The sequence below is a fragment of the Undibacterium sp. Xuan67W genome, assembly GCF_049340165.1.
Classification (GTDB): domain Bacteria; phylum Pseudomonadota; class Gammaproteobacteria; order Burkholderiales; family Burkholderiaceae_D; genus Undibacterium.
In genome coordinates this window covers 115,343-173,013 of the sequence record NZ_JBMPPN010000007.1, presented here as the reverse complement: position 1 = coordinate 173,013, position 57,671 = coordinate 115,343, and the positions used below count along the sequence as shown (strand labels likewise).

At 49.2% G+C, this 57,671-nt stretch carries 56 protein-coding genes and 1 pseudogene (2 of these 57 running past the window's edge); 17 read left to right on the top strand and 40 right to left on the bottom strand.

The window, feature by feature from the left end; genetic code table 11:
• On the top strand, positions 1 to 63 hold the final stretch of the coding sequence (locus ACO0LE_RS09000; protein ID WP_422960057.1) for a PP2C family protein-serine/threonine phosphatase. Its footprint begins 738 nt before the window's first position; only the last 63 of its 801 coding nucleotides appear in the window; its start codon lies beyond the left edge, outside the window; its stop codon occupies positions 61 to 63.
• A gap of 150 nt (positions 64 to 213) precedes the next feature.
• On the opposite strand, the gene ACO0LE_RS08995 is transcribed toward ACO0LE_RS09000, so the two are convergent.
• The 3 genes from ACO0LE_RS08995 to ACO0LE_RS08985 all read right to left on the bottom strand — a co-directional run bounded on the left by ACO0LE_RS08995 (position 214) and on the right by ACO0LE_RS08985 (position 3,935).
• Positions 214 to 864, bottom strand: coding sequence for a glutathione S-transferase family protein (locus ACO0LE_RS08995; RefSeq protein WP_422960056.1), 651 nt, complete (start codon positions 862 to 864; stop codon positions 214 to 216).
• Positions 865 to 952: 88 nt separating this feature from the next.
• Positions 953 to 2,908, bottom strand: a complete 1,956-nt coding sequence (locus ACO0LE_RS08990) for a type IV pilus assembly protein FimV (RefSeq protein WP_422960055.1) — start codon at positions 2,906 to 2,908, stop codon at positions 953 to 955.
• Between the two features lie 253 nt (positions 2,909 to 3,161).
• Positions 3,162 to 3,935, bottom strand: a complete 774-nt coding sequence (locus tag ACO0LE_RS08985; protein WP_422960054.1) for an RNA methyltransferase — start codon at positions 3,933 to 3,935, stop codon at positions 3,162 to 3,164.
• 162 nt (positions 3,936 to 4,097) lie between these two features.
• Here ACO0LE_RS08985 and ACO0LE_RS08980 point away from each other — a divergent pair, with 162 nt between their 5' ends.
• Positions 4,098 to 4,886: an inositol monophosphatase family protein gene (locus ACO0LE_RS08980; protein ID WP_422960066.1), complete on the top strand. Its 789-nt coding sequence runs from the start codon at positions 4,098 to 4,100 to the stop codon at positions 4,884 to 4,886.
• A 286-nt stretch (positions 4,887 to 5,172) separates the two neighbouring features.
• Positions 5,173 to 6,567 carry a DEAD/DEAH box helicase gene (locus tag ACO0LE_RS08975; RefSeq protein ID WP_422960053.1) on the top strand — a complete coding sequence of 465 codons (1,395 nt, stop codon included), beginning with the start codon at positions 5,173 to 5,175 and terminating at the stop codon, positions 6,565 to 6,567.
• 132 nt (positions 6,568 to 6,699) lie between these two features.
• Here ACO0LE_RS08975 and ACO0LE_RS08970 read toward each other — a convergent pair whose 3' ends face one another.
• The 5 genes from ACO0LE_RS08970 to ACO0LE_RS08950 all read right to left on the bottom strand — a co-directional run bounded on the left by ACO0LE_RS08970 (position 6,700) and on the right by ACO0LE_RS08950 (position 12,810).
• On the bottom strand, positions 6,700 to 8,397 hold the full coding sequence (locus ACO0LE_RS08970) for an isovaleryl-CoA dehydrogenase (protein ID WP_422960052.1): 1,698 nt from the start codon (positions 8,395 to 8,397) through the stop codon (positions 6,700 to 6,702).
• Between the two features lie 18 nt (positions 8,398 to 8,415).
• The gene (locus ACO0LE_RS08965) at positions 8,416 to 9,543 is read right to left on the bottom strand and encodes a CaiB/BaiF CoA transferase family protein (RefSeq protein ID WP_422960051.1); all 1,128 of its coding nucleotides are present in this window, start codon (positions 9,541 to 9,543) and stop codon (positions 8,416 to 8,418) included.
• Between the two features lie 81 nt (positions 9,544 to 9,624).
• A complete protein-coding gene (locus ACO0LE_RS08960; RefSeq protein ID WP_422960050.1) occupies positions 9,625 to 10,446 on the bottom strand; it encodes an enoyl-CoA hydratase/isomerase family protein in 822 nt (273 codons plus the stop codon).
• Between the two features lie 10 nt (positions 10,447 to 10,456).
• Entirely contained in the window at positions 10,457 to 11,662 is a 1,206-nt protein-coding gene (locus ACO0LE_RS08955) for an acetyl-CoA C-acetyltransferase (protein WP_422960049.1), read from the bottom strand.
• 11 nt (positions 11,663 to 11,673) lie between these two features.
• Positions 11,674 to 12,810: an acyl-CoA dehydrogenase family protein gene (locus ACO0LE_RS08950; RefSeq protein ID WP_422960048.1), complete on the bottom strand. Its 1,137-nt coding sequence runs from the start codon at positions 12,808 to 12,810 to the stop codon at positions 11,674 to 11,676.
• A gap of 141 nt (positions 12,811 to 12,951) precedes the next feature.
• On the opposite strand from ACO0LE_RS08950, the gene ACO0LE_RS08945 reads away from it, so the two are divergent.
• A complete protein-coding gene (locus ACO0LE_RS08945) occupies positions 12,952 to 13,611 on the top strand; it encodes a TetR/AcrR family transcriptional regulator (protein ID WP_422960047.1) in 660 nt (219 codons plus the stop codon).
• 282 nt (positions 13,612 to 13,893) lie between these two features.
• Entirely contained in the window at positions 13,894 to 16,542 is a 2,649-nt protein-coding gene (mutS, locus tag ACO0LE_RS08940; protein ID WP_422960046.1) for a DNA mismatch repair protein MutS, read from the top strand.
• Between the two features lie 178 nt (positions 16,543 to 16,720).
• Here the strand turns inward: mutS and ACO0LE_RS08935 are convergent, their stop codons facing one another.
• Together ACO0LE_RS08935 and ACO0LE_RS08930 are read right to left on the bottom strand one after the other, a co-directional pair.
• A complete protein-coding gene (locus ACO0LE_RS08935; protein WP_422960045.1) occupies positions 16,721 to 17,962 on the bottom strand; it encodes an HD-GYP domain-containing protein in 1,242 nt (413 codons plus the stop codon).
• Between the two features lie 629 nt (positions 17,963 to 18,591).
• A complete protein-coding gene (locus ACO0LE_RS08930) occupies positions 18,592 to 19,131 on the bottom strand; it encodes an FKBP-type peptidyl-prolyl cis-trans isomerase (protein ID WP_422960044.1) in 540 nt (179 codons plus the stop codon).
• A 76-nt stretch (positions 19,132 to 19,207) separates the two neighbouring features.
• Here ACO0LE_RS08930 and ACO0LE_RS08925 point away from each other — a divergent pair, with 76 nt between their 5' ends.
• Both ACO0LE_RS08925 and ACO0LE_RS08920 read left to right on the top strand, forming a co-directional pair.
• Positions 19,208 to 20,344, top strand: coding sequence for a cupin domain-containing protein (locus tag ACO0LE_RS08925; RefSeq protein ID WP_422960065.1), 1,137 nt, complete (start codon positions 19,208 to 19,210; stop codon positions 20,342 to 20,344).
• A gap of 356 nt (positions 20,345 to 20,700) precedes the next feature.
• The gene (locus ACO0LE_RS08920) at positions 20,701 to 20,943 is read left to right on the top strand and encodes a hypothetical protein (RefSeq protein ID WP_422960043.1); all 243 of its coding nucleotides are present in this window, start codon (positions 20,701 to 20,703) and stop codon (positions 20,941 to 20,943) included.
• A 215-nt stretch (positions 20,944 to 21,158) separates the two neighbouring features.
• Here ACO0LE_RS08920 and bamC read toward each other — a convergent pair whose 3' ends face one another.
• The 10 genes from bamC to ACO0LE_RS08870 all read right to left on the bottom strand — a co-directional run bounded on the left by bamC (position 21,159) and on the right by ACO0LE_RS08870 (position 32,225).
• On the bottom strand, positions 21,159 to 22,319 hold the full coding sequence (bamC, locus tag ACO0LE_RS08915; protein WP_422960042.1) for an outer membrane protein assembly factor BamC: 1,161 nt from the start codon (positions 22,317 to 22,319) through the stop codon (positions 21,159 to 21,161).
• 78 nt (positions 22,320 to 22,397) lie between these two features.
• Positions 22,398 to 23,282 (bottom strand): 4-hydroxy-tetrahydrodipicolinate synthase, encoded by an 885-nt coding sequence (gene dapA / locus ACO0LE_RS08910; protein ID WP_422960041.1) that lies wholly within the window; start codon positions 23,280 to 23,282, stop codon positions 22,398 to 22,400.
• A 77-nt stretch (positions 23,283 to 23,359) separates the two neighbouring features.
• On the bottom strand, positions 23,360 to 23,992 hold the full coding sequence (locus ACO0LE_RS08905; RefSeq protein ID WP_422960040.1) for a class I SAM-dependent methyltransferase: 633 nt from the start codon (positions 23,990 to 23,992) through the stop codon (positions 23,360 to 23,362).
• A gap of 12 nt (positions 23,993 to 24,004) precedes the next feature.
• A complete protein-coding gene (locus tag ACO0LE_RS08900; RefSeq protein ID WP_422960039.1) occupies positions 24,005 to 24,664 on the bottom strand; it encodes a site-2 protease family protein in 660 nt (219 codons plus the stop codon).
• Between the two features lie 38 nt (positions 24,665 to 24,702).
• Positions 24,703 to 25,326, bottom strand: a complete 624-nt coding sequence (locus tag ACO0LE_RS08895; protein ID WP_422960038.1) for an L-threonylcarbamoyladenylate synthase — start codon at positions 25,324 to 25,326, stop codon at positions 24,703 to 24,705.
• Between the two features lie 79 nt (positions 25,327 to 25,405).
• The gene (gene htpX / locus ACO0LE_RS08890; protein WP_422958270.1) at positions 25,406 to 26,281 is read right to left on the bottom strand and encodes a protease HtpX; all 876 of its coding nucleotides are present in this window, start codon (positions 26,279 to 26,281) and stop codon (positions 25,406 to 25,408) included.
• Positions 26,282 to 26,347: 66 nt separating this feature from the next.
• A complete protein-coding gene (locus tag ACO0LE_RS08885) occupies positions 26,348 to 27,193 on the bottom strand; it encodes a 3',5'-nucleoside bisphosphate phosphatase (RefSeq protein ID WP_422960037.1) in 846 nt (281 codons plus the stop codon).
• Positions 27,194 to 27,303: 110 nt separating this feature from the next.
• Positions 27,304 to 29,637: a TonB-dependent receptor plug domain-containing protein gene (locus ACO0LE_RS08880; protein ID WP_422960036.1), complete on the bottom strand. Its 2,334-nt coding sequence runs from the start codon at positions 29,635 to 29,637 to the stop codon at positions 27,304 to 27,306.
• Between the two features lie 236 nt (positions 29,638 to 29,873).
• The gene (locus ACO0LE_RS08875; RefSeq protein WP_422960035.1) at positions 29,874 to 31,205 is read right to left on the bottom strand and encodes an ABC transporter permease; all 1,332 of its coding nucleotides are present in this window, start codon (positions 31,203 to 31,205) and stop codon (positions 29,874 to 29,876) included.
• A gap of 78 nt (positions 31,206 to 31,283) precedes the next feature.
• Positions 31,284 to 32,225, bottom strand: coding sequence for an ABC transporter ATP-binding protein (locus ACO0LE_RS08870; protein WP_422960034.1), 942 nt, complete (start codon positions 32,223 to 32,225; stop codon positions 31,284 to 31,286).
• Between the two features lie 249 nt (positions 32,226 to 32,474).
• Here ACO0LE_RS08870 and ACO0LE_RS08865 point away from each other — a divergent pair, with 249 nt between their 5' ends.
• Positions 32,475 to 32,849: a hypothetical protein gene (locus tag ACO0LE_RS08865; RefSeq protein WP_422960033.1), complete on the top strand. Its 375-nt coding sequence runs from the start codon at positions 32,475 to 32,477 to the stop codon at positions 32,847 to 32,849.
• A 122-nt stretch (positions 32,850 to 32,971) separates the two neighbouring features.
• Here the strand turns inward: ACO0LE_RS08865 and purF are convergent, their stop codons facing one another.
• The 8 genes from purF to ACO0LE_RS08825 form a co-directional block, all read right to left on the bottom strand.
• Positions 32,972 to 34,492: an amidophosphoribosyltransferase gene (gene purF / locus ACO0LE_RS08860; protein ID WP_422960032.1), complete on the bottom strand. Its 1,521-nt coding sequence runs from the start codon at positions 34,490 to 34,492 to the stop codon at positions 32,972 to 32,974.
• A 44-nt stretch (positions 34,493 to 34,536) separates the two neighbouring features.
• Positions 34,537 to 35,025, bottom strand: coding sequence for a CvpA family protein (locus ACO0LE_RS08855; RefSeq protein ID WP_422958277.1), 489 nt, complete (start codon positions 35,023 to 35,025; stop codon positions 34,537 to 34,539).
• A 33-nt stretch (positions 35,026 to 35,058) separates the two neighbouring features.
• Positions 35,059 to 36,084, bottom strand: a complete 1,026-nt coding sequence (locus tag ACO0LE_RS08850) for an SPOR domain-containing protein (protein WP_422960031.1) — start codon at positions 36,082 to 36,084, stop codon at positions 35,059 to 35,061.
• A 16-nt stretch (positions 36,085 to 36,100) separates the two neighbouring features.
• Positions 36,101 to 37,417: a bifunctional tetrahydrofolate synthase/dihydrofolate synthase gene (gene folC, locus ACO0LE_RS08845; protein WP_422960030.1), complete on the bottom strand. Its 1,317-nt coding sequence runs from the start codon at positions 37,415 to 37,417 to the stop codon at positions 36,101 to 36,103.
• 57 nt (positions 37,418 to 37,474) lie between these two features.
• Positions 37,475 to 38,347, bottom strand: coding sequence for an acetyl-CoA carboxylase, carboxyltransferase subunit beta (accD, locus tag ACO0LE_RS08840; RefSeq protein WP_422958280.1), 873 nt, complete (start codon positions 38,345 to 38,347; stop codon positions 37,475 to 37,477).
• 86 nt (positions 38,348 to 38,433) lie between these two features.
• Positions 38,434 to 39,231 carry a tryptophan synthase subunit alpha gene (gene trpA, locus ACO0LE_RS08835; protein ID WP_422960029.1) on the bottom strand — a complete coding sequence of 266 codons (798 nt, stop codon included), beginning with the start codon at positions 39,229 to 39,231 and terminating at the stop codon, positions 38,434 to 38,436.
• A gap of 258 nt (positions 39,232 to 39,489) precedes the next feature.
• Positions 39,490 to 40,773: a tryptophan synthase subunit beta gene (gene trpB, locus ACO0LE_RS08830; RefSeq protein ID WP_422960028.1), complete on the bottom strand. Its 1,284-nt coding sequence runs from the start codon at positions 40,771 to 40,773 to the stop codon at positions 39,490 to 39,492.
• A 76-nt stretch (positions 40,774 to 40,849) separates the two neighbouring features.
• Positions 40,850 to 41,524: a phosphoribosylanthranilate isomerase gene (locus tag ACO0LE_RS08825; RefSeq protein WP_422960027.1), complete on the bottom strand. Its 675-nt coding sequence runs from the start codon at positions 41,522 to 41,524 to the stop codon at positions 40,850 to 40,852.
• An 83-nt stretch (positions 41,525 to 41,607) separates the two neighbouring features.
• Between ACO0LE_RS08825 and ACO0LE_RS08820 the strand changes: the two genes are divergently transcribed.
• Positions 41,608 to 42,426, top strand: a complete 819-nt coding sequence (locus ACO0LE_RS08820) for a WecB/TagA/CpsF family glycosyltransferase (protein ID WP_422960026.1) — start codon at positions 41,608 to 41,610, stop codon at positions 42,424 to 42,426.
• An 88-nt stretch (positions 42,427 to 42,514) separates the two neighbouring features.
• On the opposite strand, the pseudogene ACO0LE_RS08815 reads toward ACO0LE_RS08820, so the two are convergent.
• From ACO0LE_RS08815 to ACO0LE_RS08805, 3 genes and pseudogenes are all read right to left on the bottom strand, one after another.
• A pseudogene (locus tag ACO0LE_RS08815) lies at positions 42,515 to 43,027 on the bottom strand (tyrosine-type recombinase/integrase); the annotation flags it as partial.
• 58 nt (positions 43,028 to 43,085) lie between these two features.
• The gene (locus tag ACO0LE_RS08810) at positions 43,086 to 43,478 is read right to left on the bottom strand and encodes a hypothetical protein (RefSeq protein ID WP_422960025.1); all 393 of its coding nucleotides are present in this window, start codon (positions 43,476 to 43,478) and stop codon (positions 43,086 to 43,088) included.
• Entirely contained in the window at positions 43,479 to 43,742 is a 264-nt protein-coding gene (locus ACO0LE_RS08805; RefSeq protein ID WP_422960024.1) for a phage integrase N-terminal SAM-like domain-containing protein, read from the bottom strand. It lies immediately after the preceding gene.
• Between the two features lie 136 nt (positions 43,743 to 43,878).
• On the opposite strand from ACO0LE_RS08805, the gene ACO0LE_RS08800 reads away from it, so the two are divergent.
• The 4 genes from ACO0LE_RS08800 (at position 43,879) to ACO0LE_RS08785 (ending at position 46,377) form a co-directional block, all read left to right on the top strand.
• Positions 43,879 to 44,247 carry a hypothetical protein gene (locus tag ACO0LE_RS08800; protein ID WP_422960023.1) on the top strand — a complete coding sequence of 123 codons (369 nt, stop codon included), beginning with the start codon at positions 43,879 to 43,881 and terminating at the stop codon, positions 44,245 to 44,247.
• Positions 44,248 to 44,316: 69 nt separating this feature from the next.
• On the top strand, positions 44,317 to 44,664 hold the full coding sequence (locus tag ACO0LE_RS08795; protein ID WP_422960022.1) for a hypothetical protein: 348 nt from the start codon (positions 44,317 to 44,319) through the stop codon (positions 44,662 to 44,664).
• Positions 44,665 to 44,843: 179 nt separating this feature from the next.
• The gene (locus ACO0LE_RS08790) at positions 44,844 to 45,488 is read left to right on the top strand and encodes a DUF6928 family protein (RefSeq protein WP_422960021.1); all 645 of its coding nucleotides are present in this window, start codon (positions 44,844 to 44,846) and stop codon (positions 45,486 to 45,488) included.
• Between the two features lie 112 nt (positions 45,489 to 45,600).
• Positions 45,601 to 46,377: an ATP-grasp domain-containing protein gene (locus ACO0LE_RS08785; protein ID WP_422960020.1), complete on the top strand. Its 777-nt coding sequence runs from the start codon at positions 45,601 to 45,603 to the stop codon at positions 46,375 to 46,377.
• Between the two features lie 139 nt (positions 46,378 to 46,516).
• Here the strand turns inward: ACO0LE_RS08785 and pip are convergent, their stop codons facing one another.
• The 8 genes from pip to ACO0LE_RS08745 form a co-directional block, all read right to left on the bottom strand.
• Positions 46,517 to 47,500 (bottom strand): prolyl aminopeptidase, encoded by a 984-nt coding sequence (pip, locus tag ACO0LE_RS08780; RefSeq protein WP_422960019.1) that lies wholly within the window; start codon positions 47,498 to 47,500, stop codon positions 46,517 to 46,519.
• Between the two features lie 213 nt (positions 47,501 to 47,713).
• Positions 47,714 to 48,100 carry a fluoride efflux transporter CrcB gene (gene crcB, locus ACO0LE_RS08775; RefSeq protein ID WP_422960018.1) on the bottom strand — a complete coding sequence of 129 codons (387 nt, stop codon included), beginning with the start codon at positions 48,098 to 48,100 and terminating at the stop codon, positions 47,714 to 47,716.
• Complete coding sequence (moaE, locus tag ACO0LE_RS08770; RefSeq protein ID WP_422960017.1) at positions 48,097 to 48,588, bottom strand: molybdopterin synthase catalytic subunit MoaE; 492 nt, start codon at positions 48,586 to 48,588, stop codon at positions 48,097 to 48,099. The genes crcB and moaE overlap by 4 nt, the downstream gene beginning before the upstream one ends.
• Positions 48,589 to 48,593: 5 nt before the next feature.
• Positions 48,594 to 48,851, bottom strand: coding sequence for a molybdopterin converting factor subunit 1 (moaD, locus tag ACO0LE_RS08765; RefSeq protein ID WP_422960016.1), 258 nt, complete (start codon positions 48,849 to 48,851; stop codon positions 48,594 to 48,596).
• 31 nt (positions 48,852 to 48,882) lie between these two features.
• Complete coding sequence (gene glp / locus ACO0LE_RS08760) at positions 48,883 to 50,154, bottom strand: gephyrin-like molybdotransferase Glp (RefSeq protein ID WP_422960015.1); 1,272 nt, start codon at positions 50,152 to 50,154, stop codon at positions 48,883 to 48,885.
• A 256-nt stretch (positions 50,155 to 50,410) separates the two neighbouring features.
• Positions 50,411 to 51,322, bottom strand: coding sequence for a PhzF family phenazine biosynthesis protein (locus tag ACO0LE_RS08755; protein ID WP_422960014.1), 912 nt, complete (start codon positions 51,320 to 51,322; stop codon positions 50,411 to 50,413).
• 284 nt (positions 51,323 to 51,606) lie between these two features.
• Positions 51,607 to 53,322 (bottom strand): 2-isopropylmalate synthase, encoded by a 1,716-nt coding sequence (gene leuA / locus ACO0LE_RS08750; protein ID WP_422960013.1) that lies wholly within the window; start codon positions 53,320 to 53,322, stop codon positions 51,607 to 51,609.
• 635 nt (positions 53,323 to 53,957) lie between these two features.
• Positions 53,958 to 54,350: a VOC family protein gene (locus ACO0LE_RS08745; RefSeq protein ID WP_422960012.1), complete on the bottom strand. Its 393-nt coding sequence runs from the start codon at positions 54,348 to 54,350 to the stop codon at positions 53,958 to 53,960.
• Positions 54,351 to 54,604: 254 nt separating this feature from the next.
• Between ACO0LE_RS08745 and ACO0LE_RS08740 the strand changes: the two genes are divergently transcribed.
• Positions 54,605 to 55,225: a hypothetical protein gene (locus ACO0LE_RS08740; protein ID WP_422960011.1), complete on the top strand. Its 621-nt coding sequence runs from the start codon at positions 54,605 to 54,607 to the stop codon at positions 55,223 to 55,225.
• Between the two features lie 94 nt (positions 55,226 to 55,319).
• On the opposite strand, the gene ACO0LE_RS08735 is transcribed toward ACO0LE_RS08740, so the two are convergent.
• Positions 55,320 to 55,946 carry a 2OG-Fe(II) oxygenase gene (locus tag ACO0LE_RS08735; RefSeq protein WP_422960010.1) on the bottom strand — a complete coding sequence of 209 codons (627 nt, stop codon included), beginning with the start codon at positions 55,944 to 55,946 and terminating at the stop codon, positions 55,320 to 55,322.
• Between the two features lie 344 nt (positions 55,947 to 56,290).
• Between ACO0LE_RS08735 and ACO0LE_RS08730 the strand changes: the two genes are divergently transcribed.
• The 3 genes from ACO0LE_RS08730 to ACO0LE_RS08720 form a co-directional block, all read left to right on the top strand.
• On the top strand, positions 56,291 to 56,524 hold the full coding sequence (locus ACO0LE_RS08730) for a DUF1272 domain-containing protein (protein ID WP_422960009.1): 234 nt from the start codon (positions 56,291 to 56,293) through the stop codon (positions 56,522 to 56,524).
• A 67-nt stretch (positions 56,525 to 56,591) separates the two neighbouring features.
• The gene (locus ACO0LE_RS08725) at positions 56,592 to 57,515 is read left to right on the top strand and encodes an EamA family transporter (RefSeq protein WP_422960008.1); all 924 of its coding nucleotides are present in this window, start codon (positions 56,592 to 56,594) and stop codon (positions 57,513 to 57,515) included.
• A 10-nt stretch (positions 57,516 to 57,525) separates the two neighbouring features.
• A protein-coding gene (locus tag ACO0LE_RS08720; RefSeq protein ID WP_422960007.1) for a GlxA family transcriptional regulator crosses the window boundary here: on the top strand, positions 57,526 to 57,671 show its 5' portion. Its footprint extends 805 nt past the window's final position; 146 of the gene's 951 nt are visible here — the first part of the coding sequence; its start codon is at positions 57,526 to 57,528; the stop codon falls past the right edge of the window.

Here is a 57,671-nt window from a genome sequence, read left to right as displayed (position 1 = left end):
CTGGTTGAGCCACCGGAAGAAGTAAAAAATTACGTCGTGCAAAAAATGCGCAGAGCGGTATAAGCACCAGCTTGAGCGACGTATAGATTTAGCGCTGCAGCACAGTAGCTCAGCATGACTTAAGGTGCCGTGCTTAAGCAATTACATAAAAACGGCGTCCTGATGATGAAGGACGCCGTTTTGTATTCCTCATAACCGCATGCTGTACCACAGTTATTTTTTTGAGCGTTCTGCAAGCAATAGTTGATTCGCCTTGCGATCCGCGTTGATCTGCTGCATCGCTGGGCGCTCTGACATCATTTTCACGTAATCACGTGCAGGCAAATCCGCCAAAAAATCACGATCATAAATCGCCTTCATCGCCATTGATACCAAAGGAAAATGTACTACCGCGACGCAGTCAGCCATCGTAAATTCGCTACCTGCAACGAACGGGGCAAATTTAAGCATCGGTGTCAGCGCTTTAATATTTCTCGTGAGTTGCTTCTCGACCCGCATCTTTACTTCGTCGCTGACTTTGCCACCAAAAAAAGCCTCTGCATACAGCTCTCGTGCCACCAGCTCCAGATGCAATTCGAGAAACACAATCAGTTCCCGTACTTTTGCCGCGGCAAAAGGATCGGCAGGCAACAAAGAATGCGCAGGATAAGCGCTTTCCAGATAATCAATAATCGCCTGAGATTCACACAAAGCACCTTGTTCAGTTTCGATAAAAGGGACTTTACCTAGCGGAGATCTGGCTAACAGATCGGGGGAACGATCAGCCCATACCAGAACTTCTTCAAATGGGATCTGTTTTTCCAGCAATGCCAGTTTTACTTTGTTGTGGTAATTACTGACGGCAAAGCCACATAATTTAAGCATCGTTTGTCTCCGGTTTTGTTATTTTGTGCGTCAGACTCATTATCTGACGAGTACACATTATTGTGAATTACAAACCTTAGCGCACAGCTCAGGTTTTTTTATGAAAATCAATCGCTTCAAAATCAATGCTATGTGGATCTGACTGGATAATGGACTCATCGACGCCAGGCTCAATATGACTGACGACATCCGGAGCATTTACCCAACCACTGCCCGCAGGACCTGCGCTGGCATTGCGTTCGAGCTCATTTGCGATGGCAATCAACAATAAAATATCGCGATACACCGGCAAATCAAATCCCATCCGAGTACCGTCACGGTCATCGACTAATAAGCTTTGCAGGAAAGGCACGATATTACCGCCATTCCACATACTACAAATACGCTCGATCAAATGCGGAAATTCTTCCAGGTGACGACTCACAATTGTAGCGTGATCCACATCAAACTCAGGAATATTGGCATTGAAAAACAAGATGAAACGATCGCGTAGGGCGTCGTATTTCACACGATTGTCGGTCGCGTGATACAGATCCAGTAAATACAACCAGGGCACGGGCGAATCCGGATGTTCGACCAGACTTTGCGGCTCCAGAATCTCAATCGCACGCTGAGGGTCATTGACCGACATCCAGAATTCAGCTTCCTGAGTGACGTCAGATATCTCCTCAACCTTGACGGAGCTACCTCTAGTGGAGAAAAAATTAAAGGTGCTGCTATTACTTTCTTCCAGCGTCGGGGTGCGCTCCCGGCCTCCTCTTGCCGGCGAATCTGCGTCCATCGCATCTATATCGGGAGAGGCTGCTTTTGACATCGTATCGCCCCCGCTAAACGACATAGGCTGACTATCTTCAAACGACTGAAAGCGTCCGCTGGTCGTCGTTGGCTCATACGATGCCTGTATGTTGTTGACGATATCTTCTATGTTTTTTCTTTCAACAGGTTTTTCAGCATGTTGTGCCCACCAGGAACTCTCGGTACGTTTGTGCATGCGATTGATATAAATCAGCAACATCACAATGACCAGCAATCCCGTCAAAATGAAGGCGGACAAACCAATCACCCAATTGCGGGAAAAACTATTTTCCTTAACTTCATCCAACGCAGCCCTGTCAATCTGGCTTTGTTTTTTGAGTTGCGCCGCTTCCATTTGCAGGCTGGATAGTTTTTGCTGGTCGGCTTTTAATTGGGTTGATTGTGTTGCAGACTGGTCGCTATCACCACGCAACAACGCTGCCAGATGTGCCTGTGCTGCGCGAAGTTCTGCCATATTACTTGCGCTCTGCGCCTCGGCTCCCATCGTCAGGCTGTCACTCATGCGCAAGCCTTGAGGCAAGACCATCGTCTCATCAGAGAGCTTTAAGACATCTTTATGTTCTTTGGAATTTTTGTTATGGCTGTTTGGCTTATCCGGGGATTTTGGCGTATTGGCTTTTTCTGAAAATGCTGTTTCTCCTGCCAATTCTGAACCGATTGCAGAAGCTTTCACTTTTTTAGAACTTTTTTTTACCCGGGTGAGCACTGGCTCGTTCTGAGCAGATGCAGAAGACGCTTGGAGTAATGACGGGGGTTGAATTACTGATGAACTTTGAGTGCCTTGTATGAGCGGCAAAGAAATAGCCTTCTCATTTGGATTAAATTGCGGCGGGTCTAACAAGAGCATGTATTCGCGATGCAATTGCACTTCGCAAGCGATATCAATCGTAACTTTGACCGCAGGCTCAGACAAACCTTGACGGGTTGTGATGTAAATCGTCTTCGCACTACCTGACTGAACCAGAACAACATTACCTGTTGCCAAAAAACTGCCCTCAGAGGTTTCAACCTTCGCCTTAATGCAAATCTGACTCACATCACTTGCGTCATTACCTAATAAGCCAATGGACGACTTCAGGGGCTGACCTAATCCTGACTGCAGACGAATTTCACCGAGCCCTAAGGCGTACACGGGCATCGCAGCAATCAACAACTGAGCTGCGATAAAAAGCAGAGTGACAACGAATCGACGGGTGCGATAAAAAATAATCAGTTCCTCAAAAAACACTTAGCAAGAATAATTTTCGCAAACCGCAAAAAAAGATACCTAATTGACTAAACTAATACTACCAATCTTACTTGCTTTATAACAAAGGCAAAAGCAATTGCCTGTAAAAAAGGCGATGAAGTACAAGGATTTCAACTTATTTATCATTTGCCACAACAATTCATTTCCAGTAAGAAATTATATTGTGCCAACTTGGGACAACCCGTCCCTGAATGCTCCTGATTTTTTATCTCAAGTCAGATTAAAACAGGCACTACTTCAGATTGTTGAACTGCAAAATTTTCTTTGCAATTCCGCGCAGTATATTCACTTCTTCAGTTTCTAGTTGAGCTCGTGAAAACATCCGTTTCAATCTCGGCATCAGCTTTTTGGGACTGGCAGGATCAAGGAAATCAATCGCGATCAACGCCTGCTCCAGATGCGCATACATGCCATCAATATCGTTGGCAGATGCCGCCTCGCCCTGAAAACCGATATCGCTTACAGGCAATTTATCGCCAAGCACTCCCAGGCGACATTCATAAGCCAGCAGTTGCACCGCCTGCGCCAGATTAAGCGAAGAGTAATCAGGATTCGCCGGAATATTGATCAAGGTATTACAGTTGACGACGATGTCATTCGGTAGGCCAAATCGCTCGTTGCCAAAGACCAGAGCGATGGGCGCATTGCTGGACGAACCACCAGTTTGCGCCGCACGGAGCGCAAGCTCGCGTGGCGTGCAGACCGGCGGCGAATATTCCCGCAATCTTGCACTGACTGCCGCGACTAATTGGCAGCCATCAAGGGCGGCATCAACAGAATCGACAATTCTGGCCGACTCAAGCACATCCAGTGCCCCGCTGGCAAAAGCGATCGCATCAGGATTACTTAGTGCATCAGGAAAGCGAGGATTCACCAGTATCAGCTCGGAGAACCCCATCGTTTTCATCGCTCTGGCAACGGCACCAATATTGCCAGGATGACTAGTTTCTACCAAAACGAAGCGCAGGCGTTTGAAAAGAGATGTGTCAGTTTGGGTCAAGTTCATTTAAAATAGCGCAATTACGCGTTTATCCAAGGCATGTTAATCGTGCCGCGATGTGACGCGACGCTCTTTAATTCATTTTTGTGTGGCATCTTTTTTGCAGATATCGGGTTCGATGTTTGCACCGATAATGCCGCCATTTTAACGGAAACCCTTATGCACCCAATGCTCAATACGGCTATCAAGGCCGCTCGTCGTGGCGCGACTATCATTAACCGCGCATCTTTTGACCTCGACCGGGTCCAGGTCACGGAAAAACAATACAATGATTTTGTGACTGAAGTCGACCGCGCTGCCGAAGCAGCGATCATTGAGGTGCTGACAACTGCCTATCCAGATCACGCGATTCTGGCAGAAGAGTCAGGGGCTTCCGCCAATCTTCACGACGACAACGACAATGTCTGGATCATCGATCCACTTGACGGCACGACTAATTTTATCCACGGTTTCCCACAATACTGCGTATCCATCGCGCTACAACAGCGTGGCGTGATTACGCAAGCCGTAGTCTACGATCCTACCCGTAATGAAATGTTCACCGCCAGCAAAGGCGCTGGTGCTTTCCTGAACGACAAACGTATCCGCGTTACCCGTTGCGACAAAATCGCTGATGCACTGATCGGCACGGGCTTCCCTGCACGCGACTTATCCGGTCTGGATGAATACATGGAAATGTTCAAAATCATGACGACCAAATGTCAGGGCTTGAGAAGACCGGGTGCTGCCGCTCTGGATCTCGCCTATGTCGCAATGGGTCGCCTCGACGGCTTCTTTGAAAAAGGTCTGGCACCTTGGGATATCGCAGCAGGTTCATTACTGATCACCGAGGCTGGCGGTATCGTCGGTAATTTTTCCGGCGATGGCAACTACCTGCACAAAGGTGACGTTCTGGCTGGCACACCAAAAGTATTTGTCCAAATGGTCGGTGCGCTACAAGCCTTTGCCGGCAAATAAATCTGCAATCAGTCCATCTTGATTGCAAAAGAACCAAGAAGGACCAGGGAGCTCTAATAAACTCCATACAAGCGACCGCATCAACGCATCGGTGTGTCGTGTTTATACCGTACCGTATCGCCCGCCCAAAGAATGCAAGTTGAATGGGGGAGTATAGTTAAAAATACCTCTGATTCGACAGTGTTTTATTAGGCCTTTAAATAATACTCTACCCGAGTATTTAACATGCACTACAGAAAAATCTGCGCTGCATGGTCATCAAGTAGAAGTTAAGTAGAAATAAATTATGTCATTTTCAGAACTCGGTTTGTCCGAGAATATTGTTCGTGCTGTGACCGAGCAAGGTTATACCACCCCTACCCCGATTCAAAAGCAAGCGATTCCTGCTGTCATTAGCGGTGGCGACTTGCTCGCTGGTGCGCAGACAGGCACTGGCAAAACAGCGGGGTTCACGCTGCCGATTTTGCAACGCTTATCGACCTCAGCGACGACACCAAAAAACAAAACCGACCGACGTCCTATTCGCACACTGGTGCTGACGCCGACACGTGAACTGGCTGCGCAGGTCGAAGAAAGTGTCAGTACTTACGGCAAATATACGAATCTGAATTCAGGCGTCATTTTCGGCGGCGTCGGCATTAACCCACAAATCAAGCTGCTCAAAAACGGGGTTGATATTCTGGTCGCGACACCGGGTCGTTTGCTTGATCATCATCAGCAAGGCACGATCGATTTACGCAATATTGAAATCCTGGTGCTAGACGAAGCCGACCGCATGCTGGACATGGGCTTCATTCACGACATCAAAAAAGTTCTCGCGATTTTGCCGCCAAAACGTCAAAACCTGCTGTTCTCGGCAACTTTTTCTGATGAGATCAAAACACTCGCTGATCGCCTGTTGAATAATCCGGCGATGATCGAAGTGGCGCGCCGCAATTCAACGGTAGAAGTGATTGCGCAAAAAGTTCATCCAGTCGACCGTGATAAAAAACATCCCCTGCTCGCCCACCTGATCAAAACGCATCAATGGAATCAGGTACTGGTCTTTACGCGTACCAAACATGGTGCCAACAAGCTGGTAGAGCAACTCGCTAAAGATGGCATCAATGGCATGGCGATTCATGGCAACAAGAGCCAGTCCGCACGCACCAAAGCCCTGAGCGAATTTAAAGATGGCAGCCTGACTGTCTTGGTCGCAACCGATATCGCTGCACGCGGCATCGACATTGATCAACTGCCACACGTTGTCAATTATGATTTGCCGAACGTGCCGGAAGACTATGTGCATCGTATCGGCCGTACCGGCCGTGCTGGCGCAACTGGTGAAGCCATCTCGCTGGTTTGCGTAGATGAATTCAAACTTCTGGCCGACATCGAAAAACTAATCAAGCGTCAATTGCCGCAAGAAATTATTGACGGCTTCATTCCTGATCCGCATGCCAAAGCACAGCCGATCCAGTTACGTAGCTTTCAGGGGCAACCACGTGGTAACGGCGGCGGTAATGGTGGTGGCAACCGTCCACGTCAAAACTCTCCTGCACGTAGCGGTGGTGGCGGTAATAGCAGTAGCGCAGGTGCAGCAGGCAAACCCGCTCAACGTAGCGGTGATGCACGTCACCCATCACGCCCGGTTGTCAAGCAATCCACACCACGTCGCTCAGGCGGTCGTGGCGGCGCATAAGCCATTCTGACGTATGTTCAGAGAGAATGATGTCTGGCCCAATTAATCCAAAGCATCCAAAGAATCTATCTCTTAGCGATTAATAAGATGTACTCCGTTATCACCTGAGAACGTCCGGGCACGATTTAGACCTCATCCAGGCATCGCTCTCTCAATAATGCTCTTCACACCAATATGGCGCGGCAACGCGCCGTATTGATGATGCCCCTGACTATCCAATCTTGAACGACAAAACGCATCTGACACAAAGACAGGTGCTGACATTAACAGCTGTGCTGCCTGCAGAGCGAGCGCCATCCTGTCGACCAGGTCACGCGCACGGTACTCAAGATCAGTGGTATCACGTAATGCCGTTTTAAGCTGTTCCACATACCGGTCAAAAACGATGTGCTGCATTTTCGCTTTATCCAATTCGGCAAAAAATACGGGTAATACCTCCGGCGTTTTGCTGATCGCACGCAAAACATCGAGACACTGCACGTTCCCGCTGCCTTCCCAGATCGCGTTGACCGGCGCTTCACGATACAGTCGCGGCATGACCGTCTCTTCCATCACGCCGCTGCCGCCGATACATTCCATGGCTTCATAAGCATGTTGAGGCGTGCGTTTACAAATCCAGTATTTACCAATTGCCGTTCCCAGGCGCAGCAGCAAATCTTCTGAGGGCTGAGTTCGCTGGTATCGATTATCGATTGCGCGAGCCATCCGCATAGTCAATGCTAGCGCCGCTTCTGACTCCAGCGCCAGATCGGCAAGTACGTTTTGCATCAATGGCTGCTCGGTCAATAAAGTACCGAAAGTTTTACGCTGACGGCAATGATGCAAAGCCTGATTCAGCGCGGCGCGCATGCCAGCAGAAGACCCAATCATGCAATCGAAGCGCGTCATCGCCACCATTTCGATAATCGTAGCGACACCCCGCCCCTCCTTGCCAACCATCCAGGCCAGCGCACCCCGCAATTCCGTTTCACTCGATGCGTTCGAGACATTACCCATCTTCTTTTTCAAGCGCTGGATCTGCAATGGGTTTTTGCTGCCGTCAGGTCGCCAGCGCGGCAACAGAAAACACGACAAACCTCCGGGCGCTTGCGCCAGCACAAGAAACGCATCGCTCATCGGCGCTGACACAAAATATTTATGTCCCGTCAATTCATAGGTTTGTCCACCATCAGCATAGGAGCTAGCAGCAACCAGAATAGCGCGCGTCGTATTCGCCCGCACATCAGAGCCGCCCTGCTTCTCGGTCATTGCCATACCGATCGTCAAGCCCTTCTTTTGCGCAGCCGGAATATTGCGCGGATCGTATTCCAGCGACATAATTTTTGGCAGCCATTGCGCTGCCAGATCAGGCTGCGCTTGCAAGCAAGGGATTGCTGCGAACGTCATCGTGACAGGACAACCATGCCCGGCCTCGACTTGTGATTGCATGTAAAAACGGGCGGCGCGGGCAACATGTGCACCTGCTTGCGGATGCAACCAGGGAGAGGCATGCAAGCCCTCGCTAATAGCTTTTTGCATTAGCTGGTGATACGCAGGGTGAAAGCGCACAACATCTACCCGATGACCGTGATGATCATGCGTATCAAACTCAGGGATATATTTATTCGCAAGCTGCCCTAGTGCCAGATAATCGGCACGACCGGATTCAGCGCCAAAACGATCGAGCTCATCCGTTGCCCACGCTGCGCCTTCACGCGTCACTGCTTCTTGCAACGCAATATCTGTCGTGAATAAATTGTAATCAAGCAGATCTTGCGGCTGATTGCTCACCTCATGCGTCACGGCACCATAGGAGTCAAATTCATTCATGAGTTTTACTTTCTCAGACATGTCATCCACCACGCGGATTCATTTCAATAATTGTGCAATCTCTTCCGCACTCAATCCCGCTTCACGCAACAGTACCGCGCTATCCGCTCCGCGCTTTGCCACCTTACCGGGAATGGCATTTGCCGAATCAGAAAACCGGGGCGCGGGAGCCGCCTGAAGTATCCCCTCATGCCGCGCATAGATACCTCGTGCCGCGATATGGGGATGAGTCATCGCCTCCGCCGGTGTTAGTACGGGTGCAAAACAAGCGTCACTACCCTCCAGCAAGTCGACCCAATATTGCCGCGGCTGACTCACAAAGATCGTCGTTAAACGAGCACGCAACGACGGCCATTGTTGCCGGTCATAAGGATTTTTAAACTCAGGCGCCTCACCCAGTCCAAGTCGACTCATCAGTATCTGATAAAACGGTGGCTCCAGTGCGCCGATCGTAATCCATCCGCCATCAGCACATCTGTAACTGCCATACCAGTGCGATCCGTCCAGCAAACCCTGACCACGCTCATATGGCTGATGTCCCGCAGCATGCAACGACAACAGCAGATTCATCATGTTGGCACTACCATCGACAATCGCCGCATCCACAACCTGACCGCGCCCTGTGGCGCGTGCGCTTAATAAACCTGCCAATACGCCCATCGCTAGATACAAAGCGCCTCCGCCGATGTCTCCGACCAAAGTAGGTGGTGCTAAGGGGGGAGTTCCAGCAGCACCGGCGTACCAGAGAGCACCGGATAAGGCGATGTAGTTGAGGTCATGTCCCGCTGCTTGTGCCAGCGGCCCATCTTGTCCCCAGCCTGTCATCCGGCCATATACGAGTTTAGGATTGATAGCATGGCAGGCCTCCGGACCAAGACCCAGACGCTCCATGACGCCGGGGCGCATGCCCTCTATTAAAGCGTCAGCACTGGTAATCAGGTGCAGTAACGCCTTGAGCGCCTGCGGATCTTTCAGATCCAGTGCCAGCGAGCGCTTGCCGCGGTTTACGATGGCATTCTCAGCGAGATCCAGCGGATCACCAGGTTTACTCGCCTTGCGCTCAACGAGAATGACTTCGGCGCCCATATCTGCCAGCAACATGCCGCAAAAAGGGGCGGGGCCAATGCCCGCAATCTCGATCACCCGCACACCAGAAAGAACTGCCATCCTTATCCCTTTATAAAAATCTCAGATAATTTCTCAGATAATTTTTCAGACAATTGTTATCTCTTCAAAACTCTAATGAATTCACGTTATCGCGTTCACAAAGTAGCGTGCTTCTGTTTTTAAACCTGTGTCGATATCGGTCATCAATCCCTCATATACACTCGACAAGGTATTGACGGAGGCTTTATCCAACACATGATTGTGTGCATGACTTCTTGCCCGCAGCATCGCGTTAGTGATCATCAATAATTGCTGTATCGCCGGACTGGACACGGCACCACCCGGTACTTTATATCCTTTTACATCCCAGCTTTGTTGTACCACGCTTGCCTGGACTAGCTTGCTAAGCAGCCATAGCCGCGCCTCATTCGACTCACTGCCTGCTGGTGCCAGTGCATGTACGAGCTGTTGCGCCAGGGCTTCTGCTACGCTTATTTTTTTATTGTCGAGAAGCATGGAGAAGGCATTTTGTATGCCGATCAGACGAGGCAAACGTTGCGTCCCGCCAGATCCCGGCATACGCCCCGGAGAATTTGGGCTGATACCAAACTGAGCCGCTACCACGTCAGAAGCAACGCGATAATGCGTAACCATGGCCAGCTCCAGAGATACACCAACAGCGCCGCCGGACAAGGCAATGGCAACCGGTTTACCGCAAGTCTCTAACCGGCGCAACACACGGTGACGCTCAAGCATTCTTGCAAATAGTTTGGCTACGTTGTCTTCATCTATATTTTTTTCATCTGCAATAAAATTACTATCAGACGCTACCAGCAAAAGCCCTTTCACATCATCGTCATTGATCGCTTCGTCTAAAACCAGAAGCAGATCATCTATCTGAGGTCGAAAGGTCTGATCGAAATTCATAGTGGCGATACCTTGCGCATCGAGACTCAATATCATGGTCATCTTCTTACACCCGCTCAATAATCGTAGCAATTCCCATCCCGGCGCCGACACATAAGGTGGCTAGCCCGGTCGACAGATCACGTCTTTCCAGTTCATCCAGCAAGGAGCCCAGTATCATCGCCCCGGTTGCGCCTAGCGGATGTCCCATCGCAATCGCACCACCATTCACATTCATCTTATCGTGCGGTACAGACATGACTTCCATGAAGCGCAAAACAACCGCAGAGAAAGCTTCATTGAGTTCAAACAAATCAATATCCTTTGCGCTCATGCCTGCGCGTTTCAGTGCTTTTTCTGCGGCATAGCTCGGGCCTGTCAGCATGATCGACGGTTCAGACCCTATGGTGGCGAACGAGCGGATACGCGCTCTTGGTATCATGCCAGTAAGTTCCGCGATAGCACGATTGCCGATCAACACGACCGCTGCGCCATCGACAATGCCAGAACTGTTGCCGGCATGATGCACATGCTGCACTTCACCCAGATCGGGATAACGCTGACCTATCACCGCATCAAAACCCCATCGCTCCCCCATATCAGCAAATGATGGACGTAAAGCGGCCAGCGACTCCAGCGTGGTTTGCGGACGTATCGTTTCATCTTTATCTAACATGATCAGACCATTGATATCCATCACCGGCACAATCGACCGGCCAAACCAACCCGCTTGCGCTGCAATCGCAGCACGGCGGTGGCTGTCGACCGCGTAAGCATCCACATCCTTACGCGAGTACCCTGATTGCGTTGCAATCGCGTCCGCAGAAATACCTTGCGGTACAAAATAATTTTTTATCGCTGCTTGCGGATCAACTGGCCAGGCGCCGCCATCACTACCCATAGCGACACGTGACATCGCCTCGACGCCACCACCGACAGACAATGCGCTCTGGCCTGACATTACCTGCGCCGCCGCCATGTTCACCGCCTCCAGGCCAGAGGCACAAAAGCGATTGATCTGCACACCCGATACGCTCTCGTGATAATCCGCCGCGAGAACGGCCAGACGGGCAATACATGCTCCTTGCTCCCCTACCGGCGTGACACAACCGAGCACCACATCGTCAATCAATCCGGTATCCAGATGGTGACGCTCACGTAAAGCGCGTAAGGGTGTTGCAGCCAATTCGAGCGGCGTAACACCATGCAAAGCACCATCTTTTTTCCCTTTACCACGCGACGTCCGCAAGGCATCATAAATAAACGCATCCATATACTGTCCTATCAAAGCGTGCGGCTGATCAGCTCTTTCATGATCTCATTAGTCCCGCCATAGATCCGCTGCACCCGTGCATCTGCCCAAGCCCGCGCAATGGGATATTCATGCATATAACCATAGCCGCCATGCAGCTGGACACATTGGTCCATGACGTTGAATTGCATTTCCGTTGCCCAGTATTTCGCCATAGACGCCGTCTCAGCATCGAGCCGGTTCGCGAGTTTTAACTCTATGCAGCGATCGATGAATACCTGCCCTACGGCGATTTCGGTTTTCATTTCCGCCAGCTTATGCGACACCGTCTGGAAGTCGATCACGGATTTGCCAAACGCTTTACGGTCGCGAGTGTACTGGATGGTCCACTCCAGAGCCGCCTGAGCAGCAGCGACACCGGTCAAGGCGATTTGTAAACGCTCCCAGGGAAGCTCCTGCATCAGATAAGCGAAGCCACGTCCCTCCTCGCCCAACAGATTCTGCGCAGGCACACGAACCTGATCGAAAAACAGTTCAGAGGTATCTTGTGCGCTCATACCCATTTTGTGCATTCGCTTGCCTTTAGTAAAACCAGGCATTGACGTATCAACTACAAACAAACTGATACCTCTGGAGCCTGCGTCAGGATCGGTCCTGGCAACGACGATCACCAGATCGCAATGCCAGCCATTTGTGATGAAAGTTTTTGACCCGTTCAAAATATAGTGCTCTCCTTCTCGCAGCGCACTCGTTTTAATTCCTTGCAGATCCGAACCAGCACCCGGCTCAGTCATCGCAATCGCACCGATCATTTCGCCAGTTGCGAGCCTCGGCAGATACGTCGACTTCAGATACTCACTCCCGTGATGCAACAGATAAGGCGCAACAATCTCCGAGTGCAAACCAAAGCCCGGACCCAAGGCGCCTATCCTGAATTGCTCTTCCATCAAAATCACGCTGAACAGAATATCGACGCCAGAGCCACCATATTGCTCAGGCATGCTGGGACACAGCAATCCGGCAGCACCTGCTTTACGCCACAGATCCCGGTCGACAAAACCCTGCTCATCCCAGCGTGCGTGATGCGGCGCGACCTCGGTCTCCATAAAGCGCCGGACGGTATCGCGAAATAATTGGTGATCGTCGCCAAAAAGCGTACGTGGAATCATGTTTTGCCCCCGGAATTAGTTTTTATTTTGGTGATCGGCTACGTGAATCGAGTCTATAGGTCAATTGACCCATTTGTCAATGAATGCCATAATCCGGTGACTTACCTGACTAAACCACCATAATCCCCTCCAAAAAAACGGATGAGCTCCAGCCGCACCAGCCCGCTACGCAACAAGGAATCAGAAACCACAGGTAAGGGTTACGAACGTGCCCGGGCGATTCTGGAGGCGACACGGACGATTTTTGCGAATGACGGGTATGCGGGTCTGTCGATGCGTGCCGTCGCCACCAAAGTTGGCGTCAACCTGTCGACGGTGCAGCATTACTATCCCAGCAAAGATAACTTAATCGAAGCGCTGCTATCGCAGACACTGCAAGACTATCAGGCCGCAGTTGATCTGCTCGCCCCCTCAGGCAGTCAGTCAAGCAATCTTGATCAACATCAGTTTGAAGCCTTAATTGATTATTTTCTGGATGACATCAGTACACCGGAATCGAGTGGCATGCTGTCGGAATTATGGGCGTTGGCCTACCGGCACGCCTTCGCCGCAGGCATCCTTGATCAGATGCTGACACGCTCACGCAAAGTATTTCGCAATCTGATCCGCAACCGCATGCCCACTCTCGCGCCAGAACAATGCGAGCTGCGCGGCGCCCTGATGGTCGCGCAACTGCAAGGCCTGACCTTATATCTGGCGACCTCACGACCTCAGCACAAAGAATTAACGGGTTTAAAAACAGCGGCGCGTGCAGCGATAGTTCATCTAGCTTTTGCACCAGAAATCAATCCAGACACATAGCCACCCGCACTCCAGATAACGTTCTCCCATCTCTGCGCCGTAGACTGCAATATTCGTCTATGATAATGTTCTGACCCCGCGTACTGTCTAGGGTTGCATCACTGCATGGATGATATGAGATGTCTCCATCTGAGTAATTTCCACTGACAGCGCAAATTCTGATCACGTCGATAATCTATCTACAATTGACACAGGGAAGATCAATGCGCAGCAGTCTGAAATGAAGCGCAGTCCAGCATCGCATCAGTACCGAAACTACCGAATCAAGAAAATTAAGGTTTTATGAAAGCAGCAGAAAACAGCCACACTCCAATGATGCAGCAATATTTACGCATCAAAGCCGACCATCCGACCACATTAGTTTTTTACAGGATGGGGGATTTTTATGAACTGTTTTTTGAGGATGCGGAAAAAGTCACGCGTCTGCTGGGGATTACCTTAACTCAACGCGGCACCTCGAATGGTGCACCAATCAAAATGGCGGGTGTGCCATTTCATTCATTGGAACCTTACCTGGCAAAGCTGGTAAAACTGGGGGAATCCGCTGCGATTTGTGAGCAAATTGGCGACCCTGCAACCAGTAAAGGTCCGGTAGAGCGCAAGGTCATGCGTGTGATTACGCCAGGCACTCTGACCGACACCGATTTGCTGCCAGAAAAATCTGAACGCCCTCTGCTAGCGCTATGCCTTTTACAACAGCGCAAGACCGTCACGGCAGGACTGTCCTGGTTATCTTTAGCGAGCGGTGCACTCAAGCTGATGGAATTCAGCTGCGATGAAAAAACCTTGCCTCAGCGCCTGCACCAAGAGCTGGAACGTATCTCGCCTGCCGAGGTCTTAGTGTCTGCCGGCAGCTTGTTACTGGAATCGTATCAAGCTAGTTTGCCTGGCAAATTTTCTGAGGTACCTGATTGGCACTTCGATTTAAAACAAGGTCAGAAATCTTTACAAGATCAATTAGCGACCGCTTCGCTGACAGGCTTTGGCGCAGAAAATCTGACCGCGGCAATTGGTGCATCCGGTGCTTTATTGCGCTATGCCGAAGCAACACAAGGTCGCGGCCTGAAGCATATCAACACGCTGACAGTTGAAAACGAAAATGAATTCATCGGTCTCGATACGGCGACACGGCGCAATCTAGAATTGACCGAGACTTTACGCGGACAAGAATCACCAACACTCTTTTCCTTGCTCGATCATTGCCGCACCGCGATGGGCTCACGTTTGCTACGACACTGGCTCCATCATGCACGCCGGGATCAATTGGTTGCTCGATCACGTCATGATGCAATCAAGGCACTGATACAAGCCGACTCTACGGCGGGACTCTCCACCACATTGACGTCCGTTCCGGATATCGAGCGGATTACAACACGTATCGCACTGCAATCGGCGCGGCCACGTGATCTGGCCGGTCTGCGTGATGGCCTGCAGCATCTGCCAACGGTACGCTCGTATGTCTCGATGTGTATCGCCGACAACCATACCAATCTGCTGACCAAAGTGCTGACGGATCTGGCGACGCCGACAGAATGTCTGGATTTGCTAGAGCGCAGCCTGATGCTGCAACCCTCAACAATGGTGCGCGATGGCGGCGTGATGGCGACAGGCTTTGACGCGGAACTTGATGAGCTACGCGCACTGTCAGAAAACGCCGGGCAATTTTTAATCGATCTGGAAACCTCAGAGCGCGCACGCACCGGCATCGCGAATTTACGTGTCGAATACAACAAAGTGCATGGCTTCTATATTGAAGTCACGAACGGACAGACCGATAAAGTACCGGACAATTATCGCCGCCGCCAGACGCTGAAAAATGCTGAGCGCTACATCACGCCAGAACTCAAAGCCTTTGAAGATAAAGCGCTGTCAGCACAGGAGCGTGCCCTGGTCAGAGAAAAAGTCTTATATGAAAAACTGTTGCAAGATCTGCTGCCGCACATCACGACTTTACAAGCGATCGCCCATGCAATTGCGCAGCTCGACACTTTGGTTAGTCTGGCCAATCATGCGACAAAAAATAACTGGTGTGCGCCCGAGCTGGTAGATGAACCTATGCTGCACATTACCCAGGGACGCCATCCCGTGGTTGAGAACCAGATTGAACGCTTTATCGCGAACGACTGTCAGCTCTCCAGCGAACGTAAACTACTCTTGATCACCGGTCCGAACATGGGTGGTAAATCGACCTTTATGCGTCAGGTGGCACTGATTACCCTACTAGCCTATGTCGGGAGCTATGTGCCGGCAAGCGAAGCCGTGATTGGCCCTATCGACCGCATCTTTACCAGAATCGGCGCCGCTGATGATCTGGCAGGCGGGCGCTCCACCTTCATGGTTGAGATGACTGAATCTGCGGCCATCCTGAACGGCGCGACAGAAAATTCGCTGGTATTAATGGACGAAGTCGGTCGTGGCACATCGACATTCGACGGACTAGCATTGGCCTGGGCCATTGCACGACATTTGATTCTCATTTCGAAAAGCTACACCTTGTTTGCTACGCATTACTTTGAATTGACACAGTTACCCGACATTCATTCAAGTGCAGAAAATGTCCACCTGTCCGCGATTGAACACAAAGAAAATATCGTATTCCTGCATGCCGTTCAGGCTGGCCCAGCATCACAAAGTTATGGTCTGCAAGTCGCGCAACTCGCTGGCATTCCGCAAGGTGTCATTAAGGCTGCGCGCAAACATCTGGCGGAACTAGAGGCGCATTCACTGCAAGCCTCACCACAATTTGATCTGTTCAGTGCCAGTGCACCGACAGAGCTCGCTGACGAGTTCGAACCAGACAGTAGTACCGAACCGCCAAGTGAATTATTCAATGCGATCAGTGAACTCGATCCCGATGCCATGAGCCCACGGGAAGCCCTGGATGCACTGTATGCGTTGAAGCAGCTTTACAAATCACATCACCAATCATGAGGTAAAGGGCTTATCGCATCCCTGGCCTGTTAAGGGCCGTTAAGTGTGGTTAAGCTCGTTGGTATTCAAGTTGGCATTCAAATCGGAGTGACGTTTAGAGTGTGGGATTTTTTTGCGAGAATGGTCATGTCCCGTTTCCAGATAAATTCCTCGCTTCCGATTGCATGCTGAACAAACTCTAGGCTGCCCACATCTGATCAAAATTCTTAAAAGCCCATTTTGCGGGATCTTCATGACCGACGATCTGTTCTGCATTACGATCCATGACAGGACGTGACAAGTCTATAATTTCTGGAGGCAGATATACATTGGATTTTGTGGAAAAAAATACTTTCACTTTTGGCGTAATCAAAGAGCTTGGCGATTGTTCAAGCACAACAGCGAGACGCCCAGAAGACAACCGTACAAGTGAACCGATCGGATAAATTCCAACGCTATTTACAAACGCGTGAAAAACATCTTTATCGTACTGGGCCGCGCTCCACTCACTCATTTTTTTAATTGACTCTATAGGCTCCCAACCCGCCTTATAGGGCCGGTTCGACGTAATAGCATCATAGACATCACAGACGGCACCCATCTTCGCAAAAATTGATATCTCACTGCCTTTTAGGCCATGCGGATAACCACTGCCATCAATTCGCTCATGATGATGCAAACATACATCCAAAGGGATATTTCCAACAGAACCATTTTCTTGCAAAAGTCGGTGCCCTTCTTCTGGATGGCCTTTCATGATGTCAAACTCTTCAACGGTAAGCCGACCTGGTTTATTTAATACATCGATTGGCATCAACACTTTGCCCAGATCGTGCAACAAGCCTGCCATACCAGCTTCACGTGTTTGGGTATCATCTAGATTTAAATGCTGTGAAACAGCCACCATCAACGCACAGACTGCGACCGAATGCATATATGTGTAGTCATCGGCTTTTTTTAAACGCGCCAAACTGATCAGTGCTCCGGGATTACGCATGACGGATAACGATATCTCCTGCACAACTTCGCCAGCAATATCCATAGAAATCGCCTTACCCATTCGAACTTCCTGGAACATTGACATCACCGCACTCTTTGAGCGGTCGCATATTTTTTCTGCGCGTTGAAGTTCATCCGTCAATTTTGACGGCTTGCTCCGCTCTGTAACTTTTGACTTAGAAATAGCCTGTTCTGGCTGTTCGCTTTCTGCGGAACAGGCAAGCGAAACAACTTCTTTATCCTCTGGATGTGGCAAAACATCATCACCATAATCGAGGTTAATCCACACATCTGAAATACCGCTATCAATAATTAAACGAATATCGTTTTGATCTTTGATAACAAATTTAGAGCGCCAAAAAGGATGATCAATCCATGAACCACAAAGTGATTGCAGGTACATGCCCGCCTTAAGTTGCCGTGCTGGGATTTTTTTTAGCATTAACGCTCCGGACAGAAAAAAGTCTGATTATTTGGCGTAAACCGTCTCGTCAATTTTTATGGTGATAATAACTATTTTGAACCATCAAAATGTGAAAAGCCTATTGAAGCTATGTACTACCAACTTTTCTTAAATCCTACCATGCAAAAATCATGAATTAATATGATGCAATGCATTTAAAACGACAATAAATGTATTCATTCAGAATCAAAAATATCGGCTTGCGTATTTTGTATTCTTTAATCCAATATGCGATATTCCAACATACGCCCATTACGTTGATGCAAAAGTAGACTTTACTCGCCTGTCCTGTATGACGTAAAAAATATACTCCCTATAAGTATATTTTTTACAAATAAACCAAATAGAAATCATTGATATTTTCGTATCAAAAAAAGTTTTTTTGATCTGCTAAAAACAAAAATTCTGAAATATCAAATCATTAAAAATCGTCAGTGTTGATACACTGATGTAATTGAAAATATCGTTTAACCATAACACATAAAAAAAGCGCACAACAAAGTTATGCGCTTTTTTTACGGAGATACCTTTGAAAAGGTATCACTCGGCGAATCTCCCAATGTGCAATTGAAGTCACTAACAAAGTATCAACAAAATGCACGAATTAATTAGTGAATCGGATGGCTGCGATATTCATCGCCGGCATCATCTTCGTCGTCTTCACCGTGACGGTGGCCGTGTGCGCCATGCACGTGACCATGTTCGATTTCTTCGTCGCTTGCAGCGCGGACTTGTACCACAGTTAAATCAAAGCGCAACGCCATACCTGCCAACGGGTGATTGCCATCCAAAACGACTTTGTCGTCTGTGATATCCGTCACTGTAAAGATCAGAGCGTCGTCTTCATCTTCACCGTCCTGCATGCCTTCGAACTGCATACCAACTTCCAGTGGATTTGGCAGGCGATTACGTGGCTCAACTTTCACCAGCTCTGCGTCGTATTCACCAAACGCGTCATCTGGCTCGACTTGCAAAATCGTTTTGTAGCCAACTTCTTTGCCATCTAATGCTTCTTCGATCTTAGGCAAGGTATTTTCGTAGCCACCGTGCAAATACACCATTGGCTGTTGACCTTCTTCGATCAGATTGTCTTGCGCATCCGACAGCTTATAATTAACAGTAACAACTGTATTTTTGACAATCTTCATGATATTCCTTAAAAATAATGTGCAGACGAATTATACCCGTCTGGCTAGTTGTGTACGCCACGCCTATAATGCCGACATGAAAAATTTATCTACAAAACTGCCGCTCTTGGGCAACATCACTGCCGACCAGTTCCTTAGCGAGTATTGGCACAAGAAACCCCTGCTGATACGCCAGGCAATTCCCGGCTTCAGCGCACCAATCAAGAAGGATGCCTTGTTCGACATGGCAGCGCAGGAGGATGTCGAGTCACGCCTGATCTGCTTTTTCGACAAACACTGGGAAATGAAAAACGGCCCTTTCCAGCAATTGCCGGTAAAAGAAAAAAAAGACTGGACGCTGCTGGTACAAGGCGTGAACTTGCACAATCCGGTCGCCGATGAGTTGCTGCGCCAGTTCAACTTCATCGCAGATACCCGCCTTGATGATCTGATGATCAGTTATGCAGAAGACGGCGGTGGCGTTGGCCCGCACTTCGATTCATACGACGTATTCCTGTTGCAGGCACACGGTCAGCGACGCTGGAAAATCGGCGCGCAAAAAGATTTATCGCTGATCGAGGGAATGCCGCTCAAGATCTTACGTAATTTCAAGCCGGAACAAGAATTTGTACTCGAACCTGGCGATATGCTGTACCTGCCACCACAATACGCGCATGACGGCGTCGCGATCGGTGAATGCATGACTTACTCTATTGGCTTCCGCGCGCCGTCTTATCAAGAGTTTGGCGAGTCGTTTCTGCAATTCATGTCTGATTCGATTGATCTGCCTGGCCGCTATGCCGATCCAGACCTCAAGGCAAGTCTACGTCCTGCCGAAATCAGCACGGCAATGGTCGATACGATTGCCGAACAATTGGCAAAAATTCGCTTTACCGAGGAAGACATTACCATTTTTATCGGTGAGTATCTGAGTACGCCAAAATCCAGTGTATTCTTTAACTCACCAGAAAAACCATTGACGCCGAAACGCTTCACCCAAGCCGCGCAAAAAAACGGCGTGTCTTTGTCACTAAAAACCCAGATGCTTTACAAAGGTAAGCATGTCTTCGTAAACGGAGAGTCTTTTGCGATCGGTAAAGACGATAAAGTAAGCTTATTAAAACTAGCGAATCAAAGAAAACTGGACGGTGCTGATGTCGCACAAGTCTCAGACGATGTGATGGAAGCCTTATGCCTTTGGTATGAGGATGGCTGGCTGAATCTGAATTCATAAAGCACTTTTCTTGCATCTAGATATTTACAACTATTTGCATAAATTAGCCTCATTAAATTAGTTAAATTGCATGATTTTTTAAAAAAACTCGCTGTAATTTAACTAATACATGAGTATTGCCAATAAAAAATTGTTTTTGTTGGTAAATATTACGGAAAATCCGTATAAAAATGACTCTTTCCCTATTCCATTAATGGAAAAATCATTATAATTCTGGGTTAGGAAACTTTCGTAGGGGCCGACCTGCCTATTTGGGTAATAAGCCCTCGAATAAACCTATAGAGCGATAATTACCGGTAATTATTCATCGCAAAATTCTGATCTTATTTTTTGATCTATTTATTGAAAGTATAAACATGAAAAAATCACTCTTGCTCGTTTCCCTGTTGGCAGTTGCTTTGGCAGCTTGCGGTAAAAAAGAAGAAGCTCCAGCAGCTTCTGCAGCAGCTTCCGTAGCTGCACCAGCTCCAGTAGCAGCTTCTGCTCCTGCTGAAGCTCCAGCAGCAGCACCAGCTCCAGCAGCTGATGCAGCAGCAGCATCTGGCGCAGCTCCAGCAGCTTCCGCTCCAGCAGCAGCTTCAGCATCTGCTTCCAAGTAATTTTTTTATTGCTTGAAAAAAACCGACTTTCGAGTCGGTTTTTTTTCGCCCTTTTTTACCAGTCGGCCCAATAAAATTGCATCACAGCAATGTTATTTACTCAGGGGAAAAGAGGTATTTAGATTACTTTCCAGATCACCTCTCAGATTACCCTCTAAAACATAACAGACAAAAAAATGCGACTCAATGAGTCGCATTTTTTAATGTGAAATACCTTATTTCAATTGCTCATTCAGCAATTGCAGTATCTTGTCAGCAGTTGCAGAAATCTCAACCTTGCCATCTGTGCCGTAGATACTGACATGACTGACTTCTCCTTTGCCAGAAACCAGAATACGGTACTTTTGGGCATTCTTTGGATCGCTAGAGCCAAACGAGAATAATTTCGAGAAGAAGCCTTCGCTTGCACCTTTAGTTTTCGCATCGATGTCCTGATCGATGTAGCGAACGTAGTAGAGACCTTGTGAACGATCACGGTCTTCGACGGTGAATCCAATACGATCCAGTGCCAGACCGACGCGACGCCATGAGCGGTCAAAACCTTCATCTGTTTCAACATAAGACACGTTATCGGCCTTCAACAGCTTGGCGCGAATCTTCAATTGCGTTGGCGACGCGACAGCAACTTTAGCCTGCTCAGCATCCGCACCCAAACGCACCATCAAACGAGACAAAAATTCTGCTTCAAGACCGCTATCGTTAGCACGCGGCGTCCAGACAGTACCCTCTTTCTGGTTACCGACTAACACCTCTTGTGCGCCACGGTGGCTGATGTAAATTTCGACTTCGCCTTTGGCATTGCGTTCGAGACGCGTGCGGAATTTATCGCGCTCACCGGTCGAATACAGAGAATCGAGCACCTTACCTAAGGTATTGCGGATAATATCTTGTGGAATTTTGGCGCGGTTCTCGGCCCAATCCGTCTCCATCACGCCGGACTCTTGAGATTCAATATTGATCAGGAAACCCAGCTCCTGCCAGAAATCCTTGATCTGCGGCCATAGAACCTCAGGTGTTTGATTCACCAGCAACCAGCGCTGAGATCCATCACGCTCAATGCGCATGGACTTCACTTGCAGGGGAGCAATGGCAGTAGCGCCCGAAGTGGCGGCAACATTCCCTTTTTGCAGATTATAGCTTGAGGCAGTAGCACTACCTTGGTTACTGTTAGGGACGGCAAAACGATTATCACGACGAATTTGCGTCAGATCAGGTGGAACTTCCAGAGATACTGTGGCAGCTTTGCTCGCACTTTTATAGTCGATCTTATTTGGCTCAAGAATATTACCAATTGACGTACAAGCACTTAAGCTGATTACACCAGCCAGTGCTAATGCACTGATGATCCCATTTTTAGCAACAAAGCTTTTTGCCATGTGAAAGTCCCTACGATTTGTAATCAATTAAATGTACATAAAAACATAGGCGGGAATCAGATACCCGCCCAAGCGACGCTATTGTAATACACCTGACTCGCGTAAAGCAGTGCGAACTACATCATGATACTGCTCTGACATAGGCACCAAAGGCAAGCGAATGCCACTTGGTATCAGACCCATCTCTTGCATTGCCCATTTCACAGGCAAAGGATTTGGCTCAATAAACAATTTATTGTGCAAAGGCAGCATACGATTGTTGATTGCCACTGCTGTTGCAATATCGCCGCGCATCGCGGCAACGCACAACTCATGCATCGCACGAGGAGCCACATTGGCTGTTACAGAAATATTGCCCTTACCGCCGCAGAACATCAACGCCATTGCCGTCGCATCGTCACCAGAGTACACAGCAAAGGACGCTGGTGCCAGACGAATCAAGTCCGTATCGCGAGCGATATTACCTGAAGCCTCTTTAACACCAATAATGCCAGGGACTTGCGCCAGACGCAGAATTGTCTCATTGCTCATATCAGCAACGGTACGGCCTGGCACGTTATATAGGATCACAGGAATATCAACCGATTCAGCAATTTTCTTAAAGTGCTGATACATGCCCTCTTGCGTGGGACGATTGTAATAAGGCACTACCTGCAAAGATGCATCTGCACCAATTTCCTTGGCGAATTTGGTCAGCGCAATTGCTTCTGCCGTTGAATTGCCGCCAGATCCGGCGATGATGGGAATACGTTTATTAGTGTGTTCGACGGCGACGCGAATCAATTCGCAATGCTCTTCTACCGACACCGTAGGCGACTCGCCCGTGGTACCGACAATCACGATGCCGTCAGTGTCCTCGGCGATATGCCAGTCAATCAGTTTGCGCAGACATGGCAGATCGAGACTGCCGTCGGCGTGCATGGGGGTCACAATTGCAACCAGACTACCCTGTATCGTTGTCATGTTAATGCGTGAAAAAGTAAAACCTTGATTGTAGCGGATAGGGCATCACTATGGGCAGGAATCGCTTGAAAATGACTTCAAATCCTATTCAGAGAATCAGACAGATTATTCATCATGCTGGCTGACACATCAGACATCTCCGATATCCCCGACATATTGCGTACACAGATTCTCTGCACTATTGCCGGATGCGGATGTTCCACATACCCATGCTCATATGCAATCACCTGATTTTGTTGACCAGAGCTTATGTCAGACCCGAATTGCTGTAAAAGTTCACCGGGTCGCAACAAAAAATCTGGATTACGCGGCCGGCCAAAACTCGCATTACCGTCGGCAAAGGTTTCATAAATCAATATGCCACCTTCTGCCAAAGCCATTTTCAAATGCGAAAAAAGTCGCCGGTGCAGATAATTAGTCACGATGACGCCTGCGAACTGATGTCGCTGAAATGGCCAGACTGTTGCATCGGCCTCCAGGTCAAGCAGAAAAGTCCGCACGCCAAGCTTGGCAAGTGGCGAAAGCAACGGTGCCTCTCTATCCACGGACCAGACCTCGTATCCGGCAGCCAGCATCAGTTGAGTATGCCGGCCGCCGCCGCAGGCCAGATCTAATACAGGGCCAGCATTTTTGGGTATCAGGGATGCGAAGCGACGCACCCAAACAGATGCATCGGATCCGGCATGCGGCGCATTGATGGTCGCAGACATATTGATCAAGGATCAGCTAAGTAAAAACCGGATTGGCGACATCATGAGATAAAGCAGCGTTTCTGCTAACCACATGACAGGAACCATCCAAAACTGCAGCACGTGCAACATCACCAAAGCCATCACGATGAAAAACCCGTATTGCTCAATCTGTGCGAATTTATATGCCAGCTTGTAAGGTAATAAACTCACCAGAATTCGACCACCATCCAGAGGTGGAATAGGAAACAGATTAAAGGCAAACATCACCAGGTTCGTCAAAATACCGGCATTTGCCATGCGAACAAAAAAATCCTCGCTGACACCAAAAACCTGTAAAAAAATTGCCAATAACATCCACAAGAATGCCATTGCAAAATTTGCGGCGAGTCCAGATGAGGCAACCCAAACCATATCTTTCTTTGGATTTCTTAAGTTCGAAAAATTTACTGGGGCTGGCTTTGCATAGCCAAATAGAAATGCGCCGCTCGTTGCTATGTACAGCACAATAGGGATCACAATCGTACCTAGGGGATCAATATGACTCATAGGATTCAATGTCATTCGTCCTTGGCTATAAGCTGTAGTATCACCAAAATATTTAGCCGCAAATGCCTGTGCAGCCTCCCTCATAGTGATTGCAAAAATCACCGGCAAGGCATACACAGCAACGGTTTGAATTAATTCATTCATATTGGTTTTTCACTATCTAAAATTCAAAGAGCTCCGGATTACAAACCGAACAAAGCTGCGTCACCCCTACCCTGCCTGATCAGCACAGGCACATCATCTGTCATATCGATGACCGTGGTAGGGATCAGGCTGCAGGCACCGCCGTCTATGATCAGGTCCACTTGTTTTTCCAGTTTTTCACGGATAACTTCAGGATCTGTCAGAGGCTCGTCCTCGTTCGGCAAGATTAAAGTGGTTCCTAGCAAAGCCTGTCCCAGCTCCTCTAACAATGCGTGAGTAATGCGATTTTCTGGAACTCGCAAACCTATGGTCTTACGCGAAGGATGGCTCAGGCGACGTGGAACTTCTTTCGTCGCTTCCAGAATCACAGTAAATGCACCTGGCGTCGCTGCTTTAAGCATGCGGTATTGACGGTTATCGACCTTTGCATACAAAGCGATTTCTGACAAATCCCGGCACAACAAAGTCAGGTGATGCTTCTCATCCACAGCACGAATGCGCCGCAAACGTGTGACGGCGTCTTTGTCATCAAGGTGACATACCAGTGCATAGCAAGAATCTGTGGGCAATGCCACGATACCGCCCTGATGAATAATCTGGGCAGCTTGCTTGATCAACCTTAGCTGCGGGTTATCAGGATGCAGTTGAAAAAATTGGCTCATCAGCGATCAGTAATGACGATAAAAGTAGAAAGGCGGTAGCGGGACATCCCTGCTACCGCCATTTTATAAAAAAATGTATTTATTTAAGATTTTGCAGAGCCGCAATCCGTTGCTCCATTGGTGGATGCGTGGAAAACAAGGCGCTCCAGCCAGCTTTATCACTGATACCGGCCGCCGCCATCGACTTTGGCAACTCACCCGGCTGCATACCGCCTAAACGAGCTAGCGCGTGAATCATCGGCAACTGATTGCCCAGTAATTTTGCTGATCCGGCATCGGCACGAAACTCTCGCTGACGCGAGAACCAGGCAACGATCACTGAGGCTGCAATACCAAACACAATCTCGCAAACGAATACCGTAATCATGTAACCAATACCTGGCCGGTCGTCGTCGCCATTGCGGAACACCGCTTTATCAATCGCATAACCGACAACCCGCGCCAGGAACACGACAAAGGTATTCACCACACCTTGAATCAGCGCCATCGTGACCATGTCGCCATTCGCGATATGAGCAACTTCATGCCCCAAGACAGCTTCGACTTCTTCCTTCGTCATACTCTCTAGCAAGCCGGTTGAGACAGCAACCAGCGCAGAATTCTTAAATGCGCCCGTCGCGAATGCATTTGCTTCACCATCGTAGACAGCAACCTCAGGCATGCCGATACCAGCGCGTTCAGCCAGCGCTTTGACGGTATTCACCAGCCATAGCTCGGTAGACGAAGACGGTGCATCGATCACACGTGCGCCGGTAGACCATTTGGCCATCGGCTTGCTAATCAGTAAGGAAAAAATAGCGCCCGTGAAACCGACAACCAGCGAGAACACCATCAAGGTGCCCATATTTAAACCGTTCGCGGTCAGATAGCGATTGACGCCAAGCATCGACAAAACTAGCGACATCACCAGCATTACAGCCAGATTCGTTGCCAAAAATAGCACTATACGTTTCATTCGGACATCCCTAAAAAGTTAGACCCGCCGCATAAATTGGGTGAAATAAGAAAATTTCAAGATGATTTACATCCACTTCGACCAGACTGGCGTGAGTGTAGACGAAAGTGGCGGCAATTGGCCTAAATCCACAACGGCGTCGTCAGGACCATGAAAGTCCGAACCGCGCGACCCTAGAAACCCGTAGCGGCTGGCAATTTTTGTATATTCCGCATACTGATCAACCGTGTGACTACCGGTGACGACCTCGATCGCAGAGCCCCCATAAGATTTAAACTCATTAAAAAAGGCGTCAAATGCAACAGGACTAAGCTCATAGCGCCCCGGATGGGCAACCACGGCCTCACCACCGGCACCTTGTATCCACTTCACTGCTTCTGCCAGTGTCGCCCACCGGTGTGGCACATAGCCGGGTTTACCTTCAATCAGATATCTCTTGAACACCTCATTCACGGTATCGCAGGCACCGATTTCAACCAGGTAGCGCGCAAAATGTGACCGCGAAATCAAATCAGGATTACCCACATAGGTCAACGCACCCTGAAAGGCATTTGGAATACCTGCCTTTGCCAGACCTGCTGCCATCTCGTGAGCGCGACGCTCACGACCAGAGCGGGTTTCTGCCAGACCGCGTATCAGGTTTTCATTTTTCTCGTCGATATTCAAACCGACGATATGGATAGTTTTACCCGCCCAGGTAATCGATATCTCAACACCGGTCACATACTGCAAACCCAGATCCAGCGCGGCGGAACGAGCTTGTGGAATACCGCGGATCTCATCATGATCGGTCAACGCCCAGACATCCACACCGTTTGCCTTGGCGCGGGCAGCAACCTCAGCGGGTGCCAGTACACCATCTGAAATCGTGGAGTGGCAATGAAGATCAACATTCAATAATTCGGTGGACATGATTATGCAAGGCAAAGTGCGGGTTACTTGATTGTACTCCGTCAAATCAGACTCTGCTGCACTGCACACTCAACAACCTGCCATCGCCAACTAATTGCCGATGGTATCGGTCAGATCTTAATTTCAAAGCGCAGGGACCAAGTTGTATACGTTTTAGCCACACTACTATCCATATGATTAATGCCACCAGTTGTGTCGATGCCGGAACTCAAATAATCACTACCAGACAAATTATTCGCTGACAAGCGTAATTGGGTGGTCGGATTGATTTTCCAGAGACTATAAAAATCGAGCTGGCGCTTGATTCCCGTGCTATTGATTTGCGTCTCACTTGTCTGAATCTCATAGGCCGGCGTCCAGTTAACATTACCACCAAAAGTCAGCGGTAACTTCGCCATACGGTAGTCGATTCCGACATTTGCAGTTTGCTTAGGCTGCTGATCCAGGCGGTTATTAGGGCCTTGAATATCGTCAACGCTAGACCAGAAGCGGCTGTAATTGCTACGCAAATCGATTGCAGGCCCCTCCGGGAAAAATTCCTGTAACTGGAATTTTGCTTCCAGCTCTATGCCCTTGGTCGTTGCATGGCCGATATTGACCGGGGACGATACCCAGCGAAGTCCTAACACGGTGTCGACATGCAAAGTACGACGACGTATCAGATCATTGATATCACGGGCAAAAATATTGGCGCTCATAATTCCCGCGCGGCTTAGATAGTGCTCAAACGCGATATCAATACCTTTGGACAATTCCGGCTTCAGATTGGGGTTGCCGGTCCGGTCAGGCTTAGTTTCACTATTTATTGGTGAATTCGTCGGCAATGCAATCAAGTCATTCAAACCAGGTGCACGGTAAGCATTGGTCAAACTCACGCGTATCTGATCTTTGCTTTCGCCCGGAATACGCCAGACACCATGCAATACCGGACTCCAGACACTACTTGTATTATTGACCGCATTGCTGAGACTGGTACTGCTAGTGCGAATACCTTCCCAGCGCAAACCGGCATAGGCAGAGAGCTGAGAATTAATATCGAACTCATCCTGCACAAAGACCGCAACACGTCTTGTGTTTGCATCCACATTGTCGCCAGATTCAGCGAACTGCGGGCGATTCTGACTATCTAACGATGTACGAATCTGCTCACGCTGACTAGTCTCCAGATCCCATCCCGCCGCCAGCGTATGTTTCTCACCCCAAGGTTGAGTATATTTTCCACCGATATTGATACTGCTATCTCGCGTGTCATTGACATCACTGATTGCAGTCATGAACTTGCCGCTGGCATCATAATCCGTACGTAACGATGAGCTATTTATTTTCCCGATGCCACCGCCAAATTTCACATTCAGTTTGGCATTATCTGCAAACTTGTGCTGCCAGTTACCAAAGCCACGTAAAAAAGAATTTTCTGACGTGCTGGACGTATTTGCCATGGCATATTCAGCAAGATGATTGATATCAGTCAGCGTCTGATCAACCACGCTAGATATCGTCGAATCACTACGCGAATTCATCAGGAAAGGTTGCAACATGAGCGTATCGCCATTATCAAACCGCACATTCAATCTCGGCGTCAGCTGAATGCCGCGGGTACGACGATTAGTTTCATCCTCCTGTGTCTGCATCAGACTTGGCTGGCCTTGCGTATTTTTCTCCAAAGTTGTCGTCAAGTTTTCATCACGCTGACGATTCTGAAAAATAGAGCCGCTTAATGCATAGGATACGTTACCAATCTGTCCGGGATAACTAATAGATAGATTCGGTGCAGAACGCCCCTGCTCAAGACTTTCTGAGAATTTGATCTCAGTATCTTTTTGTTTGTAGTCTTCACGCAATACGATATTGATCGTACCCGCGATCGCCTGCGTACTAAATTCAGCGACCGGTCCGCGAATAATTTCAATACGCTCGACCTGATCCGGTGAGAGCGAATCCATCGAAAACCCGCGCGGCGGCCTTTCTCCGTTAAGTAAAATCTGCGTGTAGCCATTCCCCATGCCCCGCATACGGACATCACCACCACGTCCTGGGCGCCCGCCGATAGTCACGCCTGGCAAGCGCTTTAATACCTCACCTAAATTTGAATCACCATTACGATCTAGTTCTTCGCGGCCGAAAATAATTTTTGCTGCCGTAGATTGACGTCGCTCATCCAGATCGGATTGGCGACCGCCCGTAATCGTCACCTTTTGAGTTGCATTCTGGTTGATCAGTGGAGCGCCGGGCTTAACATTTGCGTCGTTATTTTGAGGGCTGGTCTTTTTTTCTGGTGTCGCCGGTTTTAACTGACTGGCATCTTTCGTTTTTTCTTCGGGTGGACTAACCGACTCAGTTTGCGCCAAGGCTATTTCCGGAGCTGCGACACTGGCTGAAAACACACCTGCCAATGCCAGATGCATCAACTTCAAAGAAAAACCGACAGAGATATTTTTGGACATGGTAGAAGCGTGTTGATTTTTTTGACTCCTGCAATTGCGCGATGCATCAGTGCAGCTCGTTCGAAACTGCCGGAGAGGTAGCCGCATTGTATTTTCAAACACAGATAACAAACCAGCGGTTTGCCCCGCTGTTTTGTATGATATTGAAACAGCCTGGATCGAAGCTGTTACTTAAGGATACGTTGATGTCCGCAACAACACATCCCGACAGACTGTCACATCAGGAGTGACAAGTATCAAATACTGTTTTGCTGCTTACGGAAGCGCCATAAAGCGAGACTCACAAACAACAGAAAAAATCCGAGCTGGACACCAATGGCAGGCAAAGCCGCATCCAATCCGAGTCCACGCCAGGTCATCGCATCAAAACCGTCGACCGCCCAGCGAGTAGGTACAATCAAGGTCAGGTTTTGCAACCATTGAGGGAATAAAAAAGACGGCATCCAGGCGCCGCCCAACATCACCATAATCAAGGTCGCAAACACAGAAATACCACGTGCAGCCTCTGGCGTTTTCCCAAAAGCAGCGATCAACAATCCAAAGCTCGCCGTCATCAGAGAAAAACTTAAAGCAACGCCAACAAAGCCAATCAGGCTGCCAGCGATTTTGACTTTAAAAATCACACCGGCAATTGAAAAAATAATGCCTGTTAAAGCAAATGCAATCAGCGCACAAGACAAGGCACGCGCAATGAGAACCGTGTTCAGGCTGACCGGCGCCGCAAGTAAACGATTCCATAAGCCGAGTCGTCGCGCCATCAAAATACTGATGCCAGCATCAATCGCCATGAATAAAATAAATTGTACTGTCATACCCGCAAAGGAATGAGCATAACCGTTATAGCGCGCCGTAACAGGATCTCCGGCCACCATCGCCTGATCCTTAGTCACGAACGGCATCGACAGTCCACCGACAACTGATGCATCTTTCCCGGCACTTGCAGGAGAGTCCGTTTTCTCAGCACTTTTCGTCAGATTTGAGCTTTGAAATTTTTTCAAGCTACCTAAAAAATCCTTCAATTCAGGATGAGCAGCAGCAAACTCCGGGTGCGCCTCAAAATCGCTAATGTTTTTATCCACCATAGTCAGTCCACTCTTGCCGCTGAACATTTCGGCACTGACGCTCTGCATCACATACTGTGTGAGTATGCCTTTTACCATCGCAAGAACCGCTGATTGGGATGGATCGTAATAAATTGGCAGTTCTGGTTTAGCTTGGCCGCCAAATAAAGCCGCTCCCGCTGACTCACCAAAACCCGCAGGGATGACGATTGCGACATTCAGCTTACCTTTGCGCACTTGCTCCTGCGCTTGCTCTAGGGGCAACTCTGAAATCTGCAAACTCGATTCCGACTTCAGGCCGCTAGCGATTTTTTGACTAATCACGTGCGTATCCTGCATGACCAGAGCAACAAGGATTTTTGAGGCGTCTTTACTACCGGAACCACCGGTGATAAAACCAAAAAAACCACCGAGAATAACGGGCATGACAAGAGTCAGCAACATCGCCCGGCGATCAGAAAAAAACAGGATCAAGTCCTTACGAATCAGTGCAATAAGAGCAATCATGATTATTCTTTCAAAACAGATCATTGTGAGCAAATTCCAGGCGATGGCGCGCGTAATCTCCTCAGGTAAAAGTAGAAATTAATCGCGCAGGCTACGACCAGTTAAAGTCAGGAAAATATCTTCCAATTTAGTTTTTGCAGTAGAAAAATGCTGTAACGCATATCCCTGAGAATTAACCCATTGCAGCACTGGTAAAGCGTAGCCGGAATGAAGTAAGGACACGTCAAGATGTGCACCTGTAGTTTGTATCTGAGTGACGCCCGTTTGCTCTGCTAATGCTGCGAGTGTTTCAGCACCGGGGGCACGATCCAGATCGAGTTCCAGCGCAGCCTGTGCAGGCAAGCGCTGATACAATTCTTGTGGACTCCCATTAGCAATGACTTTGCCGTGATCAATAATCACAATATGATCAGCCAGGCGCTCGACTTCTTCCATATAGTGGCTGGTATAGATTAAGGCCCGCCCCTGCTTCTTGAGTATCTCAAGGCTATCAAAAATCGCATTCCGGCTTTGCGGATCAACTCCCACCGTAGGCTCATCCAATATCAGCAGTTGAGGATCATGCAACAAGGCTGCGGCAATATTTAAACGGCGCTTCATGCCACCAGAAAAAGTCGCCGGCTTATCTGCCGCTCTGTCACGTAAATTCACCAACTCCAACACCGCGTCACACCGGGCCTTAAGTGCGCCCCCCGTCAGCCCATATAAAGCGCCAAACAATTTAAGATTTTCCATGGCAGACAAATCATCGTAGAGCGCCAGATCCTGCGGTACAAAACCGATCTTACGCTTAACAGCATTATTTCCCTCGCCGACCAGCTGCCCACCGATACGAACTTCCCCCTGATCCTGGCGCAACAGGCCGCAGATCATACTCACCGCTGTGGACTTGCCAGCCCCGTTTGGCCCCAGCAGCCCTAGGGTTTGTCCATGCTTGAGAGAAAAAGAAACCGAGTCAACAACCTTGCGCTGACCGAAAGACTTGCTAAGAGTTTTTACGTCTAATAGTAAGGATGTCATGTTGTCTGCCAGTGAACGAAACACGAGGACTATACCTGATAGTCAGATTTTTTTGGTCGTTTTGACATGGATTTTGAAGACGCACTTGATGACTGCAATTATCAGCTCACATTGACACTTCAAATTGACACTTCAATAAATTAAGATTTCAAAGAAACAAGCGGTGCAACAATCGCCAGCGATGAATTGAGCATCACGAATGGCGTCAGAACTGTTAAGATCGCGACCTGATTTCACTCTTTTGTTAACATGAAACGTCTTACTCTTTCGCTCATCGTTTTGCTAACGACGCTTTGCTCGTATCCTACGCTGGCTGCGGATAAACCTTGTGGCGGAACTGGAAATAGCCAGCCTTGCCAATCTGTACCGCAGCCCAGTTCAGCACCTGCAGCACCGGCGACACTGATGGTGTCCATCCAGGATCAGGTGGCTGCGGCCTCGCTAGCATCCGAAGCTGCGGCAATGGAAGCCAAAGAACCACGTAAAAGCGTGCTGCGCGACAACGTCTATTTCAATGCGATTTTCTGGATACTGGCGCTGTTAGCGCCATTGGGTGCGGGGATGATGATCGTTTTAAATTTGCTTGAATATCGCTTCAAACGTCAGGACAAGGTTGAGGACTGAACAAGAAAGTTACGTTTCAATTTATAAACCGTAAAGCAAAGCAGAGTAGAAAAAGAAAAAGCCCGATACCAGTGGATATCGGGCTTTTTCTGATACTGATGCTGATACTGCACTGACGGCGATTAATCCCCGCGCTCTGCCAGGTTTAAATTTAGCTGAGAGCGCATCATGTCCTCAGTGTCAGGGCGAGGCTTATTTCTAGCCGTCTCCAGACGATCCAAATACGCAGAGGATACGTCACCGGTAATGTAATGTCCGTCAAAACAAGAAGCTTCGATATTACGCAACATCGGGTTGATATCCGAGATAGAACGCTTCATCGCGGCCACATCTTGATACACCAGAGCATCTGCAGTAATTTCACGGCAAACCTCTTCTTCGCTGCGACCATAAGCAATCAATTCGCTACGGGTAGGCATGTCGATACCATAAACGTTAGGGAATTGAACAGGCGGTGCTGCCGATGCAAAAATAACGCGCTTGGCGCCCGACTCGCGTGCCATCTGTACGATTTCACGGCTTGTAGTGCCGCGCACAATGGAATCATCGACCAGTAAAACACTCTTGCCTGCAAACTCCTGCTTGATCGCATTGAGTTTTTGACGCACTGATTTTCTGCGGATTGCCTGACCAGGCATCATGAAGGTACGTCCGATATAACGATTTTTGATAAAGCCTTCGCGGTAATCCAGATTCAGTTTCATCGCCAGCTCCATCGCGGAGGGACGCGAAGAATCAGGAATCGGCATGACCACATCAATCTCACCATCACGGAATTGATTGCGGACTTTGTCAGCCAGATACTCACCCATTTTCAGGCGAGTCAGATACACGGATGCGCCGTCGATAATCGAGTCCGGGCGGGCCAGATAAACATACTCAAACGCACACGGATTCAGCGTTGGGTTCTCTGCACACTGTTCGTTATACATCTTGCCGTCGAGATCAATAAAGATAGCCTCACCAGGCTCTACGTCACGCAAGAATTTAAAACCCAACCCCTCGAGTGCGACAGACTCACTGGCGATCATGTATTCAACGCCACTCTCGGTATGCGATAAACCAATGCACAGAGGACGAATGCCAAAGGGATCGCGGAACGCCAGCAAACCATAACCGGCGATCTGTGCAACTACTGCATAGGAGCCGCGTACACGACGGTGCAGCATTGAAACCGCACGGAACATTGACTGAGGATCCAGCGAGTAGCCACTGGTGACTTCCTGGATTTGATGTGCAAGGATATTGAGCAATACTTCAGAATCGGAATCAGTGTTCAGATGACGCATGTCATTCTTAAACAACTCGATCTTCAATTCATCTGCATTGGTCAGGTTACCGTTATGTGCCAATACAATACCGAAGGGTGCATTGACATAAAACGGTTGCGCTTCTTCTTCGCTGGTAGAACCAGCGGTCGGATAGCGTACCTGACCGATACCGATATTACCTGGCAAAGAGCGCATATTGCGAGTACGAAATACATCTCGCACCAGACCATTTGCCTTATGCATGGCAAACTTGTTGCCATGACCCGTCGCGATACCTGCTGCGTCCTGACCACGATGCTGCAACAACAGCAAAGCGTCATATAACAGTTGATTGACGGGATTATTTGAAACTACGCCAACGATGCCACACATGGTGGACTCCTAAAAAAACAAATTAAAAACGATTCAGATATGCTTTAGAAATGGACGTGCCGCGTAATCGACGCAGGCAAAAACGGCATCACAGTTTGTGCGGAGGTCACAACCACCGGGCTCAGTAAGGCATCCTTCCAGAACGCCTGCTGCGGAATGGCAGTCATGCCACAAATCATCACCGCAGCCAGTACTAAGACGCAGCCACGCGCTAAGCCAAACAAACCGCCTAATCCTCTGTCGGCCAATTTCAGTCCGCTGGCTTTAAGCACAGCGTCAACGGCCATCATCAATAAGGACATTAGCAAACGCACGCCAATAAACAAGGCTAAAAATGCCACTATCAAACGCAACATTTGTCCAGGAAACAAATCCGGTAAGTAGCCCGCCAACGTCGCACTAAAGGCATTTGCTACGACAAAGGCGACGATCCAGCTCACTAGCGACAACATTTCTTTGACCAGTCCACGCATGGTACTGATCACGATGGAACAGATCAGAATAAAGAGCACCACGTAATCAAATAGCGTCACAACATCATTCCGTTATAGTGAATATGGGGATCATTAGTTGGGAATCAACTTCGGAGTTAAACCAAGCTTGGTCAGCTTGGACGCCGTCTTGTCTGCCTCCTCCTTAGAATCAAACGGGCCAATCCGGATACGTGTCACCGATTTATCGCCCGCAGGCGTGGTCGCTACTTTTTGTGTGTACGACTTGATACCGGCAGCTTTGAGCTTGTCCTGTACTTCGTTGATTTTTTCCTGAGTTGCAAACGCACCTGCCTGAACCACATATCCGTGCTCTTTGGACTGAGCCTCTGTGGCGACTGCCGGTTTAACGGTTTTGCCTTCCAGAATGGCTAAGGCACGTGCGGCGTCATCATCCTGGCTGTTTGATTTTGCCGTAGTTTTTGCGGATGCTTTGATATCCGCTTTTAATTCGGACTTGAGGTCTGTCTTGGCGTCTGACTTAGTGTCGGATTTGCCCTCTGGCTTTGCTTCGTTCTTTGCTTCAACCCTGGATACGGTTTTGGCATCAACCTGGACTTTTGGTTCAGGCTTGTGCTCAGATGTTTTTTCTGGTGTTTTTTCTAATTTCGCATCGACTTTCGCATCTGGCCTGGCGTCTAGCTTAGTCACCGATTTGCCATCGGCAAGTCCTACGGCTGGCAGAGCGGTGGCATTTTTACCAAGAGCAGGTAATTGGGAAGGCTCGATGATTTCTTCCGGTAGCTCAGAACGCTTATTTACACTTTTTGGCGCAACGGTCTGCTCAGCGGAAGGCAGTTTATCTTTAGACGGTATTTGAACAGCGATGTCATCTGCCAAAGGTTTTGGCTCTGAATCCAGCAGCAAAGGCAATCCGATCACGGCGGCGAGAACCAGAGCAACGGCACCGATCAGGCGGCGACGGGCACGTTTTTTTTCCGGCAATACCGGATCTGCTGACTTGCTTTTGCGTGCATTTTCAGCACGTTTGCCGCTACCACGCGCCGGCTTGGTCTCATCTTCAGTACGAGCACGAAATTCGCCATCGTCCTGATCGTGTGATGCATCTTGCTTTTGTTTAAACAACGAGAACAAGCCCATGTGCAAACTTCTTTGGTTAGTGAGTCGTACGTTGACGGGCTTTCATCACACCGGCTACTGTGAGAAAAGATCCGAAGACCGCTATTCTATCATTTTCACCCGCTTTACTGAGTGCGTGACGATACGCCGCCTCAGGATTTTCAAAACATTGAATACTATGTTCCGGATCACTGAGCACGCCGGCCGCAATCAATCTGGTTTTAATATGCTCGGCGCTGGCAGCACGTGGCAGTGGCAGGTCAGTCACGCACCAGTGATCAATCTTGCCTTCAATCTGCGCGATCACGCCATCGATATCTTTGTCCAGCATCGAACCGAATACCGCATAGGTATAGGCATGGAAACCCATGTTGTCAAAATTTTGCGATAAAGTTGCTGCGGCATGCGGGTTGTGCGCGACATCCAGCACCACGGTCGGACGACCGGGCATGACTTGAAAGCGCCCTGGTAGATCGACCATACCCAGTCCATTACGCACTTCCTGCGCGCCGACCGGCAAGCGATGGCGCAGGGACTCCAGTGCGGCCAATACGGCAGAGGCATTCAACAACTGATTTGCACCGCGCAGGCTAGGATAGCCAAGAGAATTACGGCGTTGCTCGCGACCGCCAAAGTTCCACTGCTGCTTATCACCGGAGTAATTAAAGTCGCGTCCAAACAGCCAGAGATCCGCGCCAATCTTAGTGGCGTGCTCAATCAGACTTTGAGGTGGTAACGGGTCACCGCAGATCGCGGTTCTGCCCGCACGAAAAATTCCGGCTTTTTCGAAACCGATTTTTTCGCGGGTATCTCCGAGGTAATCAACATGATCGATATCGATACTGGTCACAATCGCGACATCCGCATCGATGACATTGACCGCATCCAGGCGGCCGCCAAGTCCGACCTCCAGAATCACGACATCTAGTTTGGCGTCGGCCAGTAATTTACAGATCGCCAGCGTGGTAAATTCAAAATACGTTAATGAAATTTCCTTACCGCTCTGACTTTCAATCCTCGCCTTTTCTACCTCTGCAAATACGTCGACAAAAACCTGGTCCTTGACCGATTCGCCATTAATACGGGCACGCTCATTGAAATCCAAAAAATGCGGCTTGCTATACAGACCGACACGATAACCGGCCTGCAGCAAAATCGCCTCCAGCATCGCACAGGTAGAGCCTTTGCCGTTAGTCCCGCCAACCACAATCACGGGGCAGTCATAGCGGATATCGAGACGTTCTTTCACCGCGGCGACACGGTCCAGCCCCATGTCAATTTCTTTGGAGTGACGTGTTTCTAACAGCGCGAGCCAGTCGTTGAGATTAATTGGGCTAATAGGAATAGTTTGCATAAGATAAAAAAAGCCCGAAGGACAATGTCTCGGGCTTCTCTTTAATAATGAAGATGATTAAGCGACGGCTTCAGCAGATTGATTTTGCAAGAGAGCCAATAAACGAGCGATTTCTTCACGCATTTTGCGGCGGTCGACGATCATGTCGATAGCACCTTTTTGCAGCAAGAACTCAGAACGCTGGAAGCCTTCCGGCAATTTTTCACGTACGGTATTTTCGATCACACGTGGTCCGGCAAAACCGATCAAGGCTTTTGGCTCTGCCATGACAACGTCACCCAGAAACGCGAAAGAAGCAGACACGCCACCGGTCGTTGGATCCGTCAATACTGAGATAAAAGGCAGTTTCTTCTCTGACAGCTTGGTCAGCATCGAGGTAGTTTTTGCCATCTGCATTAAGGACAACAAGCCCTCTTGCATACGAGCGCCGCCACTGGCAGTAATACAGATGAATGGTACTTTTTGGTCGATCGCCGCTTGCGCGCCACGCACAAAACGCTCGCCCAATACAGACCCCATCGTACCGGCCATGAATTCAAAAGCGAAGCAAGACACGACGACCGGCACGGACATAATAGAACCGCCCATGACCACCATCGAATCGGTCTCGCCTGTCGCTTCGAGAGCGTCTTTCAGGCGATCCGTGTATTTTTTGCTGTCTTTGAATTTCAGCGTATCAATAGGCAGAATTTCTTGGCCGATTTCATAGCGACCGCCAGCATCCAGCAAAGCATCCAGACGTTCGCGCGCGCTGATACGCATGTGGTGGCTGCACTTAGGGCATACGTGGATATTTGCTTCTAGATCAGAGCGGTAGAGAACCGCTTCACAGGACGGGCACTTGACCCATAGACCTTCGGGGATGGACTTGCGGTTTGCAGATTCTGAGCGCTGTATGCGCGGTGGTAGCAATTTTTCTAGCCAACTCATAATTTCTCCTGAATTCGGCTTGCGTACAAATTTTGCACGCAAGCATCATGTTCTTCCTAGACGGTCAAACAGTTTCGGAGCGTATTTTACTCGTCTAAAGCCTGTCTGACACCAGAAATAAAGCTTTTTACAGCTGCCGCCGCATTTTCGTGAGGCGTACTTTCCAGTTCCTGAATAATGCGAGAGCCTATCACAACTGCATCCGCCAGCGTCGAAATCGCACGTGCCGTGGCACCGTCACGAATCCCGAAACCCACGCCCACCGAGACTTTCACGTGTTTTTTGATGCGTGGAATCATCTCCGCTACCGCATCCAGATCCAGACTTCCTGAACCTGTTACTCCCTTGAGTGACACGTAATACACGTAACCCGTAGCAATTTTACCAACTTGCTCAATGCGCTCATCAGTCGATGTCGGTGCCAGCAGGAAAATCGTATCCATCCCCTGCTCATGCATTTTGCCGGCGAACTCTTCACACTCTTCGGGCGGATAATCGACAACCAGCACGCCATCCACACCGGCCTCAGAGGCTTGCGCGATAAACGCATCTATCCCCATACGCTCAATAGGATTGGCATATCCCATCAGCACGACGGGCGTTGTCTGATTGCTGGTCCGAAATTCGCGGACGAATTGTAATACATCACGCAAGCCGACACCATGCAGCAAAGCCCGCTCAGACGCCCGCTGAATCACAGGGCCATCCGCCATGGGGTCAGAAAATGGCACACCCAGCTCAATGATATCAGCACCACCCTCCACCAGAGCATGCATCAAAGGCACGGTCAACGACGGTGCAGGATCACCGGCAGTGATGAAGGGAATCAGGCCTTTTTTATGATTGGCAGCCAATGCGGCCAATGTAGTTTGTATTCTTGACATAGTAATTTTTCGCGTGAATGACTTAAGTGACTTAGATAGCCTGGCTTTATTAAAAAACGCATACTCCCATCCCGTATATTTTCAATCCCTAATCAATACATGCGGGTAAGGCAGTATTTTATTAAGTTACAGTGGGAGTATGTGCAATATTGACTTTACTCAAGCGATTTTATTCAACCAAGCTAAGCTGAACTAAGCTAAATCGCCAAGTTGACTACCAAACAAGAGAATCCCCAGAAAGTAAAGTCAGCTGCTCAGTTAATAGAACTTTAGTCCGGCCTTTTCGGCCACGGTATGCATATCCTTATCGCCACGACCTGACAAGTTCACCAATATGATTTTGTCTTTAGGCAACGTCGCCGCAAGTTTGGAGGCGTAAGCGAGCGCGTGGCTCGATTCCAAGGCCGGGATAATACCTTCGATTCGGCAGCAATCATGGAAGGCTTTCAATGCCTCGACGTCAGTAATCGTGACGTACTGGGCACGCCCCATATCCTTCAACCATGCATGCTCTGGCCCCACGCCAGGGTAATCCAGTCCAGCCGATACCGAGTGCGTCTCGATGACCTGACCATTCGCGTCTTGCAGCAGATACGTACGATTACCGTGTAGCACCCCAGGTGAACCCGCCGTCAGCGACGCTGAGTGCTTGCCTGTTTCCATGCCCTCGCCTGCTGCTTCCACGCCGATTAATTGCACATTTTTTTGATCAATGTACGGATAGAAAATCCCGATCGCATTCGAGCCACCGCCGACACAAGCCAGCACAGCGTCCGGCTGCCGACCGGTCATTTCCGGCATCTGCCATAAGCATTCCTCACCAATCACGGATTGGAAGTCACGCACCATCATAGGATAAGGATGTGGGCCAGCGACGGTACCGATGATGTAAAACGTGTTGTCCACATTGGCAACCCAGTCGCGCATCGCCTCATTCAGCGCGTCTTTTAAGGTCTTGGAACCCGACTCAACTGGCACCACGGTCGCGCCAAGCAGCTTCATGCGATAAACGTTTTGCACCTGGCGCTTGACGTCTTCCGACCCCATATAGACTATGCATTCCAAGCCAAAACGTGCACAGATTGTCGCCGTTGCCACGCCATGCTGCCCTGCACCTGTTTCAGCAATCACACGCGGTTTGCCCATGCGTCTGGCGAGCAAAGCCTGTCCGATGACGTTATTGATTTTGTGCGCGCCGGTATGGTTTAAGTCTTCGCGCTTGAAATAGATTTGCGCACCGCCACTGATTTCGGACATGCGCTTGGCGTGATACACCGGTGACGGGCGACCGACAAAGTGATGCAACTCATCGCGGAATTCGGCTAAAAACTCTGGATCATTTTGATAGCGTGCGTAGTTTTCTTTTAACTCGTTGAGCGCATGTGTCAGGGTCTCTGACACAAAAGTACCGCCATATTGGCCAAAATGACCACGCGCATCAGGAAAATTGTATTCAGCCGCATGAAAAATTGCCTGCGGGTTAGACTGAGATGCAGACTGCAAACCCGGCTGGGTTGGCGACAGAGGATTGATCGTACTCATGATTTTACTTTCAGTGGCGATTAGCTAAGCGCATTAAAAGAGCGTAATGACAAAACTCATTAACAACGCTGATTAGCTAGTTTTCATTGTCTGCCAAGCGAACGGCCTCAATAAAAGCACGTACCTTGACATCATCTTTAATCCCTTTGCTCAGTTCGACACCACTGCTGATGTCGACCGCAAACGGACGAACCTGACGCACTGCGTCAGTCGCGTTTTGCACGCTCAAGCCACCACTTAAAACGACCCGAGGCGCGAGTTCTTTTGGGATGAGAGACCAATCAAAAACCTTTCCACTACCTCCGTACGCATCGACGAAGATATCAAGCAATAATCCGGCAAACAAAGGGCTTGCCGCACGATATTCTGATTCGCATTCTAGCAAATCAGCCGCGCTTGTGGTGGGCTTGACCCGAAAAGCTTTAATAAATGGGCGGTTCACAGCGCTGGCAAGTGCGTGACACTGCGCCGCGGTCTCATCACCGTGGAACTGCAATAACTGCAGCGGCACCGCAGCCACCGTCGCCTGCAACTCCTCAATCGTCGCATTCACAAACAAACCGACAGACATCACAAATGGCGAAATCTCTTTGACCAGATTCGCCGCCACTGCGGGCGTGACATAACGCGGACTAGGTGGATAAAACACAAAGCCCAAGGCATCCGCCCCCGCAGCGACCACACGCCGCACATCGTCCGCCTGCGTCAAGCCGCAAATTTTTATTCTGGTTTTACCGTTTTTATGAAACATGTTGATACTTTCGAATACAGAAACACCGCGATAGCTGAGATAATCAAAATTCTTTATGTGCAACCCTCTGCGAATATTACCCCATGCCCTTAGCCAACGACCATTTGCCAAGCGACCAAGCGCTACAGATCAGCCATTTATTCGGACTGGATATTCGAGCCTGTACATTTGACGAGGCAACGGCACATTTGCTAGAGGTTGCCAGCCAGCGCAATCATGCCAGCCGCATCGTCGTCACGCCCAACGTCGATCACGTCGTCAAGCTTGATAGTGACCCGACATTTAAGGCTCAATACGCCGAAGCTGATTTTATCTTTGCCGACGGCATGCCAATTATCTGGGCCAGCAAAACGGCAGCAACCCCGTTACCAGAACGCGTCACCGGTGCCGATTTATTTGTCTCGCTGTGCCAAGGTGCGATACAAAGACAACTATCGATTTTTGTCATCGGCGGACAACCGGGACAAGAAGCCGCGCTGTTAGCAGCGTTCGCACAAACTTACCCCGGCTTAAAAGTCAGTATTTTTTGCCCCTCAATGCAATTCTCCGCAGACGGCGAAGAAGGCACCGAAGCCACGCGCCTGGTCCAGCAAGCGCAACCCAACATCGTCTTCGTCTGCCTCGGCATGCCCAAACAAGAACGCTGGTGCTTCCGCTATCGTAAAGAATTTACCGAGAACAATGCACCTCTACTACTCTGCGTCGGCGCCGCCATGGAATTCGCCTTAGGACAAAAAAAACGCGCCCCGCTATGGATGCAAAAAATCGGCATGGAATGGTTCTGGCGCCTAGCCAGCGAACCGCATCGTCTTTGGCAGCGCTATACGACGCAAGGTGTGAAATTTATCGGGCTGCTTCAGCGCGAACGCCAATCGCAACGAGCGAAACGCCATTCACAATAAACTGACATTTCCATCTGTTGCAATCAATTCGCAGAGATAGGAAGGACATGCAGCTTGATGACAATTTGTACTATCCGATATTAAAAAATTACGCCATGGCATCCAGCGGGCTGCGTACGCCACCAGCTACTCTTAACACATGAGTGTAGATCATCGTAGTGCTGACATCAGCATGCCCAAGCAAATCTTGCACAGTACGAATATCGCAACCACTTTGCAATAGATGGGTCGCAAAACTATGCCGCAACGTATGCGGACTTGCCGGTTTATGGTTGCCTGTATGCCTTAACGCAGTAGTAAAAGCACGGCGAAATGTTTGAGCAAAAAGATGATGTCGGCGCACTACGCCAGATCTTGGATCAGTCGCGAGATTTTTTTGAGGAAACACCCAAAACCACGCCAGACTATGCTCGGCTCGCGGATATTTTTTGGCCAATGCAAAGGGCATTTCAACGCCACTTTTTTGCATATCAACGTCCATTTGCCAAAGTAACTTGCTTTGCTGTAATTGGTTCTGCAAATCACGTTGCAAACTGATTGGCAACATCACCACGCGGTCTTTCCCGCCTTTGGCCTCGCGAATAATAATCGCGCCTCGTTCAACCTAGAAACGGCAGTTGACCGCTCATCAGTGAAATTAAGTGTTTGATTCAATTGAATCATGTCAGTGTTTTCACCATCACCGTTTTGGTGAGAACGCTACGAATCTGATTGCACACTTTTTCGGCTCCCCAGCCTCGTTGCTCCTCGTTGCAACGTGAAGGTTGCGCCTCGTCTCGCCTTGCTGGGAAACCGAAAAAATGCACACTCAGACTCGTCCAACTGCCGTTTCTAGGTTCAAATATAATATCCTTGGTCCTTAAACGCGCCGCTTCCATAACCCGCATCCCGGTGCCATAAAGTAGCTTGGCGAATAAAGCAAATTCCGGATGACTGGCATTTAAAACAGCGAAGATCGCCTGCACCTCCAGAACCGTCAACACCACCGGCAAACGTTGCGATGTTTTTGGCCGACCAATTTGCTGCATCCAAGGCAAATCAACTTGAATCACTTATTTGTACAAAAACAAAATAGCGCTTAAAGCTTGTTTATGGGTAGATGCAGAGACTTGCCTATCGGTTGCCAGCATCGTCAAAAACGCCTCTATTTCGGGCGCCCCCATTTCCACAGGATGACGCAATCCAGACCAGCGTATAAAGAAACGTATCCAATATACATAGACCTTTTCTGTTAACAAACTGTAATGCTTATAACGCAAGCGTTCACGCACTTGGTCAAGTAAACGCGGTTTTACAGGCGTGATGTTTTTGTCCATTTGGTTATACTGTATATTTAATCAGTATAACCAAATATAGCTCACGTCCATGAGCATTTCAAGAGATGTAGAGCAAGCTACTTTTTTTGTTCCGTCGGTTATCATTGCAAAATGAAAATTAAATCACGTTAGGCTTATGAATTGTTCGATCTGTAACCGTGCATTGGGAAATCCAAGCGATCCACTTTCAATTGATTGTGGCGGCGATTGTTGGGGCTGTGTTGGTGAAATCGAGGCTCAGATGGGCAATGTCCAATCGCTTGTGAAAGTCCGAGAGGAATCTGCTCAAGGTCTTCGACCAAATTGGATTGAACCAAAGTATGAAGAAATTGTTATGTGTGACGGGAATCAGGATGAGGGCGTAATTCATATTAAGGTTGCTGCGCTTCCCTATCTTGATCCAGTCGAATTCAATACCGCAGAGGCACGCGCGTTCGCTGAAAAGATCCTTCGAGCAGTGGAACACGTCGAAGCTGGGTGGGTAGGAGGCAAAGGTCCAGCCTAACTCATCATTCAAGCGGATGTGCCTACGGCGCTCCGCTTAACTCAAACGTTAAAGCACAATGATTCCTTTATGAGCAATGTAGAAACCTTAATCAATTACGCTGAACTTGCAGAACTTGAGGGAAACGAATCTGCTAGTGAGCGTTCACGTGAAGTCGCGCGCTTGCTTAGGAGCGCGTGTGATGATTGGCCTGTCTTTAATTTGGAAGAACCTTTCGATCTTTTGAATGAATTGCACAAAGAAGTGGTTGGCGCGCTAACTTTCGAGAATTTGCGCGATTACGACGATAGACTACATCTAAGTAGTAATGCGTGGAAAAAGGAAGCTCTCTTTTCATTACTTGAGATTTTTCGTGTTTCGACTTCTTGTGATTCGTTGCAAAATGTTCCTCTTGAGATTGTCCTAAAGGAGCTGTGATGATTACCATTTTGAAACATATAATTCTCAAAAAATGAGCTTTAACATGACGCTCAACACGGAAACTGCTCAATTAGTCATTTCAACGTTCAGTACGTTATCAATCTTTTGCTCTTCGGTTTGTGTGCATCACGCGCAGTTCCGGGTAGCTCTGCGTTAAACAACACAAGGAACCACTGATGGGTGCGAAAACATGGATGCTTATATCTTGCAATGAAAGTATAAGCGAGACACTTAGGAAGAACCCAGTGTTGGATCGAGCAGCCACTGTTGAGTTTGCAAAAAAACTTTTTCCATCTGAAGCCCTGAAACCTCTTTCGGATGTCGATCTATCCTATACGTGCCCACCTGATAACGAATTGATTATCGGCTGCTTTCCTGGGTTGAATATAATCGCCGCGAAAGAATTTGGCATTGACTACCCGTCCAAATTGCCAACACAATTTCTCGATCCTGCGTTTGGAAATATATTGTATTTGCATGCGATGCACAGTACTGTCGATTGGTTTGCATATGCCATTTGGAGAGATGGCAAACTTCAAAGATCGCTGAGTCTATCACCAGACAGTGGCGTTCTCGAAGACATTGGTACAAAATTGACGTTTGAAGAACCATACTGGAACGGACAACATCCTGCGGTTGATCCAGAAGAAGATGAATCTGAATATCCGTTTGCTTTTCATCCTTTGGAATTGGCTGAATCCGCGTTGCTTGAATTTTTTGGATATCAACTTGAGGGAGCGATTGACTCATCGCAGATTGAACCGGAGAGTATTTCTTTGATGCGCTTCAAACGATCAAGAACTTGGTGGAAACTATGGTAGTTCATTGTTTAACAGGTCGGTCGTCGGGGAATCGCCGGTGATGGTTTCTCCCTTTATTAATTTTATGGTGGCGGCGATCCCGGCACCTCTGCGTTAGCCACCGAAAAAAACCATGCGCTTCCTATATCCATGCGATCCATTTGATAAGAAGAAACCTGGCGAGGCTTACGAAGAAGACTTTCTGGCGGCGCAAGCTGCAGGGTTGTCGTGCTCGCTGTATTCCGCTGAAGATTTTGAACAAGGTGAATTTAGACCAAATCCATCTTTTTCGGAAGGCGATGAAATCATCTATCGTGGTTGGATGCTCACACCAGACAATTACCAGAAACTGCAAAATGCCATTGAAGCCAAAGGTGCAAGAGCACTGACAACTTCTGCCCAATATCAACATTGTCATTACCTGCCTGAGTGGTACTCCTTATGCGAGGACTTCACACCAAAAACTGTATTCTTAAGCAAAGATGCTGATTTTTCATCCTCGCTTTTGACATTGGGATGGTCGGCCTATTTTGTTAAAGACTACGTGAAGTCACTCACGACATCTCGTGGCTCTATCGCAGAAAATGTTGCCGAAGTATTCGAAATTGTGGCGTTAATCGAGAAGTTCCGAGGGCAAATCGAAGGCGGTGTCTGTGTAAGAGAATATGAGAACTTACTCCCCGACACAGAAGAGCGTTACTTTGTGTTTAACCACATTGCCTATGCAGGTGATGGTGTCGTGCCGAAGATTGTTCGAATTATTGCATCAAGAATTCGCAGCCCTTTTTTCTCCGTTGATATCGTGCATAATTCAGACGGGCAACCAAGGTTAATTGAACTTGGAGATGGTCAAGTTTCAGACAAAAAGAAATGGCCTGCCGATCGATTTTCTGAGATTTTCATTGGCTAACATGACGGTCGGCAGGGAATCGCCGCGAACCATTTCAATGTTATTTTATTTATCGGTGGCGGCGATCCCGGCACCTAAACGTTATCTAATTGAGCACCACCATTGAGCAAACCCGTTATAGCCCGCCAAAATCAATCCCCTAAGAAAACCGCCTACCAGTTTTAAACTCTTCCGTCGCCTTCACCAACTCACTCGCAATCCCCGGCTCCATCGCGGCATGCCCAGCGTTGACGATCACGTGGAAGGCGGCTTCTGGCCAGGCCTGATGCAGGCGGTAGGCTGATACTGGCGGGCAGATGACGTCGTAGCGGCCTTGCACAACGACGGCTGGCAGATGGCGGATTTTGCCGATTTGCTGGATCAGTTGATCCTCTTCCATGAAGGCGCCGTGCAGCATGTAATGCGCTTCTAAACGACCGATGCCGAGGCTAACCGCGTCTGACTCAAAATCTTCAATTGCTTGCGGCTGTGGCTCTAGGAACAGGCAAGATCCTTCGTAGCGGCTCCAGTTGCGGGCGGCCTCCATGTAGATTGCGGGGTCATCGCAAAACAGGCGCTTGACGTAGGCTTGCAGCAGATCGTGGCGCTCTTCAGCGGGGATGGCGTCGGCAAAGCGCTGATGCACTTCGGGGTAGAAATTGCCCATGCCGTTGACGAACCATTCAACTTCGGCCTTGGTGCACAGGAAGATGCCGCGCAGGATAAAGCCGAGGCAGCGCTCCGGATGCGCTTCGCCATAGGCTAGCGCGAGTGTGGAGCCCCATGATCCGCCAAAGACCAGCCAGTCGGAGATGCCAAGCATGACGCGGATTTTTTCGATATCGTCGATCAGGAGCGGCGTCGTGTTGTTACGGTATTCGCCTAACGGAGTAGATTTGCCGGCGCCGCGCTGATCGAACAGGACGATGCGGTAATGCGCCGGATCAAAAAAGCGCCGGTGTGTCGGCGACGTGCCACCGCCTGGTCCGCCATGCAAAAACAGTACCGACTGCCCATCGGGATTGCCGCTCTCTTCCCAATACAAGGTGTGCAATTCATCGACCTTGAGCATGCCGGTCTTGTAGGGTTCAATCGGCGGGAATAGGGAAAAATTCGAGGAGAAATTCGGAGATGGATTCGACATAGTTACCTGACATTTGATCACTTACTCCGGTAGATACTTAAATACATACTGGGTAAGAGTATTAAAAATTGACTAGAGTAATATTACGGATATATGCCTGTTTTTGCATATACTCCCCTATTTAAGCATTTTCATGCGCCTTCACGCATCTTTCATGCGCTCTGATACGCTATCACACGCTCTTATGCGTCCGTATGCGTCCCTATGCATCTTTTACGATGCAGACAACGCGCGCCAGGTCGCAAAACCTGCAAAACAAAACGCGATTGATCCGATCAGATGCAGGCCGCTATGCGCCAGCGCCCAGCCATAATCACCGCGCTGTAACAGTCCCATGGCCTCTGCGGAGAAAGTCGAGAATGTCGTTAAGCCACCCAAAAAACCCGTCACAGCAAGCAAGCGCCACTCGGGTGACAGATGCGGATTCGCAGCAAAAAAGGCGACGCAGATGCCGATCAGATAACCGCCGCCAAGATTCGCAATCAAGGTGCCAACTTGCACTTGCAATGCGACACTATTGAACCAGATTCCCAATGCCCAGCGCAGCCACGCACCGAATGCGGCACCGACACCTACAGCAATAAATCCTAATCCGCTCATGCTGACTCCTTACCCACATTTGTTGAAATCGTGCCGCCGAGCTGCCATTTATTAAGCGCATGATCATCGGTCTCCCGCGCATCGACCCAGCGCGCACCTTGGGATGTTTGTTCTTTTTTCCAGAACGGCGCTTGCGTCTTTAAGTAGTCCATGATGAACTCACAGGCGGCGAACGCTTCTCCACGATGTGCCGACGCGACGGCAACCAGAACGATCTGATCGAGCGGCTGCAGTATGCCAACCCGATGAATCACCAGCGCATCGAGCAATTGCCAGCGCTGCCCTGCCTGCTGCACGATATCGTCCAGAGATTTTTCGGTCATGCCAGGATAATGCTCCAGCTCCATTGCCTGCACATCCAGATCATCATTAAGGTCGCGCACGAGGCCAACAAAACTCACCACCGCACCGATCGCCGGCTTACCAGCGCGCATTTTTGCCAGCTGGGTGCTGACATCAAAATCTTCAGTTTGTACAAAGACGGCCATGACGTTTAACCACCCGTCACAGGAGGGAAAAACGCGACTTCGCAGCCATCCTCAATCAACGTCGCTACATCTGTCATCTGCTGATTGCAGGCCATGCGCAAGGCACGTCCTTCAGCAAGCGCCTCTGCCCAGACGCCGCCGCGCGCAACCAGCCAGTGACGCACATCGCCGACGGTCAGGACCGTATCCGGCAAGCTGACCAGCTCTTCAGAAGTCGCCAGCTTCTCGCGGATACTGGCAAAAAAACGTAAGTGAATTTTCATAAGGGAGAAGTGAACTACAACAATCAAGACATCAGGACATGAGGCTAGCAAACGGAATAAAGCGCACCAGATCTCCCGGTGCAATCACCTGGCCTGGCGCTACATCGACCATGCCATCACCCCATACGGTAGAAGTCAGCACAGCAGAGCTTTGATTGGCGAACAGATCAAGGCCGCCACTGGCGTTGATTTTGACGCGTAAAAATTCATTGCGACGATCCGGTTTTGTCCAGGCAAAATCAGCGCGCATTGTATACGCCTGTGGCGTCACGTCGGGCACCCCTTGTAAGGCCAGAATAAACGGACGCACAAACAATAAAAAGGTCACGAAGCTAGACACAGGATTGCCGGGCAAGCCGAGGAAGAAAGCAGCATGATTGCTGCCCACATCACCACTTACATCGCCACTTACATCGCCGGTCACACCACTACTCACAACCTCACCGAACGCCAGAGGCTTGCCGGGCTTGACCGCGATCTGCCACATATTGAGTCGCCCTTCGGCTTCGACTGCGGGCTTGATATGATCTTCTTCGCCGACCGATACGCCGCCGGAGGTGATGATCAGGTCATGCGATTTTGCCGCCATACGCAAGGTATCGCGTGTCGCTTGCAACTGATCCGGCACGATGCCGTAATCGGTGATGTCACATCCGATGTTGTCCAGCAAACCGGTCAGGGTAAAACGATTCGAGTTGTAGATCGCGCCTGGCTTTAAAGCTTCGCCCGGCATCGCCAACTCGTCACCGGTAAAGAACACGGCCACTTTCAGCTTACGCAACACTGGCAATTGCGCCAGGCCGACTGATGCCGCCAGCCCTAACTCCTGCGCCCGCAAGCGTGTACCTGCCGTCAAAATAGTGGCTCCGGCACGGATATCTTCGCCCTGACGGCGTATCCACTCGCCGCTTGTCGGTGTATGAGAAATCGTCACCATGTCGCCGTCAACGCTACATTGCTCTTGCATCACGACCGCATCGGCTCCGGCAGGAATCATCGCACCGGTAAAAATCCGTGCTGCGGTGCCAGGCTCCAGCGGATCACCGATGTGCCCGGCCGGTACTCGCTGCGACACACGCAATCGCGCCTGCCCGCTGACGCAATCAGCGGCACGCACGGCGTAACCGTCCATTTGCGTATTATCCATCGGAGGCACATGCAACTGGGATAACTGCGCTTGCGCCAGTACCCGACCATTTGCCGACAAGGTCGGTATAAGTTGCGTCTCGGTAATCGGTTTGGCAGCACGCAATAAAAAATCCAGCGCCTCAGCCACACTCAACATCGGTTTTTTTGTCGTCATAAAAAATCGGTAAATAGATCAATAATTAGATCAATAAATAGATCAGTGAACGGATCGATAACAGCTCTGGCAATCTCAAAAAGCACTGAAAGCAATCAATATTGGATGAACCAGATTGTATAACGATCTCAGGCTTTGCTGATGCAGCCTTCCTGCGCCCAGCTTGGCTCGCTTGCAGAACGCAGGCTTGCTTCACCGTCTGCTATTACGGACGTTTTTCGGGAATATCGACCATGCAACCAGCATTGCCCACAGCCTATGGTAATTGAATCACGCCACGCCCGATCTCACGCACTTTACCGCCGACCTTGATCTGGCGCTCTGCATTGATATCGAGATAAAGATGGCTAGGCCGGAGCACTTGCGCACCTTGAGAAATCGCCAGACTTGCGGGCAAATCCCGCTCGGTTGCGATCCACCAGCCACCCAGATTGGCGCAGGCAGAACCGGTACCCGGATCCTCGTTGACGCCACCGCCTGGTTTGACAAAGAAATATCGCGAACGGATTTGCTGGCGTCTGGCATCACCCTGGGCAGCAGCATCAAAGGCAAACAGATAGGCGACCCGTCGTCCCATGCTGTTTGGCGGCCAGTGTTCCAGCTGCGCGCCATCTGGCTGAGCGCGTTGCACGGCATCGACGCTGTTAAGAGCAATCAGCAACTGGTCTGTCCCGGTATTCACCCACAAAGGTTCACACAGCAAATCTGATTCATCCAAGCCAAAAATAGTCGCCACTTGCTGACATGAGAGTTCACACGACAGGATTTGCGACGCGGCCTTAGTCGGCGCGACAAAGGTCCAGATGTCTTGCGCCAACGCGGCAGCGACAATGCCTGCCTTGCATTCGAGCGTGACGTGATTAGGTGCATCTGACTGCCCACCCGACTGTGCTTGAGATTGCGCCACCAGCTCATTGACGACATACGCCGTACCCAAAGTCGGATGCCCTGCAAACGGCATTTCCGCACCGGTCGTAAAGATACGCATCCGTGCAGTCGCCTGATCGGATGGAAGAATAAAAACCGTCTCGGATAAATTAAATTGCAGAGCCAGCGCCTGCATCTCTGCATCACTTAAGCCATCGGCATGTTCAAAAACACATAGAGGATTGCCACCGAATGTCGCCTCTGCAAATACATTCAATAACCGGTAAGGATAACTGCGCATGATAGACCGCCAAGTGAGGGAGGTATCAATCATCATAACGAACATTCACTGCATTGATGGCGTTATGAATAAAGAATCTGCGACAAACCGCATGGTTCAGGCCAACAGGATCTTGACTAGTTCAAGATCTCAATAATCGAACCCGCAATACTAGTGCGGCTTCTGGAGTGAAATACCTCTGGAAGCCGCATCAGCATTGCGGGTTCATTATCGACTACAGAAAAAATCTTCCATAGACAAATCAGGGATATTGCATCACCCCTGATATGCGCAAGATGATCGTTTTAGGCTACGGCCACCGCATTATCAACTACTGGCGCCAAATTCTGTGAAATCGCAGATATTGCTGCCTTGCTGCGATTCACTGCGCTGATCACGGCTTTGAATGAGGCGCGGACGATGTTGCCATCCAGTGCAGCACCGAATTGCGTCGCCCCCTGATCAACGCGCAATTCGACATAGCAGGCCGCCTGTGCGTCTGCACCAGAGCTGATCGCGTGCTCGTGATAGTCCATGAGCTTGATATTCAACCCTAGCGCATTGACAAACGCATCAATCGGGCCATTGCCGTGACCTCGCAGAGTTGCCGGTTTTCCGTTTTGGGTGATGTCTACCTCGATCTGAACCGATTCGGCCTGCGCTGTGTCCTCGCTCATGCGATGACCTACATAAGCGTAAGGGGTCTGCTGATCAAGATATTGCTGTTTAAAAATCGCATAAATATCGCTGGAGACAATTTCCTTACCGCTGGCATCGGTCGCCACCTGTACCGCACGGCTGAACTCAATCTGCAAGCGACGTGGCAATGACAACCCATAATCCTGCTCCAGCAAATACGCCATGCCACCCTTACCTGACTGGCTGTTCACACGGATGACCGCGTCATAGCTGCGTCCGAGATCCGCCGGATCGATAGGCAAGTAAGGCACTTCCCACAGTGCATCCGGTTTTTGCTGGGCAAACCCTTTTTTGATCGCATCCTGATGTGAACCGGAGAACGCGGTGTACACCAGATCACCGGCATACGGATGGCGCGGGTGCACCGGCAACTGATTACAGTCCTCCACACATTGACGCACCATGTCGATATCAGAAAAATCGAGTCCTGGATGCACGCCCTGGGTATAAAGATTCAAGGCCAAAGTCACCAGATCCACATTGCCAGTGCGCTCGCCATTACCGAACAAACAGCCTTCAACCCGATCCGCGCCAGCCATCACGGCCAGCTCAGCCGAGGCGACTGCTGTGCCGCGATCATTGTGCGGATGTACGCTGATGATGATGGAATCGCGACGTGCCAATTTGCGATGCATCCATTCGATCTGATCGGCATACACGTTAGGCGTGCTCGACTCAACCGTCGATGGCAAGTTAAAAATCATCTTGTTATACGGCGTCGGCTGCCAGATTTCGGATACGGCATCACAGACGTTTTTTGAAAAATCAAGTTCGGTCAGGCTAAAGGATTCTGGCGAATATTCAAAACCCCATTTAGTCTCAGGATGTTGTGCGACCAGTTCTTTGACAAGCTTGGTACCGTTGACGGCGATGGCTTTAATCTCTTCACGCGACATGCCAAAGACAATGCGACGGAACGCTGGCGCAATCGAATTATACAAATGCACTATCGCCTGTTTTGCACCGACAACCGACTCTACGGTGCGACGGATCAACTCATCACGCGACTGCGTTAACACGATGATCGTGACATCATCAGGGATACGGTTTTCATCAATCAGCTTACGCACAAAATCAAAATCCGTTTGGGATGCCGAGGGGAAGCCAACTTCAATTTCTTTCAAGCCGATCTGCACCAGCATCTCGAAGAATCGCAATTTTTTCTCAGGACTCATCGGCTCGATCAGCGCCTGATTACCATCGCGCAAATCAGTACTCATCCAGATCGGCGGATGGGTAATGACTTTGTCTGGCCAGGTACGGTTAGTCAATTGCACAGGTGGAAAAGCGCGGTACTTCGCTGCTGGATTAGTCAACATCATGATGAGTCCTGTTATGGTCAATGCGGGTCAAATTGGGCCAATTATCGTAATTGGATAATTGGATAATTGGATAAAGCGAGAATTTTGAATCGGGAGAGAATCGGTTGTGGCACCAGGCTACCTGACGGCCACAGAACACTAGGCCAGGTAACCGATCGGTAGTGGTAGTAGAGCTAGCGCACGCGCAAAGATCATCACAGCGATAACATCGCCAGAGATGAGCGTTACGAGTATGGACTTAAAGTGCATATGCCAGCTTTCTACAACGTCAGACTATTTTGTTTGGAGGTGGTGCCTGAGCACCGGAGATACAGCAACAGCAGGGAGAATTACTGAGCAGCGCTTAGTAGTGGCGCAGCTAGTAGCAGCAGCGCTAGCAAAGTGCTGGCGCCGTGCGATAGAGCTAGTAGGGATTGTGATTGTGCGAGATACATGCCACTAATGTAGGCGACGATACCTCTGGCTGTCAATAGCAAACAATCACAATGTCGGAAATTACTTAGTGACTGTCGAGTGACAGTCCATTGACGAATGAGTGGTATTTAAGTGACTGCTTAACATCCAACAGTCTTTTAAAATGCCACCGTCATGACGAACATACAGCTACTCATGACTGCGCAAAACCAGCGAGATACTTACAACGGTCCATGGCAACAGACACAAATTTTATTACCATCAGGATCACGAAAATACGCGCCGTAATAATCAGGATGATATTCAGGCCGCAAACCCGGCGCCCCTTCGCAACGCCCACCAGACGCCAGCGCCACATGATAAGCGCGATCAACCGCAGCCCGGTCAGACGCTAACAAAGCCACCATCTGCCCATTACCCACCGTAGCAATCTCACCGTTAAAAGGCCGACCGATTACCAACAAAGGACGAGCGGCAAGCGGAGACATCCACCCCGCCCAGGATTTGTCATGATCACAGAATTTCAATCGTAAATCCAGCGTATCCATCAACGCAGAATAAAACGTCAAGGCTCTGGGAAAATCTGTAATGCCGATGGAGATGTGGGAGAACATGGTTTGGTTTGCTTCACGGTTATTCAGACAACAAGTCTCGTACGAAATGCATTTGGAATTGATACTGAATTAGAGTTCAGAATTTCACTGAATCAGACTTAACTATGGTTGTGCAGTACTTTCAAACAGCGTAACTAATGAATAAAACTAAGGACAGCCGAGCTTGATAAGGGTTACAACGAAATTGAACTAATTGCTACTATTCTGACATTCTGTTAAATTATTATTTAATATATTAAAACAAGTTAAGTGTCATGAACATGCAGTTTGCGTTAGTCATCATCTGGAGTAGCTTAGTCTTTTGTCCGGCGCTATGCTTTTGGGTTGTTCGACTTGTAGGCAAAAACCCCGATAAAAGCTTACGTCGACCACTTATCATTAGCGTTGGCAGTCTTGTACTGCTGTCATTCGCAATCGCTATTGGAGTCAGTTCGACAATTAGCTACATTAATTTTAGCGCATTAGGCCTCGGATATTTCGCGTACTGCTTGATCGCCGCATCTACCCAACTCATCAAAAACAAATTCGTGCGAGCTGCAGCATTTTTTGTCACCAATACGCCAATCGTGATCGGCTATGTAATGGCTACGGTTGATTCTCTTGGGCTGTCTTTCATCGTTGGCGACTATGCGGAATCCCCGATCAAAGTGCAAAGAATATCTACATCTTTAACATGTGAAGTCCATCACTGGGGAATGGCCGCATCTGACTCTGGGTATACCGTCACTTTGTTTGAAAGTTGGCACTTATTACCGATAATCCAACGTCGCATTTACTCAGTTGCCACTAACGAAACTCACCCTACATCGGGAACTCCTCATGCAAGCTGCGAGAACGCTTTTATTCAAATGCAGAGAGATGTCACCAATCAATAGTGTCGCGTAATTGATTGCTCAAAAGGACGTAAATACGGTGGATTACCGCTAATTTTTATGTTCATGATATCAAATTAGAAAATCTACTGTTACCTTATCTCCTCCGAAACCACCCAGCCAACGACAATCTGTCGCGGGTCGCAGGTAATACTTCATGCAACATGGTGGCGGACAAAAATAAAATCATACTGCTCGCTTCGGGTGCGATGTCCAGGGACTCTGAGTCGCTGAGATGCAGGCGCAATGCGCCGCCCTGCTCTGTGTGCCAATCTTGATTCAGATAAATGATGACGGATATCGTGCGACGATCATCGTCTTGAAAGCGATCTTTGTGTTGCGCATAGAATGCACCGGGCGCATAAAAAGCGAAATGACTTTCGTAGTCGTCCAGGTTCAGGAATAGATCTCGGTTCAATTGCTGTCGCAATGATTCCATCCGCAGCAGATATTGATCACAAGCCGATGACTGTCCCGCCGACAACCAACTGATCTGATCGCTGCGGAGTTGCGCTTCTATTTTTGCCTGGATTTGTATTTTAGCTTGGGGACTTAACTGCATATCAGACTTTGTTGCACGCCCCGTCTTGGCAATGCGCAATAATTTTTGGTCGTTGAGTCCCTGACACTCTGCTGCCAATGCCAGGGTTAAGTCAACATCGAGGAAAATTGCCTGACGTGCCCAACCATATTCAACGAGATGATTGATAAAACCGGCTGACATAGTGGATGGTGAGTCATCGTCCGCGGGAACGATGCTCACTGAATGGCGATCAACATGAAATTATTTTCTGTATAGGGTGATCAGACGATGTCTGAGGTGCATGCGAATATCATGCGGCGGGTATGGCTAATTTTGTTCATCAAACAGAAGGAGAGAAAATCTGGCAGATCATGTAGTGGTTTATCTGCGTGTTCACTCACTCATAGTAACGCTGATCGCACTCGCCCTCGAAATTCATTTACAGGGATGTCCTAAAACGTCCGCAATTGGTCTCTGATTAGGCAGTTTTTTAAGAATATGCGTGATATTCTGAACTCACCTTCAACCCTTCCTTCAAAATAATCATGTTGCAACTTCGACCTAACTGTGAGCATTGCGATTGTGATCTGCCTCCCGATTCTGAGATGGCGCGTATCTGCACTTTTGAGTGCACGTTTTGCACAAGCTGCGCTGATCAGGTGTACAAGGGCATCTGCACCAATTGCGGCGGGAATCTGGTCGCCAGACCGATTCGACCGGCGAATAAACTAACAAGCTATCCGGCCTCACAGGAACGTGTGCACAGGCCTGCGACCTGACTCATGGTTTTGTTGTAAGCTCAGGTTCTGCTGTCCTCTCTACTCACTTTATTGCAAGTCTCTTCTCATGTCTAAAAACGTCCTTACTACGCGTCATTTATTGACGGCACTGATTGTCGTGTTTTTATGGGGGATGAACTTTGTCGTAATTAAGATTGGTTTGAAAGGCATTCCACCATTTTTGATGGGAGCATTGCGTTTTATGCTGGTTGCTTTTCCTGCGATCTTGTTTTTGCCGCGACCTAAGGTATCGTTCAAATTATTGGCGGCATATGCATTGACGATCAGCCTTGGTCAGTTTGCTTTTTTATTCTCGGCGATGGCGGTCGGCATGCCGGCGGGACTGGCTTCGCTAGTGCTCCAGGCTCAGGCATTTTTTACGGTCGGCCTGTCTGCGATTGTCTTTGGCGACAAGCTACGTGCCAGCAATCTGATTGGCATGCTGGTTGCTAGTGCGGGATTGGTCTTGCTTGGCAGTGCGAGCATTCCAAGCGTTGCGAATTCTGCCAGTCAAGTGAGCTTGTTAGGCTTTGCATTGACGATTTGTGCGGCACTCTCCTGGGCAAGTGGCAACGTGATTAATAAAAAAATTGGTCCTACTGCAGTTCTGAGCCTGGTGTCATGGAGTGCCCTAATTCCAATTATTCCATTTCTGTTGCTGTCACTCATTTTTGAAGGCGGCGATGTGATTATGCATAGCCTAGTTAACATGAGTCTGCCTTCTGCGTTGACGATTGTGTATCTTGCCGTGGCAGCGACTCTAGTTGGTTACACCTTGTGGGGGCGCTTATTGTCCAGCCTGCCTACCCATATGGTGGCGCCGCTGACCCTGATGGTACCGGTGATTGGACTGACTGCTGCATGGGTTTTGCTTGGTGAGGCGCTGCGACCTTTGCAAATCATCGGTGCGCTGATCGTCATGTGCGGTTTGCTGATTAATGTGTTTGGTGCGCGCTTGCTGGAGCGTGCCCGCACTTTGTTTACCCGTTGATTGTACGATCGTGCGTACACAGGTTGTTTATTTTTTGCTGTTACCAGATACTTTGTTGATTGATCTGGCGGGTCCGGCGGATGCTTTTTTGTTCGCGAACCGTTATCAGCAGGAAATTCGTTTCGAACTGAAATTTGTCAGTCCCATGGACAAAAT

Coding starts and splice junctions, on each gene's coding strand:
- trpA (WP_422960029.1), bottom strand. CDS start 39,231: ATGTCAAGAATACAAACTACATTGGCCGCATTGGCTGCCAATCATAAA.
- ACO0LE_RS08800 (WP_422960023.1), top strand. CDS start 43,879: ATGAATTGTTCGATCTGTAACCGTGCATTGGGAAATCCAAGCGATCCA.
- ACO0LE_RS08865 (WP_422960033.1), top strand. CDS start 32,475: ATGAAACGTCTTACTCTTTCGCTCATCGTTTTGCTAACGACGCTTTGC.
- moaD (WP_422960016.1), bottom strand. CDS start 48,851: ATGAAAATTCACTTACGTTTTTTTGCCAGTATCCGCGAGAAGCTGGCG.
- ACO0LE_RS08755 (WP_422960014.1), bottom strand. CDS start 51,322: ATGCGCAGTTATCCTTACCGGTTATTGAATGTATTTGCAGAGGCGACA.
- ACO0LE_RS08920 (WP_422960043.1), top strand. CDS start 20,701: ATGAAAAAATCACTCTTGCTCGTTTCCCTGTTGGCAGTTGCTTTGGCA.
- ACO0LE_RS08730 (WP_422960009.1), top strand. CDS start 56,291: ATGTTGCAACTTCGACCTAACTGTGAGCATTGCGATTGTGATCTGCCT.
- ACO0LE_RS08935 (WP_422960045.1), bottom strand. CDS start 17,962: ATGCTAAAAAAAATCCCAGCACGGCAACTTAAGGCGGGCATGTACCTG.
- ACO0LE_RS08995 (WP_422960056.1), bottom strand. CDS start 864: ATGCTTAAATTATGTGGCTTTGCCGTCAGTAATTACCACAACAAAGTA.
- ACO0LE_RS08960 (WP_422960050.1), bottom strand. CDS start 10,446: ATGATATTGAGTCTCGATGCGCAAGGTATCGCCACTATGAATTTCGAT.
- crcB (WP_422960018.1), bottom strand. CDS start 48,100: ATGAGCGGATTAGGATTTATTGCTGTAGGTGTCGGTGCCGCATTCGGT.
- ACO0LE_RS08820 (WP_422960026.1), top strand. CDS start 41,608: ATGCCCTTAGCCAACGACCATTTGCCAAGCGACCAAGCGCTACAGATC.
- ACO0LE_RS08925 (WP_422960065.1), top strand. CDS start 19,208: ATGAAAAATTTATCTACAAAACTGCCGCTCTTGGGCAACATCACTGCC.
- ACO0LE_RS08875 (WP_422960035.1), bottom strand. CDS start 31,205: ATGATTGCTCTTATTGCACTGATTCGTAAGGACTTGATCCTGTTTTTT.
- moaE (WP_422960017.1), bottom strand. CDS start 48,588: ATGGCCGTCTTTGTACAAACTGAAGATTTTGATGTCAGCACCCAGCTG.
- ACO0LE_RS08970 (WP_422960052.1), bottom strand. CDS start 8,397: ATGTCTGAGAAAGTAAAACTCATGAATGAATTTGACTCCTATGGTGCC.
- ACO0LE_RS08955 (WP_422960049.1), bottom strand. CDS start 11,662: ATGGATGCGTTTATTTATGATGCCTTGCGGACGTCGCGTGGTAAAGGG.
- glp (WP_422960015.1), bottom strand. CDS start 50,154: ATGACGACAAAAAAACCGATGTTGAGTGTGGCTGAGGCGCTGGATTTT.
- ACO0LE_RS08825 (WP_422960027.1), bottom strand. CDS start 41,524: ATGTTTCATAAAAACGGTAAAACCAGAATAAAAATTTGCGGCTTGACG.
- htpX (WP_422958270.1), bottom strand. CDS start 26,281: ATGAAACGTATAGTGCTATTTTTGGCAACGAATCTGGCTGTAATGCTG.
- ACO0LE_RS08895 (WP_422960038.1), bottom strand. CDS start 25,326: ATGAGCCAATTTTTTCAACTGCATCCTGATAACCCGCAGCTAAGGTTG.
- ACO0LE_RS08975 (WP_422960053.1), top strand. CDS start 5,173: ATGTCATTTTCAGAACTCGGTTTGTCCGAGAATATTGTTCGTGCTGTG.
- ACO0LE_RS08885 (WP_422960037.1), bottom strand. CDS start 27,193: ATGTCCACCGAATTATTGAATGTTGATCTTCATTGCCACTCCACGATT.
- ACO0LE_RS08900 (WP_422960039.1), bottom strand. CDS start 24,664: ATGAATGAATTAATTCAAACCGTTGCTGTGTATGCCTTGCCGGTGATT.
- ACO0LE_RS08740 (WP_422960011.1), top strand. CDS start 54,605: ATGAACATGCAGTTTGCGTTAGTCATCATCTGGAGTAGCTTAGTCTTT.
- ACO0LE_RS08805 (WP_422960024.1), bottom strand. CDS start 43,742: ATGGACAAAAACATCACGCCTGTAAAACCGCGTTTACTTGACCAAGTG.
- accD (WP_422958280.1), bottom strand. CDS start 38,347: ATGAGTTGGCTAGAAAAATTGCTACCACCGCGCATACAGCGCTCAGAA.
- ACO0LE_RS08870 (WP_422960034.1), bottom strand. CDS start 32,225: ATGACATCCTTACTATTAGACGTAAAAACTCTTAGCAAGTCTTTCGGT.
- ACO0LE_RS08945 (WP_422960047.1), top strand. CDS start 12,952: ATGAGCTCCAGCCGCACCAGCCCGCTACGCAACAAGGAATCAGAAACC.
- ACO0LE_RS08725 (WP_422960008.1), top strand. CDS start 56,592: ATGTCTAAAAACGTCCTTACTACGCGTCATTTATTGACGGCACTGATT.
- leuA (WP_422960013.1), bottom strand. CDS start 53,322: ATGATGTTGACTAATCCAGCAGCGAAGTACCGCGCTTTTCCACCTGTG.
- ACO0LE_RS08930 (WP_422960044.1), bottom strand. CDS start 19,131: ATGAAGATTGTCAAAAATACAGTTGTTACTGTTAATTATAAGCTGTCG.
- ACO0LE_RS08965 (WP_422960051.1), bottom strand. CDS start 9,543: ATGGCAGTTCTTTCTGGTGTGCGGGTGATCGAGATTGCGGGCATTGGC.
- folC (WP_422960030.1), bottom strand. CDS start 37,417: ATGCAAACTATTCCTATTAGCCCAATTAATCTCAACGACTGGCTCGCG.
- ACO0LE_RS08880 (WP_422960036.1), bottom strand. CDS start 29,637: ATGTCCAAAAATATCTCTGTCGGTTTTTCTTTGAAGTTGATGCATCTG.
- ACO0LE_RS08905 (WP_422960040.1), bottom strand. CDS start 23,992: ATGTCTGCGACCATCAATGCGCCGCATGCCGGATCCGATGCATCTGTT.
- mutS (WP_422960046.1), top strand. CDS start 13,894: ATGAAAGCAGCAGAAAACAGCCACACTCCAATGATGCAGCAATATTTA.
- ACO0LE_RS08745 (WP_422960012.1), bottom strand. CDS start 54,350: ATGTTCTCCCACATCTCCATCGGCATTACAGATTTTCCCAGAGCCTTG.
- purF (WP_422960032.1), bottom strand. CDS start 34,492: ATGTGTGGCATCGTTGGCGTAGTTTCAAATAATCCCGTCAATCAACTG.
- ACO0LE_RS08735 (WP_422960010.1), bottom strand. CDS start 55,946: ATGTCAGCCGGTTTTATCAATCATCTCGTTGAATATGGTTGGGCACGT.
- ACO0LE_RS08785 (WP_422960020.1), top strand. CDS start 45,601: ATGCGCTTCCTATATCCATGCGATCCATTTGATAAGAAGAAACCTGGC.
- ACO0LE_RS08795 (WP_422960022.1), top strand. CDS start 44,317: ATGAGCAATGTAGAAACCTTAATCAATTACGCTGAACTTGCAGAACTT.
- bamC (WP_422960042.1), bottom strand. CDS start 22,319: ATGGCAAAAAGCTTTGTTGCTAAAAATGGGATCATCAGTGCATTAGCA.
- trpB (WP_422960028.1), bottom strand. CDS start 40,773: ATGAGTACGATCAATCCTCTGTCGCCAACCCAGCCGGGTTTGCAGTCT.
- dapA (WP_422960041.1), bottom strand. CDS start 23,282: ATGACAACGATACAGGGTAGTCTGGTTGCAATTGTGACCCCCATGCAC.
- ACO0LE_RS08985 (WP_422960054.1), bottom strand. CDS start 3,935: ATGAACTTGACCCAAACTGACACATCTCTTTTCAAACGCCTGCGCTTC.
- ACO0LE_RS08790 (WP_422960021.1), top strand. CDS start 44,844: ATGGGTGCGAAAACATGGATGCTTATATCTTGCAATGAAAGTATAAGC.
- ACO0LE_RS08980 (WP_422960066.1), top strand. CDS start 4,098: ATGCTCAATACGGCTATCAAGGCCGCTCGTCGTGGCGCGACTATCATT.
- ACO0LE_RS08950 (WP_422960048.1), bottom strand. CDS start 12,810: ATGATTCCACGTACGCTTTTTGGCGACGATCACCAATTATTTCGCGAT.
- ACO0LE_RS08850 (WP_422960031.1), bottom strand. CDS start 36,084: ATGGGCTTGTTCTCGTTGTTTAAACAAAAGCAAGATGCATCACACGAT.
- pip (WP_422960019.1), bottom strand. CDS start 47,500: ATGTCGAATCCATCTCCGAATTTCTCCTCGAATTTTTCCCTATTCCCG.